Source organism: Pseudoalteromonas sp. BSi20429 (genome assembly GCF_000238895.1).
GTDB classification, from domain to species: domain Bacteria; phylum Pseudomonadota; class Gammaproteobacteria; order Enterobacterales; family Alteromonadaceae; genus Pseudoalteromonas; species Pseudoalteromonas arctica.
In genome coordinates this window covers 1-57,671 of sequence record NZ_BADV01000094.1, presented here as the reverse complement: position 1 = coordinate 57,671, position 57,671 = coordinate 1, and the positions used below count along the sequence as shown (strand labels likewise).

Below are 57,671 nucleotides of genomic sequence, written 5' to 3'. Positions count from 1 at the left end.
AGAGGTAGAATCCACCAAGCAATAGCCGCTTTTTTAGCAATTTCACCATTGTTTTCAACAATATTTACAACAGCAGCTAGTGGACCGATTGCATTAGCAACATCGTTAGAACCATGTGCAAAGGCCATACAACATGCTGTTAATACCATAAGAACAGCAAACACTTTTTCAACATTGTTGAATTGCATTTGTTTATCTGCTTTTGGATCGATATTTAAACGAGAAATAGCAATTTTACCAATTATAGCAACGACAACTGCTACAGCTATTGCTAAGGCGTACCCTTCGGCTGCACCTAAATCAACACCAACATGCTTTAAGCCTTTTTTAATTGTAACCAAGGCCATTATAAAACCTGCTAAACCCATATAAAGTGGTACATAGCGTTTAGCATTTTTTAGTGGTGCATCTGTATTAAAAATAAGTTTTTGTGCACTCATAAATATTAAGTATGCAATAAAGCCTGATATGGCGGGCGTTATAATCCAACTACCAACAATACCACCTACTTTATCCCATTGAATCGCCTCAGTACCAACAGCAACTAACGCAAAACCAATGATTGCACCAATGATTGAGTGAGTCGTTGATACTGGCCAACCCAAGAACGAGGCCATTAATAACCAAGCACCCGCTGCAAATAAAGACGAAATCATACCCAGAACCATAAGTTCAGGAATGTCTGCAAATGGTGCGGCATCGATAATTCCTTTACGAATTGTTGATGTAACCTCACCACCTGCTAAGTAAGCGCCTGCAAATTCAAAAATCATCGCTATAAAAATAGCTTGTTTGATTGTTAGCGCTTTTGAACCTACAGATGTGCCCATGGCGTTCGCTACGTCGTTCGCGCCAATACCATAAGCCATAAAAAAGCCGACTGCTGCGGCAATTAAAATTAATACCGTGCCGTAAGATGCAATGATATCCATTGTAAAACCTTAATCTTTCGTGTTTGAACTGATTTTAAATTAACGAGCTAACATCAGCTCAAGACGTGATCCTACGCGCTCTGCAATATCTGCAAGCTCGCCAACCCATTCAATGATTTTGTATAAAAACATAACATCAATTGGATTTAACTCACCCTCTACATCACGTAGCTGGCGGCGTACTTTTATCTGCATTTCGTCCGTGTCTTGTTCTATGGCATCCAATTCAACTAACATTTTTTCTACTAAGGTGACTTCTCGACCTTTAAAACCCGTTTCTAGCAATTCTTCTAATTCGTTAATTGCTTTAGATGCTTGTTTAGTCGCATCTACACAACGGGTTAAGTAAGCTAAGAAATCAGCTTGCATAACTTTTGGAATGGTCATTTCACGACCAATCACTCGCCCTGCAATATCTTTTGCTTTATTGGCAATTTTATCTTGTTGAGTTACTAGTTCGAGAAGATCTGTACGCTCTACCGGCATGAATAAACCACGCGGTAATTGTAAACGTATATCTCTTTTCATATCATCAGCTTCACGTTCTAAATTGCGAATAGTGATGCGAAGCTCTTCTGCTTGTACCCACTCTTCTTTAAATACGTGATTAAAAAAAGGTATCAAAGCTTTACTTGCTTGATGAACCTTCTTGATGTGTTCTTCCATTGGTTTGATAGGAGATTTTGCAAATACTCCTAAAAACGCGTTTGTAGGCATAACTGACCCTTTAATCAAATTGATATGCTTTGCAGCATGAATTTTACAGTATTAACCAAGATTGTGAACGCTTTTTATTACTTCACTAAAGCTTGCAATACACAAAGCGACACTAAGCCGCTTTAATAGAAAAGCATGATGGGTAAAAAATCATAGTGATTTTTCTATATCTTCTTGAGATGTATGGCGAATATCTTTGCCATTAACAAAATAAATAATGTATTCAGCAATGTTCTGACAGCGATCACCAATACGCTCTAATGAGCGAACAGACCAGACTAAGTCCATGATTTTAGGTATTGAGCGTGGATCTTCCATCATGTAAGTCATTATTTGACGTGTAATGGCTTCATATTCGCGGTCAACCTTTGCATCTTCTTTATGTACTTGAAATGCACGTTGCACATCCATACGCGCAAATGCATCTAGTACGTCGTGTAGCATTTTTAAAACCTGGCGGCCCATATTTTCAATATTTACTAATAAATCTTGCTGATCTTTGGTAAATGAGTCTAGTGCAACTTTAGCAATTCGCTCAGCTTCATCGCCAATACGTTCTAAATCGGCGATTGTTTTAGCAATTGCAATCACTAAACGCAGGTCACTTGCTGCAGGCTGACGACGAGCAATAATACGCGTACATTCTTCATCAATGCTTACTTCCATTGCATTCACTTTATAATCGTTCTGACGTACCTTTTGAGCAAGCTCTGCATCGTTACGACTCACCGCATCAAGCGCACTATTTAACTGCTGCTCAACTAAGCCACCCATACTTAATACATGATTACGTACATTTTCTAGTTCTTGGTTAAAACGCCCAGAAATATGTTTATTAATATTATGTTCCATAGTTACCTTCTCTCTTAATCTTGCACAACACGCTACAACGGGCTAATTAACCGTAACGACCGGTAATATAATCTTCGGTCTTTTTCTTCGTTGGTGTAGTAAATAAGGTATTTGTGTCTGAGTACTCAATCAATTCGCCCATATACATAAAGGCTGTTTGATCAGATACACGTGCTGCTTGTTGCATGTTATGTGTAACAATAACAACGGTAAATTGGTTTTTTAAATCGTTTATTAGCTCTTCTATTACCAAAGTAGAAATAGGGTCAAGTGCTGATGTAGGTTCATCTAATAAAAGAACTTCTGGCTCAATTGCAATTGAGCGAGCAATAACTAAACGCTGTTGCTGACCACCCGATAAGCCAAACGCGCTATCGTGTAATCTATCTTTTACTTCATCCCATAAAGCAGCACCACGAAGTGATTGCTCTACCACTTCATCTAACTTACGCTTCTCTTTAATGCCTTGTAAGCGTAGGCCATAAACCACATTTTCATAAATTGATTTAGGAAATGGGTTAGGACGCTGAAACACCATACCTACATTACGACGAAGTGCTGCTACATCTACGCTCTTATCGTAAATATTTTGACCGTGAAGTAATATTTCACCTTCAATACGACAAATATCAACCAAATCGTTCATGCGGTTAATACAACGTAATAGAGTTGATTTACCACAGCCCGATGGTCCAATAAACGCAGTTACTTGGCCTTTTGGAATATTCATATTTACTTTATTAAGCGCTTGCTTATCACCGTAGTAAAGATCGAGATCTTTAATCTCTAGCGCTTTTTGGTCATCCGTTAAATTTTCTAGGTCTAACTTCTGGCCTATATTAGCTTGGTTTACTTTTGGAGCGACTGTAATCATTTTTGTTACCTATAAAATCTTTACTAATTAGTGTTCAAGCGATCTGTACTTTTCACGTAAATGGTTACGTATACCAATGGCCGTTATGTTTAGGGTAATAATCACCGACACTAATAAAAAGGCCGTTGCGTATACCAGCGGGCGTGCCGCTTCAACATTAGGGCTTTGGAAGCCAACATCGTATATATGAAAGCCTAAGTGCATGAACTTTCTATCTAAGTGAAAATACGGGAAGTTGCCATCAAGTGGTAATGTAGGGGCCATTTTTACAACGCCTACTAGCATTAACGGTGCAACTTCACCTGCAGCACGTGCAACTGCCAGTATTAAACCTGTCATAATTGCAGGGCTTGCCATTGGAATAATTATGCGCCATAACGTTTCAACTTTTGTTGCGCCAAGCGCTAGTGAACCATCACGTACGGTACTTGGAATACGAGATAGACCTTCTTCAGTTGATACAATAACAACTGGCAGCGTTAGTATGGCGAGCGTTAATGCAGACCACATTACACCTGGCGTACCAAATACTGGCGTTGGCGACGATTCTGGATAAAATAATTGGTCTAAGCTACCACCTAACATGTATACAAAAAAGCCGAGGCCAAATACACCGTATACAATTGAAGGAACACCGGCCAAGTTAATCACTGCGATACGAATCATTTTAGTGATTGCATTTTTTGCGGCGTACTCGTGTAAGTAAATTGCAGCAACAACGCCAAACGGCGTCACAATTACAGCCATCAGCATAACCATAAATACAGTACCAAATATAGCAGGGAAAACACCGCCTTCTGTATTTGCTTCACGTGGATCATCGGATACAAACTTACCTAGTTGCACAAAGTAGTGGCCTAGCTTTGCAAAAAAGCCCATATCGTTTGGAAACCAAACATCAAGTACTTGATACATAGGAATTGTAACAACTTCACCGCGCATATCTTTTACAGTGACGTGGTCACGTTTGGCTTGTTTGCGTAGTGCAAATAAATCTTTTTCAAGTACACCATACTCTGCACGTAATTCAGCACGTGCTTGAGCAAGCTCAGCAACACGCTCATCAGTGAGAGCGTTATCAAGTAAGTAGCCTTTTTCTTTTAAACGTAAGCGTTCAAGTGCGTAGTTAATATGCCCAATGTCGCCATTTTGCAAATCAAGTGCTTCGTCATTTAAATCAACTGCACGCTCAACAAGCTCATGTAGCGCTTCTATTTTATCGCCATTAACCGGTTGACCGTCTTTAATAACGTTTTGCACATAACCATAAAAGTTACCGTTTTTACTACGCTCAAATACTGCAAGCGCCGCTGGTGCTGTTTTATTTGTTATGTCGGTTTCTAATATCCAACGAAAATCTAAATCTACATATTCGCGGTTACCTGTTTTAATAAGTAAGCGCTCTATTTCTTCTTTTTCAAACCCGCTAACATCAATACCTGTCGCGGCTAAACGCGTTTTTGGTACTAATTCACGGTCGTAAACTTCGCCAATAACGGTTTGCTTTGCAATCGACCCTTCAAGTTCAAACTGTACAACTTCTGAAGGCCAGAAAAAGCTTAACCCTTTCCAGGCTATCATTGCCAATAAGCCTAAAACTGAAATCAAACTGATGCTCACTGCACCACCGGTCATCCAAATCCAAGGAGAACCAGACTTAAACCACTGCTTTACCATGTCATGTCTCTCCGCTTACATTGAGCTGTATTTTTCACGCAGTTGCTGGCGAACAAACTCAGCGACTGTGTTAAAAATGAATGTGAATATGAATAATACAAAGGCTGCTAAGAATAATATTCTATAGTGCGAACTACCTACTTCTGACTCTGGCATTTCAACTGCAATATTTGCTGCAAGCGTACGCATACCTTGGAAAATGCTCCAATCCATAATCGGTGTATTACCGGTTGCCATAAGTACAATCATGGTTTCGCCAACTGCTCGGCCAAGTCCCATCATTACCGCAGAGAAAATACCTGGGCTTGCTGTTAGTAATACAACACGTATTAGTGTTTGCCACTGCGTTGCACCTAATGCTAATGAGCCATTTGATAAATGCTTTGGAACACTAAATACCGCGTCTTCTGCAATTGAGAATATAGTAGGAATAACCGCAAAGCCCATCGCAATACCTACAACAAGCGAGTTACGTTGATCGAATGTCATACCCAGCTCATTTGTTAAGTACTGACGTACATTGCCGTCAAACATCCAAAGTTCAACAAATTCGCTCATAGCAAACGAAAACCAACCAATAAGTAAAACGACCGGAATAAGGATGATTGAATGCGAACCATCAGGAATTCTATGGCGTATTTTTGTTGGTAATTTAGTCCAGGCTAAACCTGTCGCTAACATACCTAAAGGTAATAATATGAGTAACCCAACAATGGCAGGTAAGTGCTCTTCTATTAATGGGGCTAACCAAAGACCCGCTAAAAAACCTAAAATAACGGTTGGTAATGCTTCCATTATTTCAACGGTAGGCTTAACCACTTTACGTAATTTGCTCGACATAAAGTATGCCGTGTAAATAGCCGCCGAAAGCGCGATTGGTACAGCAAACAACATCGCATAAAGTGCTGCTTTTAATGTACCGAACGAAATTGGCACAAGTGAAAACTTAGATTCAAAGTCGTCACTGGCTGATGTTGACTGCCAAATATAACCTGGCTCTGGGTAACCTTCGTACCACACTTCTTGCCAAAGTGCTGACCAAGTAACTTCTGGGTGCTCGTTATGAATGTCTAATACTGTTAGCTTATTATCCGCTAAAATTAACGCAGCATTTGAACGTGGTGCAATTGCAAAGTTTTCTATTGCGCCTTCACTTACTTTCCCCTGCCAAAGTTTTGCTTCGCTGGTTGTGTAGTACACACCTAGCTCACCATTATTGCCGGTAGTAAAAAAAGTACGACGGTAAAACTCAGTAAATACATTTAATTTACTTTGCTTAGTTGTTTCAAATGAGCGAATCTTTTGATATTCACGGCCTGTGTCAGTGTTTACTTCAAACCACTGCGAAACCTCACCGTTATCATTAGCAAGCATGAGTGAATTTGCGCCCGCTAGCAGTTGTGCAGATACAATATTTGCATTTTCTTCGTTAGCCGAAAGCAACTGAATTTGCTCTACATCACTTGGGTCACGCGTATCGTATACATACACTTGATTAGCAGAACGTACAAAAGTACGTGTTGTATCTGGCGACATTAATAACTCGTCTACACGCCCATTAACATCAAGTTCTGTACGCTCAACAACCCACTCTACTTCACCGGTAAACATATTCTCTTCAGCAATAAAGCTGCTAAATAATACACGCTTGTCTTCTGTAAGAGCTACAACCGCTGTTTTGTCTTCATAGTGACTAAATGCAAAGCGTTTAATAGCTGCACCTTGTTCATCTACTTCTAAAGCCATTTCCCCTAGAGGAAAACCTAAGCGAGGTGTTAATTTACGCTCGTTGTTTGGAAAGGTAACTAAAAATTTAGGTGCAACAACCATTACGGTGCCATCTTCTAAACCAAACGCATAATGCCCTTGAAAAGGCGCGCTTGTTGCAAAGCTTGTTGCATCACTTGGTAAATCTGCATTAAGTGTTTTGAGTTTTTTACCAAAACTACCTGACTCAACACTGTAAAAATCAACCTGACCTTGCTGACTTAGTAAATAAGCAACTTCAGTTTGCTCTTCTACACCTAAGCCTGCTATTTGCTGTGAATTAGCAACATGAAAGCTATCGCGTTTTTCTACTTTTGCTGATTCAAAAATTGGCTGTACTACATAAAGAAGGTAAAAGAATATTAATAGCAGTGCTACCAATACCATTATCCCACCTGCGGTTATGCCAAACTTGGCAAACCGATCTTTAAATAGACGGCTTCGATCCGTATTAAAAGTCGGCTTATTCGGATTTGAAGTCATCAAAACACCCTTAAATCTTAACGTTGCATAAATTATATTTCATCAAGATGACAGTAATGTTACAGCAGTAATAATAAGCACTCTAAAACAGCTTTAAATAAAACTAACGAGGGAAAAGTCTAAATTAGCTTCAAATAGGTGATTTATAAGTGAACTAAATTATAAAATAATTGGACAAAGTATTTATCGAGGTCAATACTAAAAGAGTACTTAGTAAATAATAATGACTATTAATACTGCGTATAGTCAACACAACTATATTCATTTTTTTAATTTATAATCAAAGATTTATAAAAAGTGCAACAACACACAATTTAAATTAGACAACATACTTAATGCCTATGCATTTACTTTCTTTGGGCTTAAAAAGAGAATTATTTATGAAGCAGTTGGTTATAACTATTTTAGGGAAAGATCGCCCTGGTTTAGTAGAGAGCATCTCATCAGTCGTATTACAGAATCATGGTAACTGGCTAAGCAGTAACTTAAGCCATTTATTAGGTCATTTTGCAGGTATTATTCAACTTGAAGTTGCTGAGGAGCATTTTCAATCATTACAAAGTGCTTTAAATAAGTTACCTAAGTTAGACGTTCGTATTGAAACCGGAAACACAGAGATTGAACCATCAACACTAGAGCAAATTAATCTAGTCATAACAGGTAACGACCGTCCTGGTATTGTTCAAGAATTGGCAAGTGTAATACGCCATAAAGGCGCTAATATTACTCACTTAAATTCAAGACAACAAAGTGCACCTAATTGGGGAGTGCCCATTTTCAGTGCCGTAGCTACCGTTACTTTGCCAAATGGTATGGATAAAGACGAAGTTATTGAAGCGTTAGAATCAATTACAAGTGATTTAATTGTAGATACAGAAGAAGTTTAACCTCTATTTATGCGTGCCATACAACTGACACGCATACCATTTTAGTCCATCAAAATGCTCTGCGGGTTATTTAAAGCAGACATAAAATAAGCCGATGCAAGCATCAGCTATTTTAAATAATCACCTTAAAGCTAATAAGAGCGAGATAAACTCAGTAATCCCGCTCTTTTATAAAGCTACATATCCATATGACGATTAGTGCTTTGCATCATTTGCTTTATACCTTGCTTTTCAAGCTCTAGTATTTGTTGAAGCTTTTCTTGCCCACTTTCGGTTTCGGCGCGTTCAAGTAAGTATTCATATAACTCAATCACTTTTTGATGTTGCTGTGCTAAATAGCCTTGAATGACTTCTTCATCGAATTGCTGATCTTTACTAATGTCTTCAAAAGTAATTAGCTCAGGATTTTTAGCAAAGTATTCATAACTGTATGTATCGAGCGTATTTATTTCAGTTATCGCTTTAAACCCGACTAAATCTTCGGCGAGTTTTTTTTCGTAATTTAGGTAGTAGTCCACCAGCATTGCATTATGTTCATCGAGTAAATCCTTTACGCTATAGAAATTAGCCGCCATTTGCGTATGAAACAAAACGGTCCAATCGTATACCTCTTTAATTGTTTTAACTTGCATGTGCATTCCTTACTTAGTTGACTGTATAGGTAATACACTGCGTAAAGCGTGCCAATTAAAAAGCTATTTAAAAACAGTTGGTTAATTTAAATATGAGTAATAACTCGCTATTTAATAGAACAACTTACAAATTATAGGTAATTTTTATAGAGCAATGCGCGGGTAGTAACAGCATTGCTCTATCGTCTTGTTGTTTTATATTATTTAAGTCCTTGTTTGCGCCACAGCAAGTAAACAGCAGGAATAACAAGTAAGGTGAGTACAATTGCACTGCCCATACCGCCAACCATAGGCGCTGCTATTCGGCTCATTACTTCGCTTCCGGTGCCTGTACCATAAAGTACAGGTAATAAACCGATAATAATTGTCGCGACAGTCATCATAACCGGGCGTACTCGAAGCCCTGCACCTTCAATAATGGCTTGCTGTAATTGCACTAAGCTAAGCGGTTTTCCGGCTTGCTCTGCTTCGAGGCATTTTTCTTGATAGGCTTGGTTTAAATACACCAACATAATGACCCCTATTTCTACCGCAACACCGGCTAAGGCAATAAAGCCTACACCTACTGCAACTGAAAAGTTAAAGCCCTCTAAATACATCAGCCATACGCCACCAATCATTGCCAGTGGCAACGTAGCCATAATAATAGTGACCTCAGCAAAGCTTCTAAAATTAAGGTAAAGCAATACAATAATAATCGCTAATGTAAGAGGTAATACATAAGTCAGTTTGTCTTTAGCGCGCTGCATGTATTCATACTGCCCAGCCCACGTAATTGAGTAGCCAGCAGGTAGTATTAGGTCTTTATCGAGCACTTGCTGAGCGTGCTCAACGTAAGTACCAATATCAACGCCATCTATATCAATAAAACTCCAACCGTTTAAACGTGCATTTTCGCTTTTTATACCAGGCGGTCCATCTTCAATAAATACATCGGCTACATCACCAAGTGCTATACGCTGCCCTGTAGGCGTTACAATAGGTAACAACATTAACTCTTCTGGCGAGTCTCTGTATGCTTGCGGATAACGTAAATTAACAGGGTAACGCTCTTGCCCTTCTACCGTTTGTGTTACGTTTGTACCACCTATTGCAGTAGATACAACTTGCTGTACGTCGCTAATGTTTAAGCTATAACGCGCGGCTTTTTCACGATTTATATCTACTTTTATATAACGTCCACCGGCTACTCGCTCTGAATAAACCGATGCAGTGCCTTGCACATCTTTTAAAAGCACTTCTATTTGTTGACCAATTTTTTGAATTTCACTCAACTTTGGTCCCGCAACTTTAATGCCCACGGGAGTCTTAATACCGGTTGCGAGCATATCAATACGTGTTTTAATTGGCATCACCCACGCATTAGTTAGCCCCGGAAACTTAACCAAACCGTCGAGTTCTTTTTTAAGTTTTTCAAGCGTCATACCCTCGCGCCACTCGTCTTTTGGTTTTAACTGAATAAACGTCTCTATCATTGTAAGCGGCGCAGGATCTGTTGCAGTTTCTGCTCGCCCAACTTTACCAAATACTGTTTTAACCTCGGGTACTGTGGCAATTAACTTGTCGGTTTGCTGTAGTATTTCGCGCGCTTTACCTACCGATAAACCAGGATACGTTGTGGGCATATACATTAAATCGCCCTCATCAAGTGGCGGAATAAATTCACTGCCTATTTTATTTACCGGGTAAAAGCCAATAACAGAAACAACCACCGCGAGTACCAATGTCATTTTTGGAAATTTAAGCACCCAGTTAAGTAGTGGACGATACGCTGCGACGAGTAATCGGTTAACTGGATTTTTTTGCTCCGAAATAACTTTACCTCTAATAAAGTAACCCATTAATACCGGCACTAAGGTAATCGCAAGCCCAGCAGACGCTGCCATAGCATAGGTTTTAGTGTAAGCCAGTGGCGCAAACATACGTCCTTCTTGCGCTTCTAAAATAAATACCGGCATAAAGCTGACGGTAATAATTAATAAACTAAAAAATAATGCAGGACCCACTTCACTCGCCGATTTAGCCACAACTTCCCAGCGATTTTCGTTGGTAAGGGGCGTTTTTTCCATATGTTTGTGCATATTTTCAATCATGACGATAGCACCGTCAGTCATTGCGCCTATCGCTATTGCAATTCCTCCTAAAGACATAATATTGGCGTTAATCCCCTGCCAATACATAATTATAAATGCAGTTAAAATTCCAAGCGGTAATGTAATAATCGCCACCAGCGATGAGCGCACATGAAACAAAAACACCACACACACTAAGGCAACTACAATAAGCTCTTCAATTAGCTTACTTGTTAAATTATCTACCGCGTTATTTATTAAGTTGGAGCGATCGTACACAGGGACTATTTCAACGCCCTCTGGTAATCCCTTTTTAAGCGATTCTAATTTTGCTTTTACGAGCTCAATGGTTTTTTGTGCATTTTCGCCATAGCGCATAATAACAATGCCGCCGGTTACCTCGCCTTCACCATTCAGTTCTGCAATACCACGGCGCATTTGCGGTCCGACTCTAATATCGGCTACATCACGTAATTGCAGCGCAGTACCGTTGGCGTTTACACCAAGCGGAATAGCTTCCAAGTCGGCAACACTCTTAATGTAGCCTGTGCTTGTTACCATGTATTCTGCTTCAGCCATTTCAACTACTGAGGCGCCCATCTCTTGGTTGCCTTGTTGAATAGCGGTTTGAATGAGGCTAAGCGGAATACCATATGCGCGTAATTTATCGGGCTCTACATTGACTTGGTATTGCTTAACCATGCCACCAACAGCAGCCACTTCAGATACACCGGGCACAGTTTGTAGCTCAAACTTTAAAAACCAATCTTGTAAGCTTCGTAGCTGACTAATATCGTGTTTATTTGTTTTATCAATTAGTGCGTATAAGTAAATCCAACCTACGCCTGTTGCATCAGGGCCAAGCTCTGGCGTAGCGCTATCGGGTAATCTACTCGCTACTTGGCTTAGGTATTCTTGTACTCGGCTACGCGCCCAATACAAATCGGTTTTTTCGTCAAAAATAACGTAAACGTACGAGTCTCCAAAAAACGAAAAACCCCTTACAGTTTGTGCACCCGGCACAGAAAGCATTGCTGTGGTGAGCGGAAATGTAACTTGGTCTTGCACTACTTGCGGCGCTTGCCCCGGGTAAGTGGTTTTTATAATGACCTGAACATCAGATAAGTCAGGCAAGGCATCCACGGGAGTATTTTTTACCGCAAACAATCCTCCACCCAGTAAAATTAATGTAAGCAACAACACAAAAAAGCGATTGCTAACAGACCAGCGAATAATGGCAGTTATCATAATGGCTCCTAGTGAGAACTATGTTGCATAGTAGAATGATCAATCGGCTCTGCGTTTTGCGCTTTAGTAATTACAAATTCATCGTTAATAATGCTAAAAGTAAAATTAATATACTGGGCATTTTCAAACTGAGTAATATCAATATCTGGCGCTAATACAAAGTCCATTGTGGCGGGTTCTCGATTCCATTTTTCAATGGCTTCTCGGCTAATATTAATAATGCGATTTTGTATATCTATGGCATTAATAGTGCCGTTAACCGTGGCGTTTTGTGGCTGCATATCCATGTTCATATTTGAGTCTGAACCAGAATCCGAACTCATACCTGAGCTAATACTAGAACTAGGCATTTCCATTCGTTTAAAGTCGGAGCTTTTACTCGATTCAGAGTCTATTAAAAATTGCGCTGAAGTAACTACCGTGTCACCTGTCATTACACCTGACAAAATGACCGCTTCATTACTATTAATTTGCCCAACTTCAACTTCTACCGATTTAAAACGCCCCTCACCTAATGCAATAACCACACGGTTTTGATGCTGCGTGCGGATTACCGCTTCTTTAGGGACTGTAAATTGCGCCTTACTCGCTTTAGCGTGAATGCTCACTTGTGCAAACATATTTGGTTTTAACCGATGATCTACATTTTCAAACCTAAGCCTTACACGCAGAGTTCGGTTTTTAGCATCAAGCGCGGGGTAAATGTAATCAACCTTACCTTCCCACTTTTGACCTTTTAAGTAATCAAGCGTCATTGTAACGGGCAAACCAACGCTCACTTGTTCTGATTGGCGCTCGAACACTTCTGCCTCTACCCAAATTTCATCAAGCTGGGCAATACTCATCATTGATGTGCCTGGTTTAACGTAAAAGCCTTCTCGTACTGTTAGCTCATCTACCACACCACTTTGCTTTGCGTAAAAAGTAATATTTTGCATTATCTTTTTATTTTTTTGTAAGCGCTCGATAAATCCATCAGACACATTCAACGACTCTAAACGCGCCTTTGCAGCGCGAATTAACACGGTATTATTACGATTAACCGCCAATAAAAGCTCTTCCTGTGCATTCACCAATTGTGGTGAATACAATGTATATAAAGGCTCACCGGCTTTAACTTCTGCGCCTTGTGCTTTAACATATAAACTTTCAATCCAGCCTTCTACACGCGGATGAATGTGAATAAGTTGGTCTTGGTTATATTGCACATAACCCACAGTATTTATATCGCTGTGAAGTGTTTTAAGCTCTACTTTGGTGGTTCTTACGCCAAAGTTATTAACGACTGCAGGCGAAATAGTTACAGCGCCAGGTCCATCCTGAGCGTTGCTAGCGTTTTCATACACAGGGACTAAATCCATTCCCATTGGAGAAAGCCCTGGCGTGTCACGCCTGTAATTACTATCCATAGGGGCTACCCAATATAAGGGCTGTTTGTCAGTGTTTTGTTGTTCATTCATTGCCGAGTTGCTAGGTAAAAATTGCATTACTAAGCCGCCTATTAACCCAAAGGCGCCTGCGCCAACTAAGGCGGCAACAAGTAACTTTAAATTAGTATTCATTGTGTAATTCTCCAGTTTGCTCGCTCATTACTTGGGGGTCTAAGCTACTTGCATAATAATTAAGGCGGGCGGTAATAATATGTTGATCTACTTGAATATTCAGTGCATCAATTTTGGCGTTAAGTTCACTAATGCGCGCGCGCATCACGTCAGAAAAATCCCCGTCGTCGCGTGTATAAGCATTAAGTGTTGCCTGAGATTGCTCTGACATTTGCGGTAATAACGTATTTTGATAAAGCGCATCGCGTTTTTGCAAACGAGCGAGTTGGCTAAACTCCTTAAAGTACATGCCTTTGAGTTTTTGAAGCGCCACCAGCTTTTGTGTTTTAGTAGCTTCTGCACTCGCAATAGCCGATTTAACCTGTTGATCTTGTCTGTTATCAGTAAACAATGGCAAATCAATACTAAACCCTACAGAGAGTAAATCAGCTCGCGACTCACCCATCGGGGTATCATCTCGGTAACCATAGCCCACATTAACGCCCATCTGAGGTTTGTAGCTTTGCTTAGCGAGTGCAACTTCGGTTTGCTTTGCCGTTACGGTTTTATCTATCGCAATAATTGCGGGATGCGTCATAAGCAACTGTATTAGCTCATCAAATTCAAGGCTCGCAAAATCAACCAGCCCTGCGGTTTTAGTAAACTCAGTATTTAAAGGCTGCATAAGCATATTCATAGGTAACCACTGTGCTAAACGGTTTTTAGCACTTTCAAATTGCTGCTCAAGCATAACCAGCTTATCTTCAAGACGGGTGAGTTCTAATTGCGCACGAATAATATCTTGCTGACGTGTTTTACCTAAGGTGCTTGCGTAGCTTGCTTCGGTAATGTCAATAAGTTGAGTAAATAGCCCTTTATCTAGCTCAATTAAAGCAATACTTCGCTGAGCACGATACGCGTTTAACCACGACTCAATCACAATTGCTTTTACTTGTGCTAAGCGATCGGCGCGCTGCCAAGGGTATTGTTGAGCAGACTGTGCTAATGCTTTTTGTCTAAGCGCTAAACTATTCCCTCGGCTAAACTTTTGGCTCAAATCAACTTTAAGCTGCGTCATCCCTTCTTGATCAAACGCATAACCGTTAGTAGGTAAGTTGAGTAAGCCAACCGTTAAAACAGGATCGGGTAAGGTGCCAGCGGCAATGCTTTGCGCTATTGCTGCATCTTCTTGGTAGCCACTCGCTTTTAGCCATGGCTCATGCGTTAGCGCATAATTAAGCGCTTGCGTTAAGCTAAGCGTTTGCTCATTACTAGTTTGCTTTAGTGTTTCGGTATTTAGGTTATTTTGATTGTTTTGCGCATTAACAGCTGTGCTAAATAACACAACACTACATAATACGACTTTAATACTTACAGCGTGGTTCATTACCTGCTCCATCTAAAAATAAAAGAAAATCTTAAATTAGGAAGCAAAAAAGGTGTTTAGGAGTTACCAATAAACGGGGTTACCGCAATTTTTACATACACCTATCCTGCTATTAAGCAGACATAGGAGGGCGGTAGAGTGAACGAGGTATATTAATTTGTGTAGTAAATACACGTACATTTACTTTTTCAGATTCAAGTAAAGTAACGCTAAATAAAGTATCAACATTAAGCATTGAGTTAGCAGCGCAGCCACTCATAGGGCATTTACAGTCATTTTGTGGCGTACTTTCGTCGTCGCAACAATCCATCTGCATCATATTTTCAGACATGCTAACGACAGCTGTTGCATCACTACTTTGTGTCATTGGCATTTGGGCATGCGTTGCTGTCTTAGTTGGCATATGTGGCATTTCGCATACCATAGCTACAGACGCAACTGCCTGACCCACAAAAGTGAGCAGTAAAGTTATCATGAGTAAACTAGAGTAAAAACGTTGCAACATTATGCCTTTTAATAAACTTTAAAATGATTGTAAGGTAACCTAACGGCAACCACAAATACTTTAATTATGTAGACTGCGGTTTAGCAGGTGTTTTAATTAAGTTACTCGCGATAATTGCAAATATACAATATGCGCTAAAATACCAAAACCCTTCACCAAATTGTGCATTCATAACAAGTAGCTCACCACTTTTACCATGGGCGTTACCTGCTAAGTAAGTCACTATTAATGCAATAACAAATACATCAACCATGCTCCACTTACTTAATGCACAAATAACCAGACCGAGCTTTTGCTTAAACCCATTCAAAGGTAGGCAACAATAAAGCAATTGTAATAGCAGCTTCAAGCTTGGAATAACAATAGAAAACAACCCCACTAAAGCGGCTACAAATAAATTATTATTGCTAGCAAGCTCTTTAACTGTGCCTAAAATACTTTGTGTTTTGTTATAGGCGCTAATCTCACCTTCTAACTTATCAAGCCCTAGCATGTTCGAGAACATCATTAGCATACTGCGAGTTCGACCATCGCCCTCTTCAGCCAGCATTTCAATACCCGCTTGCGCTAGTTTTGATTTATCTATGTTGCCCTCTATTGTTAATACTGGTTTTGTAATACCAGGAAACAATAAACAAAGAGCAACCACTACACTTATAACCGACAACCAATTACGCATATTTATTCTGCTATTGCCTCAATAATATCGTCACTGTATAAAACAGCATCCAGTAAAAAATTAAATATATCGCCAATGTGTAGCTCTGAGTTTATGTTGGCCAAATGGACCATAGCTTCATCTACATTATCTAATTCAAATTCTTTTATAAGCGATAAACACTCACCTAAAGTGCCTTTTTCAAGTAGTAACGCATCAGATATTGCAGCATCTAAAGTAAACTCTTTAACTATGTCTTTTAAATCGCCATCTAAAATGGCATCAAGCACAGAAAACAAACCCACTAGATAGCCTTGCTCAGTCAGTTCTTTATTATTTTGCTCTAAAATAAGCGACATAAATTGTGCCCGAGTTAAAGCAAGCTTAGTTAACTCAGTTGGTTTTTCGACCCCCAACTCACTAATTGCTAATACACGAACAAATTGCCTTATTGTATCTTCACCTAAATAAATAACCGCTTGTGAAATAGAAGTAATAACTAAATTTGCTTTGCCTGAACGCGCGTTAGCCAGCTTTAAAACCCTGGCTGTTATGGCTACATCTCTGGCCACTCGTTGATGAACTTCTTTAAAGCAAAGTGTTTGTTTTGCTGTAAAACGCAATAGATCAAAAACAGTTAACTTTGAAGGCTCTACACCTTTATACGTAATCATTTCTGGGCGAGAAAAAAAGAACCCCTGAAATAAATCACAGCCTGCCAATTTTAATATATTAAATTGTTCATGCGTCTCTATTCGTTCAACAATTATTTTTGCATGTGGATTTGCGCGTTTTATTTTTTTAATGCGCATATTGGTTTTAATAACCGGATCATCTATCTCAATTTTTATGTAATCAACATGTGCTAATAGTGGCTCCCATTTTGGATCGCCATCGTAATCATCAAGTGCAAAAACATACCCTTCTTTTTTAAGTTCTTGCACACGCTCAGCAACCGCAGGAATATTACCCGTGCGCTCTACTATTTCAATAACACTATTTTCTGGCAATAAAAGTTTGGGAAAGTTATCGAGAATAGTTTCTGATGACAAGTTTATAAAAGCTAAATGATGCGCGGTAAGTCTATCTAAACCTACCAACATTAATGCATTAAAAAACAGGCGGCTTGTCGCATGCACATCAGAAGTGCCCACAGGAAACGCATTATTGGCTGAATCTCGATAGAGTAGTTCGTATGAGAAAACATTCTGATCTATATCAAAAATAGGTTGCCGGGCGACAAACTGAGTTATTTTTTGTACCTCATCAGGTATGTTATTTAATTTCACTTGGCTCTAAACCTATAAATAAGAGATGGCAAAACAGCCAATAATATGTGTACTTTAATGCAACTCGCATAAGATAAACATAGTCGTCATTGCAAAAATGTTAAAATTACACAACACTAATATAAAAATATTAATATAAAAGGTGGAGATTTGGCTAACTTTATTCGGTTATTAGTACTGAGCCCTCTACTATTTGTATCTTTTAGCTATGCCAGCATTAACCCTACTCCCCTCAAATACAATGTTAGCGCGTCAGGTAGTCATTATCCATATTATACAAATGATCCAGAAAAGCCTGGTGTATTACCCGAAATTATTGAAAAAGCACTCGATGATGCAAATATTGCAGCTTCTCATATCGACCTACCCACAAAGCGTATTACCAAATATTTACAAGATGAAATAATCGATTTTGATGTTATTTCATTAGAATGGCTTCCAAAGGATGAGAGAAATGACTCTCGTTATGTTTTTTCAGAGCCCCTTATTTATGCCACAGAAATGATTGTTACCTTGCCTCAAAATGCCCGGAACTGGCAAAGCGCTGATAGCTTAAAGGGCAAAAATATAGGAACGGTACTAGGTTACTATTACTTTAATGATAACACCTTTGAGCGTGTTGACTTTCCATCCGAGAAAGAACTTATGACCGCTCTCTCAAGAAACCGTGTAGAAGCTGCACTAGTAGGTAAGTTAACTGCGCTCTATTGGGCAAAGCAATTAGAGATAAACATTGCCTTTGGCGCACAGCATTCCCATGGTTTTTTAAGAATTCGTTTATTAAGCAAACATAAAGAATTATTGCCCCAAATAAACCTAGCAATTAAAAACCTTCATGCTCAAGGATATATAAAAAGTATTGAAGATAAGTATATGAGTAATATACCCACACAAAATTAAGGGACTAATGGCGCAGAGCTCGTGTTTTGGAGTATAATAGCAGCAAATGTTAACTCGACCAGAATCAGAAAGAGCCCCATGAGTATTGAAAAAGCCTTAATCGAACGTAGTAATAATCAATGTGAATTGTGTGCAGCCACCGAGAACTTATCTGTTTATGAAGTACCACCGGTAACTGAAACCCACTCAGATAAATGTATTTACACGTGTCAAACATGTAAAGATCAAATCGAGAATAACAGCGAAATAACGCCTACACATTGGCACTGTTTAAACGATAGCATGTGGAGCCAAACTCCTGCAGTACAAGTTGTAGCTTACAGAATGCTTTCGCGTTTAGCGCCTGATAATGGCTGGGCACAAGATGCGCTAGACATGATTTACCTTGAAGAAGACACGCTAACCTGGGCTAAAAAAGCACTTGCCGAAGATGACGATTTAAAGCATGTAGATAGCAACGGTGTAGTACTTCAAGCAGGCGATACTGTAACCCTAATTAAAGACTTAGACGTTAAAGGCAGTAGCCTTACCGCTAAACGTGGAACAGCTGTTCGTAATATTGGCCTAACCAGCAACCCTGAACATATTGAAGGGCGAGTTGACGGCCAGCGCATTGTTATTTTAACTAAGTTTGTTAAAAAATAATCGTTTGTTTTAAATTATTAAAGGCGCTAATGCGCCTTTTTTTATGTTTAAAATAAGTTAAGGAATGATTAAGTAACTAGGTAATACACTAAGGACATAATATTGAGTAAGGATAACCAACATGGAAAAGCATCAAGCAGTATCTTCGCGTAAAAAGGCAGTTGCAGGGATTGGCTTATTGGCGCTTAGCGCTTTTGCAGTAACTGGCTGCGGTGAGCAAACTAAATCGACTGAAAACACAGAAATTGCAGAAGCAATAACCAGCCTAACTATCCAAGCTAGCTACAAAGATCGCAGTGTGCTTCGCCCTGGCTCGCAATTAATAGTTACGCTTTCCAATGTATCTAAAATGGATGTAAAAGCCGATATAATCACACAAGAAGTGATTGATGTAACCCAAGCCCCGCCATTTACCGTTGAGCTAATTTATGATGCCAGCAAAATTAGCGATAAACATCGCTATAGCCTAAGCGCCAGAATTATAAATAAAGACAAAGTGCTTTACACAAGTACAACAAATCATGACCCGTTTGCAGAATCACAGTTAACTACCCCCTATAAAATTGAGCTTTCAAAAGTGTCGACTCAAAAACCCGATGTAACACTCACAAATACTTACTGGAAAGCAATAACAATAAATGCTCAAACTGTGAATGTTACAACTAAAGAACCATTCATTCAGTTCAATAAAGACCACCGCGTTAATGGCTTTTTAGGCTGTAATAATTTTAGCGGAAGCTATAGTACCGAGCAGCAAACAATTACACTTAGTCAGCTAGCAAGTACAAAAAAGATGTGCTCGGATAATATGAGCCAAGAAGCGGCTATGTCTGACGTACTTAGCAAAACTTCAAAGTGGGAAATAACAGGTGAATCACTAAAACTTAAAAACAGTCGCGGTAATACACTTGCTACTTTTAGTGCGGTTTATTTTAATTAATATTTAGCTCCCTTATATAAATATTACCTAACACATTCGTATTGATTTTAAATAAAATGCCCAGCAAAGCTGGGCATTTTATTATTCGTTATAAGCGCTATTTAAAGTTACTCATCAACGAGTTGTTCACTTCTGTAAAAACCACTTGGCTCACTTAACAAACTAACAAGTTCAGGCATTATTGCATCCATTGTTTGCTTTAGCTTCCATGGAGGATTAATTACAATCATGCCCGATGCTGTCATACCGTGTACGTCAGTATCCGCTTCAGTGCCTAATTCAAATAACTGAATGTTGCGCATTCCTGAATCAATTAAGCCCTGCTCCATATTATCAATGCGCTCTCTATCTACAACCGGATACCAAATCATGTAAGTACCTGTAGCAAAACGCTGATGAGCTTTAACTAAGGTTTTTACAACCGTTTCGTAGTCATCTTTAATTTCGTATGGAGGATCAATTAACACACACGCTCTGCGAGATGCTGGTGGTAACAAACCAACTAAACCTGCAAAACCATCCTCTCCACGTACACGAATAGATCGCTTACCTTGCATGTTTTCTTCAAGTAATAATAAATCGCGCGGGTGCAGTTCAAAAAACCAACCCTTATCTTGGCGGCGTAAGTAGTGCTCTGCAATTTTTGGTGAACCTGGATAAAACGCAAGTTCGTCAGTGTCGTTAAATGACTTAATTAATTCAATGTATTCATTAAGCTCAGCATGCTCACTTTTATGATGCCAAAGTTTTTCAATACCATCTTGATACTCTTGCGTTTTTTGCGCATCGGCAGCTGCAAGTTCAAAAAAGCCAGCACCTGAATGTGTGTCTATATAATCAAGCGGTTTATCTTTAATTGTTTGATAATTTAGCACTTGTGCCAGTACTAAGTGTTTAAGTACATCGGCAGGATTACCCGCATGAAATGAGTGTCTGTAACTAAGCATTATTTATTTTCGCCATACGCAATTTAATATCGTAAGTGAACCATAAGCACTAGGCTTTGGCAACTTACACCAAGATAAGAGAGTGTTTAAGTGAACCATTTCTGAATGAAAAAGCCCATATGCTGAATTATCCCTTAACGCAAAAGAAAAATCAGCTAAAACCACCGTAAATGCTGGCAAATCAACACACTTTGCTTTACATTTGCATGACATTAATTACAGTTATATGAGCGCCTTTATGAATAACACTACTCTTCAACAACTCGAACAACTGATCGATTCTTTAATCGAACGTAATAACCAATTACAAACAGATGTTGTTACTTTAAAAGAACAGAACACTAAACTAAGCGATGACAACGAATTGCTACAACTTGAAGCTTTAGAAAATGAAGAAAAGCAAAAAGATGCCAGCACTACTTTATCTGGTCTTCTTGATAAGTTACAAAGCGCACAACAGGCTAGCTAATGTCTGAGCTGCAAAACCAGCGGGTCACTGTTGAGTTGCTAGGTAAAGAGCAGCAATTTGCTTGCCCTGAAGGGCAGGAAGATGCATTAATAGCAGCAGCTAAAAATCTAAATGACTTAGTTGAGCAAATGAAGCAACGCTCAACCGTTAGAAACGATCAAAAAGCCCTACTAATGGCAGCATTAAACTTAAGCCACGAATTGCTAGAAGCAAAAACACAGGCTACAGTTGAGCAACAGCATCAAGACCAAATGATTGATAAACTCAGTCAGCATTTGGCAAATGACCCCAAACACCAAAAATAAAAAGCGCATACTGCGCTTTTTGTTTATTATTAAAGTAATTAAACATCAGCGTAGAGATAATAAATGAAGTTAAAACTTTCAAACATAGCCTCTTCATGTAAGCACTTACTATTAGCATGCACTTTATTATCAATAGTACCTAGCTCCTATGCTGCCGTCACTTGGAATACAATAAACCCTCATATTCAGTTTTTAAAGCAACAAGACAAGCTTCGCTTTTACGACTCTAACCAAGTGTTAATTGAAGGCGAGAAATGTGCCTTACTTGTTGATACGAGCGCCAATTTTGCCGCAGTTGAACAACTTGCTGAAGATTTAAAGAAACGCCTTAAAACACCTTTATGCTATTTAGTGGCTACCCACTACCATGACGATCACTTGCTAGGTATGGCGGTTATGCAAAATTTTTACCCTAATGCTAAGCTCATTGTTCATCAGCAGGTAAATAAAAATTTTAACCTTTATCAAACAGCATATACCGACAAACTAGACACGTATGAAAAGAGCATTGAGCTGAGCTACCAACGATTAGCGAATGTGCCCAAAGAAGAGCAAGCTAAATGGCGAAATAAGTTAGAGCTTGCAAAAAAACGACTTTTTCGCTGGCAGGAGTATCAGCTCAGCAAACCCGAAATAGTAATTGATAGTCGTAAAGTTATCGACCTTGGTGATTTTGAGGTAACGCTTGAGCCGCAACAAGCCCATACTAACGGCGATTTAACTATTACTACTAATAATGGCAGTGTGCTGATTGGTGGCGATATCGTTGACTGGCTTCCTTACCCTGGGCACGGTGAACTTAAAAGTTGGCAAGCGTTGCTTAAGCAATATATTAACGACGAAAAGCTCACTATTATTTTACCTGGGCACGGAGGCACATTAACAAAAGAGCAGCTGAAACAGCCTCTATCATTTTTAACAGCCATAATAGAGCACGTTAAAAACAATAAAGATCAAAGTATTGAGCAGTTAATGCTATCGTTTCCTGAATCAGTTATTGAGCCTTATAAACAAGAAGCGCTTAATATAAAATCGAGTAACTTCTTTTTACAAGCTGGCCTAAATCGCGCAAAAAGCGCAGAATAACTCAACACAACGGATTGTGTTAAAATAATAAAAGGAATTTACAAAAGTGATCACTATGCGCAGTTTGGTTTTATGTTGTTTGGGTATTTTGTTATTTGGTTGTCAATCAACGGAGCAAGAACCACAAGAAGCTCCACAAATATTTACTCATTTTGAGCCTGACTATACTTATGATATTGAAGAAGAAGTAGCTCAATCGCCCCAAGTTAGTGAGCACGTTACGTCACTTCAATTCAAAAAAACAATCGTAAAAAAGCGCCCACCAAGAACCACCGATCTGTGGGTGCATATAGCCAACAATCTACACTTTACGGTTTATCAAAATCGCGCGTTAAAAAAGCGTATCAGCTGGTACGCAAAGCAACCTAACTACTTACAAACTGTGAGTAAACGCGCAGCGCCTTACCTGTATCATATCGTAAAAAAAATTGAGCAAAAGCAACTACCTATGGAGCTCGCTTTACTACCATTTGTAGAAAGCGATTTTAGACCAACGATAGCCTCATCACAGCAAGCTGTTGGTGTTTGGCAGTTAGTTGGCGCAACAGCGCATCACTTTGGAGTTAAGTCAGACCAATGGTACGACGGGCGCCAAGACGTACTTGCTTCAACCGATGCAGCGCTTGATTACTTAAGCTACTTACATAAACGCTTTGATGGTAATTGGCTACATGCTTTGGCTGCTTATAACAGTGGTGAGGGCCGCGTTAAACGCGCAATCGAAAAAAACAAAAAGCGCGGTAAAAGCACCGATTACTGGTCACTCAGTCTGCCAAAAGAAACCGCCGACTACGTACCCAAGTTACTCGCTTTAAGCTATTTAGTTAAGCACCCACAAAAGGGCATTAAACGCCCAAAGCTTGCATATAAGCCATTTACAACACAGATGAATATAGGCCAGCAGTTCGACTTTTCAGTCATCGCTAAGCTCTCTGGTATAGGTTCAAAGCAGTTACACGCGATTAATCAGGGATATTTAAAAAATCAAAGCTCACCTAACGGGCCGCATACTTTACTGCTGCCTATAGGGCAAGAGGCCTTATTAAAAAGTCAGTTTTTTAAATCAAACTTTGCTGGAGAGTACATCGTTAAACAAGACGACACGCTTTACGGTATTGCTAGACGTTTTAGTATGTCGGTAAAAGCTTTAAAACAACTTAATAACAAAAATAATAATTTAATAGGCGTTGGAGAAAAGTTATTAGTTGGACAACCTAAAACCCTGCCAAGCACATTAACAGTTGATTACAAAATTAGCCCTTATTTAGAACACCAAGAGATTGCGATTCCCACCATTGAAATAGATTACGAAGTTAAGTCGGGCGATAGCCTTTGGAGTATAAGTCAGCTTTACGATGTACCCCATAGCGACTTGGCAAAATGGAACAAACTCTCTGCATCGAGCATTTTAAAGCCTGGTACTCAATTAGTACTGTTTATACCACAGGCTGAAAAGCAAAAAGCAGCCCCAACAAAAAAAGATTTTCTGCTAAATTTACAAAAAACACTAAATCAGCCACGTTAAGTTTATAAACAAGTATATTTCGCGTAAAATTGCGCCCTAACATAGTTATTATTTTAAGAGACAAGCATGCAAATTAGCAAAAATTCAGCAGTTGAATTTCATTACACCCTTAGCGAAGCGGGCGAGCAAATTGAAAGTAGCACAAACGAAGCGCCACTTACTTACATTCATGGCAGCGAAGGCATGCTTCCTGGTTTAGAAAAAGCACTTGAAGGCAAAGAAGCTGGCGAAAAATTTAGTGTAACTCTAGAGCCAAGTGAATCATACGGCGAGCGTGTTGATGACTTAATTCAGCGTATTCCGCTTAAGCATCTACAAGGCGATGTTAAAGTATGGAAACCTGGTATGACAGCAATGGTTAGCTCTAACCAAGGTCGTCATCAGGTTACTATTGTTAAGGTTGGTCGTTTTAACGCAGATTGTGATTTAAACCACCCATTTGCTGGTAAAACGCTAACGTTTGACGTTGAAGTTATATCAGTACGTGAAGCAACAAGTGAAGAAGTTTCTCACGGACACGTGCACGCTGAAGGCGGCTGTGGTCACTCTCACTAGTTAGCAATAAAGGAAGTAAGTATGTCTAAAGTTGCAGTCGTTACAGGTGGTACAAAAGGTATTGGCTTAGCCGTAGTAAAGCGTTTGCTAAACAATGGCTATGAAGTACATAACCTTGATATAGAGCTGAGCGAAATCGGTATATTTCATCAGTGTGATGTAAGTGATGTATCGGCGGTAAAAAGCTGTATCAACGCTATCTGTGAACAAAGCAAACGTATTGATGTACTTGTTTCTAATGCTGGAAAACACTTAAGCGCAAATATAGAAAGCACCGACGAGCAAACTCTCGATGCACTTTTTGCGCTTAACGTTAAAGGCGCTTATGCCGCAATACAAAGCGTATTGCCAAGCATGAAAGCGCAAAATGGCGGCGCTATTATATTAGTCGCTTCCGATCAGGCAATTATAGGTAAGCAAAACTCTTTTGCGTATAACCTAACAAAACATGCCCTTGCCTCAATGGCCAAAACAACAGCGCTTGATTACGCGGGTTTTAATATTAGAGCAAATGCGGTATGCCCTGGCACAATAGAAACCCCGCTTTTTCATAACGCGATAGATGCGTACTGCGCAAAAAGTGGCGCAAACAAAGCTGAAATAGTTGCCGAGGAAGCAAGTCTTCAACCGCTTAACCGATTAGGTCAAGCCGACGAGGTTGCCGCCCTTGTGAGCTTTTTAGCAAGCGACGATGCCAGCTTTATTACTGGCAGCCTACAAAGCATTGACGGTGGCTACACTGCCCAATGAGTAATGTGCAATGAGCCTAAAAATTATTGACCCACACGTACACTTTTTTAATTTAGTAGAAGGTCAATACTCATGGTTACAAGGCGCTAACCCACCAGCGTGGCCAAATTTAGAAAAAATAAAACAGCCAGTAAGTGCACAGCAACTTGTTAAAAGTACTGACTTTGAGCTAGTAGGGCTTGTTCATATAGAAGCAGGGTTTGATAACACCTCCCCTATTAACGAGCTAAACTGGCTAAGCTCGCATTTAAAAAACCTTTCATTTAAGGCTATTAGTTACAACCAAATTGACTCATCGGCTAATCAGTTTATAAACTCGTTGGAAGCTTTAACTCATCTGAGTTTGTGTGGCATTAGAGATATAACCGAAGGTACTGACGCAAAGCGTTTATTAGATGCTAATAGTTTTAAAAACCTGACAATATTATCAGATACCCAACTGCATTTTGAAGCTCAGTTTGATATTGAAAATAGCGAAATAACCAAACGAGTGGCTTACTACGCTAAGCAGCTACCGCAGCTTCAAATTATAATTAATCATGCAGGGTTGCCAAGTAATTTAAATGATTGGCGACAAGGTGTTGAGTTACTTGCTCAGCATGACAACATAGCAATTAAATTCTCTGGTTTTGAATTACTACAACTCACCAGCGAGCAACAAGCAGCGTGTTTTAGTTTTCTTTTTAATCACTTTGGCCAGCAGCGTATTATGTTTGCTAGCAACTTCCCTGTGTGCCAAATAAATACAAGCTACAACAATCTATGGCACTGCCATAAGGCGTTATGCTCAAACGATAAGACATGGCATGACCTTAGCTATACAAACGCTAAGCACTACTACCAAGTGTAAGTAAAACTAGTTATATTAAACTCTCTTTTTATGATAATACGGCCAATTTATGAAAATGTACTTTTTACTAATCGTTGTATTTTCAGCGCTTCTTCTCAATGGCTGCATATCTCAAAACCCAGACCCGACACCTAAGCTGCAACATGCCCTACTGGCAAAGCCAAATAAAACAGCCGTTAGCAAAGCAATTAAAACACTTGTACATATGCAAGAGACTCAATTAGCTGATGATGTATTTACTACCAGCAGCACAGTAACCCTTAGCAATGTAGATGGTAATAATATTATCGACACGCAAAGTCGCAATACACCCGATCAGTTTGAATTGATGATTAAAGGTAATCAGTGCTACATACGCCATCTCGATAGCAAAGCAACTATTGAACTTAAAGACGTGGAATGTAAAGTCAACGAGTTATAACAAGCTTTACCTCCCCCAAAAAAGTAAAAGCCGGTAAGTGACTAATCACTTACCGGCTTTTTAATGCATAACCTAAAGTTAGGTTAAAAGGCTATTATTTTATTTCTACGCGTTGAGAACGCATAACAATCTCATCGTTTAATTCAATACCCAACCCAGGCTCTTCTGATACTTCAAAGAAACCATTTTTAGGTTGTGGGTCTTGTAAACATAACTCGCGGTTCCACTTTTTAATCGCATAAGTATGGTGCTCATGAATCAAAAAGTTAGGGATAGCCGTTTCTAAGTGCAGTGATGCTGCTGTTGCAACAGGCCCGCCACATACGTGAGCTTGAATACGCACATCAAAAATATCAGCGTAATCACACACTTTTTTGGTTTCGGTAAAACCACCACATAAACCAATATCTGGCTGTAGTACATCAATACTTTGATCTTCTAAATACGGGCGCACACCCCAGCGATTATACAAACGCTCACCACCAGCAATTGGCACATTAACTTTATCTGCTACTTTTGCATGTAATGAATGGTTTAAATAGTTAACTGGCTCTTCAAAATACATGCAGTCAAATTCTTCTGCAATTTCACCCAACTGAATAGCTGTTGTCACACCAGGTAAGCTGTGGCATTCAAAAATAATATCTACTTCGTCACCTACCGCTTCGCGAATAGCTTGCATACGTGCACGGTATAACTTCATTTCAGTACGTGAGATTATTTTTGTACGGTCATAATAAGTATTGCCGTCTTTATCGTACTGAATTGGATCTACTTTTACTGCGTCGTAACCTTCAGCTATCGCTTTTAAAGCAGCTTCTGCGTATTCTTGCGGTTGTACTAGCGCTTTAAATTCGCTATCCCAGTCAAACTGTAATTGCGAAGCGTAAGTGCGTAGTTTGTCGTTAACCTTACCGCCTAATAACTGGTATACAGGTAAACCAAGCGCTTTACCTTTAATATCCCAAAGTGCGGTATCAATTGCGCTCATTGCAGCATAAACAACAGGTCCGCCACCTAAGCCCCAAAAGCTCTCACGTAACATACGAGACCATAGTTTTTCTGTTTGAAACGGGTCGTGGCCGATTAAAAAGGCATCGGCCATTTCCTTAATCATAGCCGCTGCAGCACTGTGACCTAAATCGTATGCAAGGCCCGCTTCGCCAACACCACTAATACCTTCGTCAGTATGAATACGTACAAACACAGGTGTCCAAGAAGGTCTATCAGGACAGTGAATATCAAATACTTCAACGCGATTTACTTTCATTAAAATTCCTTATTAACCGCTATGGGTTATTTTGCAAAACTAGAGTCAAGTCGATACGCTTTACGTAACATCGCAGGCCACGCAAGTTGCCCGCCAGTGCTGCCACTGTGTACTACGTTTGCTTGATTATAAATATTGTCGATTATAGGTTGCGGTACTTCAATCACCTCTTGCGAGCTTGATTGTAGTGCTAATTGAATTTCACACGCTCGCTGTAAATCATAAAAGCGCATAAACGCATCGCCTACCGTTGGGCCTACTGTTAAGCCACCATGATTTACCAATAACATATGGTTAGTGCTGCCCAAATCATCTTGCAGCACTTTTCGCTCGTCGTCGTTAACTGCAAGCCCTTCGTAGCCATGATAAGAAAGCGATGGTAATGAAAACATTGAATATTGGCTAAGCGGTAATAAACCATTTTTTTGTGTAGCGACAGCGATTGTTTCTTTAGTATGAAGGTGAATAACACAATGAGCGTCTTCGCGTACCTCATGAATCGCACTGTGAATAGTAAAACCAGCTGGATTAATACTAAATGGCGTATCGTCAATAATGTTACCGTCTAAGTCGACCTTTACTAAATTAGACGCAGTTACTTCATCAAAGGTTAAACCAAAGGCATTCACTAAGTAATGATCGGTGCCAGGCAAACGTGCTGATAAATGCGTATAGATTAAATCCCCCCAACGAAAGTGCTCTACCAGTCTATAACACGCGGCTAAATCAATACGCAGTTGCCACTCTTGTGCCGATACTTTATTTTTTAAATCGAGTTGGGGTAAATCAAACATAATAAGCCTTTTAAAAACGTACATTATTAACCTGTACGAACAGATGTTTAGAAGTCTAAAGCAGTCTCTATTTTATAGCAAACACCAAACAAAACAGCCACACTATTGTGTGGCTGTTTATAAAACTAAAATACCAATTGCATTAAAATGGTATAGCTGCGTAAATTATTTTACGTTAGCTAGGTAATCTGCAATTGCTTCAAACTCTTCATCAGTTACCGTTGCAACCATTGCTTTCATAGCCATGGTCATACCGTTATTACGTGCACCTGATTTGATGTCTTTCATTTGCGCTACTAAGTAGTCTTTGTTTTGACCGTTTAGTTTAGGGTACATACCCATAATTGGTGCTTTACCTTCAGCGCCATGACAAGTTTGACAATTTTTAGCGGTATAAAGTGCAGCGCCATCGGCAGCAGCTGCATTAAACGAGAAGCTTGCGGCTAAAGTAATACCCGCGCCTAATAGTAGTGTTTTCATCTTGCTCATTGTATTTACTCTTCTTTTTTGACGGTTAGAAAAACTGTTCTATTGATTGTAGTAAACAATCAAATAAAAAGCATACGTACGAAACGACGCTAGACGATCAACTTAACCAAAAACCGCTAACTCGTTTCTGTCTCACTTTTATATACTTTAGCAAATAAAAATGAGCTTACCCTTAATGGACTATTACCACACTATATCATCTGGTACTTCAAAGTCTGCGTACGGGTCATCTTCATCTTTTGGTTTGTTTTCTGGCTCTACATGAAAAACAATATACTTTTCGTCAACTTCAGCCACTTTGCGTGCTGGTTCGTCGTCTAATACGTAAAATTGCCCTTCTAGTACACAAATAGCTAAACGACCGCCCGATAACGCTTTTTGCGTTTTCTCGTTTACGTCGATATTTTTTACTTTATTTTGATAAGTAAAATTAAATGTGCGCTCACCACGAATAGCGTCTTGGTTGTGGTGCTCTAAAATTTGTTTAACACGCGCTTCTTGCTCGCGCTGCTTTAAGCTTACTTGGCGTGTTTGGTTAAGCTCTTCAGCTTTTTTTTGCTGCTCTAGCTTGGTTTGTTGAATATGCTTTTGCAGATCACTTGGGTTGCTAGTAGCCCCTTTCTTTTGCTTTTTTTGTTGCTTACGCTTTTCTGATTTAGCAACTTTAGCATTATGCGATGTTGTTAATCCTGCTTGAAGCAATTGGTCTTGTAATGAACCCATGGCTTTGTTCCACTAAAAACTAATATTATCGCTATTTTAATCACCAACGAGTTCAAATAACAGCGCTATCGACATTAATCTAGCAAACTAGTTAAAACAAACCATGATATGGCGCAAAGAGCATGGTTTTAATTATCAATTAAAAACAATTTTTAATACAATGCCACGCAACCAATCAGCAAATGCACAAGCCATATAATGCGTTTACCTCATCTACTCGTTTGCTCGGTATTTATATTTTTTGTGCTTTATGCACCGCAACCCCTACTTAGCCTTTTTGCGAGCGAATTTAATGTAGCACCTGCGGGAGCTGGCAGCTTAATGACTGCAACTATGCTGCCCTTAGCCATTGCCCCGCTCGTTTATGGTTTATTTTTAGCAAAAATAAATCCATTACTTATATTACGTATTGCAATGGTGCTTTTAGGCCTTAGCTGCTTACTTTTTATTTATGTACCTAGCTTTGAGCTTTTATTATTAGTCAGATTTTTACAAGGTCTAACGCTCCCCGCAGCTTTAACAGCAATGACTAGCTATATAGGTATGAGTTATAGCGCTGATACACTTCAAAAAAAGATGACCCTATATATTGGTAGCAGTATAGTTGGTGGTTACTTTGGTCGTGTGCTCGCAGCTTTGTTTAGCGACTTATGGAATTGGCAGAGCTTTTATTACGTAATTGCTTTTATGCTTATTTGCTTAGCTTTAACAATCAAACATTCTCGCTTTACAAACCCAGCTACACCGTCGCAGCTCTCCCCTCTGGATTACATTAAACAACTTAAAGAAGGCGCTATCCTTAAAGTGTACGGTGCCGTCTTTTGCATGTTTTTTTGTTTTGCTGCATTACTTAATTACTTACCGTTTATATTACAAAACACGTTTTTAATTACCAATACTCGTGACATAGGTTTAGTTTACAGTGGTTATTTAGTTGGTGCCCTCGCCTCTATTGCTGCACCTTGGTTGCTTAAAAAAGTCCCTTCACCTTGGCATTTATTAACTGCGGTATTTGGTTTTTATAGTGTGAGTATTATTTTATTAATGAGCCACCAGCTTAGCTTATTTTTAATCGCATTTACTTTGTTTTGTGGTGCTATGTTTGTGATTCACTCAACCGCAGCGCCACTCGTTAATAAAATAAGTAAAGCCCCACCAAGTGTAACCAATGGCGGATATGTATCGTTTTATTACAGTGGTGGTGCATTGGGGTCGTTATTACCCGGTGTGGTATACCAACATCATGGGCAAACAGCGTTTATGTTTACGCTGCTTGCGGTTTGCTTATGCGGTTTATCGTTAATTATGTGGGCTTATTTTGAGGGTAAAAATACAACGCGCGGTTGATGCTTTGTGTGATTAAAAAATGTTTCTAAATCAGCTTTACTAAGCAACCATGTTTGGGTGTTTTCAAACGGATGACAATGAAACAAACCACCACCCCAAATATCTTGATCGACCCATAAGCTCACTTCGTTTTGCTTATCATTTAAAAGAGCCAACATAGATACACACCCAGGAGCCACTTTTAAATACGTTGCTAAGCGTTCACTCGATGCAAACCCTAAACGCGAAAGCCCTTGTTGCTTTGATAGTGCCTTTAAATCGAGTTGCTTATTGTGCGCTGTAATAACTAAAAAGTGTCGCTTGCCTTCGTTATCGCGTAAAAATAGGTTTTTAAGACGAGTACCTGGGCGCTCAATCATAAACTCATCAGCCGCTAAGCTAGTATGTAGCGGCGGATGTTCTATTGCATCGTAAGTAATATCTAGGTCCGCTAAAAGCTCTGCTAACTTCGTTTTATCAGCAAACATATTACAAACAACGCCCTCTTAGTTGTACGCTCAAATCTCGCCATAAAACATCATTAACTTCATGTTTGTTATCGCAATATTTACGCTCTTTTAGCTCTTGGTTCAATAATTCAACTGCTTGGTCTTCTAGCTGTAACTTTAGAATGCTCGATTCTTCAAAATGCTCTTGTTCAATATACTGCTTAACCTCACCACGGCTTGGTCTCTTGTTAGGACCACGGTCAAGGTTAAAGTTTTCACGATGCTTAGCTTTTACCGAAACAACATAAGCAAAAAGCTTATTGCCTTGCTCATCTTGCTTTTCGTGAAACTGTTTATTATTTATTTCAAAAGGCGGCTCATCATTTGAGGCACAGCCAGCGAGTAAAACCATAAGCGCTAGAACACATTTTTTCATTGTTTTTTTATCGTTTTAGTTTTGAATTAAGCCGAGTCTAACAAAAATTGACGTAAACAGTGAAAATTTACGAAAAAATACTTGACCAAATTTATAAAAAAACTTAAAGTTCGTCCCGCTTGGAACTCAGCAGTCAAGCAGTTACATTATATGTAATTTAGGAATGTGGGGCTATAGCTCAGCTGGGAGAGCGCCTGCCTTGCACGCAGGAGGTCAGCAGTTCGATCCTGCTTAGCTCCACCACTTTCCTACTCCTTTTCAAATTCGCTCTACTCTTCTATTTTTCCATTGTTTTATTATTTTTTGATACCCTACTATTTTAATTTCTCATTCTATATAATTTTAAATTTATCCATTCAACTTGTGTCTTTACAAGTTCTTAGCTATACATAATGTCACACATTAGTACTTTAGGCTTAACATGGACAACCCTAAGCGTTCGACGCTAAAAAAGCTAGCTGCTATAGGTTTAACAGCTGGTGCAATAACACATGCGCCTTATGTTTTTGCCCGAAAAAAAGTCACATTAAGAGTGCTAGGTACGCATGTAACACTCCAAGAGGCTATCCGCAAACAAGCGATGAGTGACTTGGGTATTAATATAGAATTTACTCCCGCAGGCAGCGCTGCCGTTTTGCAAAAGGCATCAATGGACCCTAGCTCCTTTGATTTATACGAACAATGGTCAAACAGCATTAATGTGCTTTGGGATGCAGGTTCTATACAGCCAATAGAAAAAAAACGACTCACCTACTTTAACGAGATAAATCCACTTACTAAAACGGGAAAATTAACCGAAACTGCAAGTATTGGTGCAGGTGATGCTCCCTATAAATTATTAAATGTTCAACCCGATGGCACATTAAGCGCACAAGAAAGCGATCATATTAGCTTTTTACCTTATGTGCATAATGTTGACTCTTTTGGTTACAACACCGATTTTATTAAGCCCGGTATAGCATACGAAACCGAAAGCTGGAGTTGGCTGCTTGATGACGAGAACAGAGGTAAAGTAGCTATCGTAAATGCGCCTACCATTGGATTATTTGACCTAGCCCTAGCAGCGCAAAGTAAAGGGCTTATAAAATTTAAAAATATAGGTGTGATGACTCGCCCAGAACTTGATAGATTGTTTAGTATATTACTCGACTTTAAACGCCAAGGTCACTTTAGTGGCTATTGGAACTCGGTTCCTGAGTCGATTGAATTTATGAAAAGTAAACGAGCCCATATAGAAAGTATGTTTTCGCCTGCCGTGTCTGCATTAAACAGCCAAAATATTAATGTACGATTTGCCGCGCCAAAAGAAGGCTACCGAGGCTGGCATGGTGTTATGTGTTTATCGTCACAAACACAAAGTAGCGTAAAAGATGCAGCTTACGATTATATGAATTGGTGGCTTTCAGGCTGGCCTGGTGCATTTATTGCTCGCCAAGGTTATTACATTAGTAACCCGCAGCGCTCTAAACTACTCTTATCGCCGGCCGAATGGGATTACTGGTACGGTGGAAAAGCAACAAACATAGATTTATTAAATACAAATGGCGACGTAGCTATTAAAGCTGGTGCGCAACGTAATGGTGGTAGTTACCATAAACGCTTTAGCAATGTAGCAGTATGGAATACAGTTATGCCAACCTATGACTACAGCCTGCAAAAATGGTATGAGTTGATTAGCCGATAATGATAATAAATTCAATTAAATCAAAAATAATATTAGCTTTGTGTTCGCTGATTGGATTACTTCTTTTACAAAGCTATTTGTTTAACTATTCGCAAACGTCCTTACTTAACTTGCAAAAGTCGCAGCATAACGCGCTTATTCAAAGTGAAGCTGTGAATCACTTAGAAAACGATATTATTTCCCTGCAAGGGCATGCAGTTTCATTTATTGACAATGCAAATGAAAATACGATTACCAAATTTAATTTTTACTTAAATAAGGCAAATCTAGATCTCGAGCAGCTAAAAACAAACACTCAAAACCAGACCCCTGAGTATCAAAACTCACTAATACGCCTTGGCGAGTATTTAAATAATTACCAAGATACATTTGGCCAAGTTGTCGTAAACAGACAAAAACGCGAACGCCTTTACACTACTCAGTTCAAACAGCCTATTGATGATCTGCAGGTAACAATTAGTGATTTAGAAGGGTCTTCAAACAATGATAATAAAGTTATTTTTAACGATGTTTTACTCACAATAAGTAATTTAAAACATGCAATTATAAGCTACCTCTATAAACCTAATTTTGATGAAGCACAAAATGTAAAACAAAACTTAAATCACTTACATAAAAAACTAACGAGCACCTCTGTAATAAATGAATCCCTCTCCAATAAAACAACAAGCTTAAAACAAGCTTATAACCAACTTGTATTACTCACCCGTAGCTACACTTTTTCTGTGAATGTAGTGCTTACAGGCATAGAAAACGAATTGCTGTATTTAACTAATGAAATTAAAAACATAGAAAAAAATAAACTAATCAAAACAGAAGAGCTACTAAGTAGCCACTTAACAAAAAATACAGAACAGGCAAATATATTTGCCGTTTTAATTATGTTAATCATTTTATTTTTAAGCTATTTTATTTTTAGATCGGTTATAAAACCAATTACTCAGCTCACTTTATTACTTAAAGATATGAATAGCGAAAAGCCAGTAACTATTTCAAATAACAGCCAAAATCAAACTGAAATAGCATCGGTAATAAAAGCAGCTAACGCTTTATATTTAAAAAATAAGCAAACCAAAGAGCTACTCAATGAAACCCGCGTATTAAATTCCCAAATGGAAGCAATGAATGCCGACCTGACGAGTGCCATGGAGCAAACCGATAAAGCCAATAAAACAAAAATAGATTTTGTAGCCAATATGAGTCATGAACTTCGCACCCCAATGAATGGCATATTAGGTATGTTGCAACTTTTACAAAGCAGCGAGCTTCCCTCAAGGCAAAAACACTACGCAGATAAAGCTTTTTCAAGTGCTCAAAATTTATTGCAGATTTTAAACAATATTCTGGATTTTTCTAAGCTAGAATCGGAAAAAGTTCAGTTAGAGCAAATCCCTTTTACCTTACATACTATTGTTTCTAACGTTCAAAATTTATTCTCAACAAATGCCAAGCAAAAAGGTTTGTTATTAAACTTTACTTTACACGTTGATGCAGGACTTGAACTTATTGGCGACCCAATGCACTTAAGCCAAATAATAAATAATTGTGTAGGTAACGCAATTAAGTTTACAGAGCATGGTGAAATATCATTAATTATAGAAGCGACATCTCAACACGAAAAAACAATAAACCTACGCTTTAGTATAAAAGACACGGGTATTGGGATGACCGAAGAGCAATCAAAAATTATATTTCAGTCTTTCTCACAAGGTGATTCAAGCACAACAAGAAAGTATGGTGGGACCGGTTTAGGACTCACTATAAGCAAACAATTAACTAAATTGCTGGGCGGAGATATACAAGTAAGGAGCACGATTAATCAAGGTAGCGAGTTTTTCTTTACTTTACCCTTTACTTTATCTGAGCAACAAAAGCTTAAAAAACACGCCTTATTAATTAGCCCCGATAATGAGCAAATTAAAAAATTAATGGACTTACTAAGTGATATAAATATAACGACAGAAACAACACAAGAACCATTAAGGGCCATTGCAAAAATGTCTCAGCCTAGTAGCCCATTTAGTATTGTAATAATGTCGATAGAAAAAAAAGAGCTCAACGATAACTTTATTTTACAACAACTGTACGCTCAAAATAAAAACGTTAATGAAAAATTGACACTGATTTTATTAATTACCGATGAAGAGTCTCCTGAGCCAATTGCAAAAAATGAAAATATAGACATTATAATTATTGGTAATAAAAATAGTGAAGTTGAAATTTTAAGAAAGCTTTCACCAAATAATTTTAAAGAAAAGCAATTAAAGCCTCACCCTAAATTCTCGGGTTTTAATGCATTAGTTGTTGATGATAATAGAATTAACCAAGAAATAGCCTCCGCCCTTTTAGCAAGATTAGATATGACCGTGATCATTGCTGACAATGGACATGATGCATTAGATAAAGTAGAGATAAATGACATCGATATTATTTTTATGGATGTTCAAATGCCAGTTATGGATGGGCTTGAAGCAACAAGCATATTAAGAGAGCGAGGCTACAAAACTCCCATAATTGCCATTACGGCAGCCGCAGATCCTAATGATAAAAAAGCAGCGTTTAGAGCGGGTATGGATGACTTTTTAGTAAAACCGATTATTTTTGATGCGCTTTACGAAAGTATTGAAAAGCATCTGCAAAGTAGCGAATCTCTGAGCACTATAAACCTGCCTTTAGCAAAAGAAAACCTAGAAAACAATGACGAATTGTTAGCTAAATTATTTACTCAGTTTGTCAACGATTACAATGACTTTTCGATTAAAGCTGATATATTAATCAAAAATGAAGAGTTAGAAAGCTTAATTCGACTAGTACATACACTCAAAGGCTTGGCCGGCACATTAGGCTTTGAGCTACTGCAACAAAGCGCGCAAAGTGTTGAGAAAAGCTTAATAGATAAGAAAAGTATTAATTTATCTCATTTTAATGAGCAATTAATACTTACACTTTTTGCTGTAAAACAATTTTTGATAGCTGATAGCTTTAAAAAAGAACATATACAGCAACATGAACTAGAAAACGAAGACTCGGTTATTGATAATATATACTCATTAGCATTAACGGCTCGCCCCGTACCTAGCAGTTTGGTTAGACAGCTAGAAATGAATCAATATGATAGAGGCCACTCTCTATTTAAGCTCAAAGAAGCAATTGATCATTTTAACTACGCGTTAGTAATTGAGCTTATTGATAAGTATAGAAACGATAATAAAAATTAGGCATAACCACTAACCTGAACTAGATTTAATATTGTAAAGAACGCAGAGAAGGACAGATAGTGCATTCAAATTACCTCGCAAACAGTAATGGATTAACCACAGAGAAAAAACATAAACCTTTAATTCTTATTGTTGATGACGAACCTAGTAATTTACACGTATTAGTAGAAGGACTTTTAACTGACTACGATGTACGTATTTCTACTAGTGGTGAGCAGGCTTTGATATTTATTGAGTCAACTCGGCCTGACTTGATTTTATTAGACATAATGATGCCTGGCATGGACGGCTACGAAGTATGCAATATACTCAAAGCGAAACAAAATACCAAAGGCATCCCCGTCATATTTGTAACTGCGCTTACAGAAGAAGAGTCTGAAGAAAAAGGCTTTGCTATGGGCGCAATCGACTACATACACAAGCCTTACAAACTAGCGCTCGTTAGAGCACGTATTCGCACTCATATTACCGCTCAAGGCATGCTAGATAGGCTTATAGAAAAAAACTTTGACCTGCACGACAAGCTACTTGAAATAGAATCACTAATACAAGAGCTAAGCCAGCGAGAAGAAGAATTAAAAGAGCTCTCATCAAAACAAAAATTATTTTATCAAGCCCTAACGGGAACCGCTGATGGCGTTGTTATTACCGACAGTAACGGAAAAATTATTGCCGTAAACCCTTCATTTTGCCGGATTACAGGTTACTCTGAATCTGACTCCCTGCAAATGCAGTTGCACGATATTAAACAAAATAACCACCCTAGTATTAGCTTTGATCAAGTATGGCATCATGCAAACCAAGCAGGATATTGGAGTGGAGAGCTAGTAACCAGACGAAAAAATGGCGAGCTTTATCCTGAGTTATTAACTCTTAGTATGGTAAGAGGCGAGCAAGATACCAACGTGCACTATATTGGTGTATTTAGTGATATTTCTAGCGTTAAGATAACGCAAGAAAGAATTCACTACCTCACATGGCATGATGAACTTACAGGTTTGCCCAACCGAAATGGTTTTTTAAAGCAGTTGGAGCAGCAACTTCAGGTTTGTAGTACCGAAAATAGTTATGCCTATATTTATATTATTGACATAGACAGCTTCCACTCAATAAATGATGGATTAGGCCTACTCGCTGGCGATAACATTTTAAAAGAATTAACTAAACGAATTCATTCTAAGGTGAATAAAAAAGATGTTATTGCTCGCTTAGGCAGTGATGAATTTGCAGTACTGTGTACAGTTGAAAAAGGCGTTGGCAGGATCAGAGCCCAAGCTATGGCTGAAAATAAAGCCCAAGAACTGATCATAAGTGTAAACCACCCCTTTGTCGTTGATGAACAAGACGTTAGCTTAACAGTAAGTATTGGCACGTATATTTTTCCTCGGGAAGATCAGTGGGAAAGTGCTATAGAAACAATCCGTAACTGTGAGGCGGCTTGTTACAAAGCAAAAGAAAAAGGCGGTAATAGAGTTACCTTTTTTGACACTTCGTTTGGCGAGCAAGCAAAACGCCGTTTTGAAATAGAGCAAGATTTACGTAAAGCAATCTCAAATAATGAGTTATCCCTATATTTACAATCCCAATTTGACCGAAGCCAAACCCTTAAAGGGGCTGAGGTTTTATTAAGATGGGAGCATCCTCAAAAAGGCTTCATTAGCCCTGGTGAGTTTATATCTATAGCCGAAGAGTCAGATATAATTTATGACTTAGATTGCTGGGTAACTTCAAATGCACTTGAAATATTAACGCAACTTAGTAAAACTCACCCTGAGTTAAACCTATCAATTAATGTAAGTGGCAGGCACTTTCATGAAGCGCGTTTTTTAAGCTTTATTAGCCAACAAATAAAGCAACATAGCATTAATCCTCAGCAACTCACTATTGAGATAATTGAAGGTACATTGCTTAATCACATGGAAGCGGCTATTGAGGCTGTTCACTTTCTCAAGAAGCTAGGTATTAGGGTATCAATTGATGACTTTGGTACTGGATATTCGAGTTTAACTTATCTTAAACAATTACCCATACAAGAACTAAAAATTGACCGTTCTTTTGTATTGGAAGCACCAACTGATAATAACGATAAGTTAATTATTGATATGATTGTAAGCTTAGGCCGTTTATTTGAACTCGAGATAGTTGCTGAAGGTGTAGAGAACCAGTCCCACTTTGATTTATTGCAAGAATATCCAGAAGTTATTCTTCAAGGCTATTATTTACACAGGCCTGAACCTGCAAGCGACTGGCTTGAAAAATTAAATTAATTACAGAGTAGTCTGAAAAAACAAAAAAGCCGAGTATTTCCATACTCGGCTTTTTAATGAAATTAAGCTTTAGCGGTTACTCGCGAACTTGGCCTTCACCATTCACTAAGTACTTCTCAGTAGTCAGTGACTCAAGTCCCATAGGGCCGTATGCATGAAGCTTAGAAGTTGCTATACCAATCTCTGCGCCTAGACCCAGCTGTGAGCCATCAGAAAAGCGAGATGATGTATTAACCATAACTACAGAAGCATCAACACTACGCTGGAATAACTCTGCAGCGGCTGCGTTTTTAGTGCAAATTACTTCAGTGTGGTTTGATCCAAACTGTGCAATGTGTTCAACCGCTGCCGTAAAGTTTGGTACAACGCGAATAGCGATTTCTAGGTCTAGATATTCTTCACCAAATTCGTTATCGGCTAACACAGTTGCATTATCAAAGTATTTAGCTGCAAAGCTGTCAGCATTTATTTTTACACCTTCTTGGCGTAATACAACTGCGCACAGATTTAAAAACTCATCTGCAACATCTTGATGAACTACTAAGCCCTCAAGTGCATTACAAACACCCGTACGTTGCGTTTTACCGTTAAGTAGTAAGTTAAGCGCAATTTCTAGGTCTGCATCTTTATCTACATATAGATGACAAACGCCTTTGTAATGCTGAATTACTGGGATCGTACTGTTTTCAGTAACAAAGTTAATTAAGCCTTCACCGCCACGTGGAATTATTAAATCAATGCTTTCACGTTGCTGCATCAATTCCATTAATAGTGCACGATCTGGATCTGGAATCACTGAAATAAGTGATACTGGTAAGTTATGCTTTTCAAGTACGCTGTGCATTACACTTGCGATAGCTTGCGAACTTTTAAGTGCTTCTTTACCGCCACGTAAAATTACGCCATTACCTGATTTAAAACATAATGCGCCAGCATCTGCTGTTACATTTGGGCGTGCTTCGTAAATCATACATACAACGCCAAGAGGTACGCGCATTTTACGAATTTTAATGCCATTTGGACGCTCTGTTATATCACGTAGCTGACCAACAGGATCGTCCAGGCTTACGATTACTTCAATGCCTTCTGCCATTGCTTCAATACGCTCATCGTTTAGCGTTAAGCGGTCGATCATTGAGGCTGCTAAGTTATTGTCGCGTGCTGCGCTTAGGTCACTTTCGTTTTCTTTGATTATAAATGCTTTTTGCTCTCTTAGTGCCGCTGCCATTTCAACTAGTACTTGATTTTTAGTCTCGGTATCGAGTAAAGCAAGTGTATGGGCAGCTTTAGCTGTCTGGCGTGAAATGTCCGTAATTAAACTCATGACTTCTCCAATAATGCGATATGTTTTTCAGATATAACTGGTCCAATTGAATCCTGCATTTTTTCGCTGAATTCACTCTGTTCGTTGTCTGCAATAAAGTTTAACAAACAGCTACTATAATTTGCGGTCGCTTTAGCTAAACGCGTACCGTCTTCACTACGTACTAAAATGGTATCACCAACAGCAAATTCACCATGGACTTCCATGATTTCATCACCGCGAATACATCCACTTTCACCTTCAAGGGACTCATCAAATGATCCATCAACAACAACTTCACCTTGCTCATTTGCTGTGTGTGTCATCCAATGTACAGAATCTTGCATCGGTTTTTCGTACGGTAAAAATACGCTACCAGGATTTTCCCCAGCTAGCAGTTTCGTAAATGTTTCTTCTTTAAAGCCGTTTATAATATAAGTCGCGATACCATGTGACGTTGCTTTTTCTGCCGCTTCTATTTTGGTTTTCATGCCACCAGTACCAACAGCACTTGTAGCACATCCTGCCATAGCATAAATAGATTCATCAATTGATTTTATTTCAGGCAGTAACACCGCATCATCATGTAAGTTAGGGTTTTTATCATATAACCCATCAACGTCTGAGAATATTAATAAAGCATCGGCATCGGCTGCTGCTGCGACCATTGCTGATAAGTTGTCGTTATCACCCACTCTTAAGTCGTCGGTAGTTACAGCATCATTTTCATTAATAATAGGAAAAACACCATGCTCAAGTAAAGTAAACACTGTTTCGCGAATACTTTGGTAACGCTCGCGGTCACGTAAATCGCCGTGCGTTAATAATAGTTGCGCAGATGGAAAGTCAAAAAAGCGGTCCCACATGGCGATCATTTCTGTTTGGCCTGCTGCTGCCATTGCTTTTTTCATCACCACAGAGCGAGGTTTGTCTGATGGGAATAAATGCGCTCCAGCCGCTACAGAACCCGATGATACTAAAATCACCTCGATTCCACGGGCACGACAACGAACAATGAACTGTGCGATGGTTAATATGTGACGCGAACGGCAGCCATCTTGATCTGGTGCAATTAATGCACTACCTACTTTAAGTACGATACGTCGCCAATTTAACTTTTGCATAAATGCTCAACTTTCCATTTTATCTGCGCTCATCTTAATTAGATGAGCTAAAACTAAGTAGCTAGGTTTAAAACATAGCTTCGAATTTTTCTTTTCATTTAGGCAACACTTTTTTACACACACGCAAAAACCATATCTAAAACAAGAAGCTTAGATTTGAGGTTAAGTAAAAGTAGCAACAACCCAATAATATTGAGCAGCACTAATCAAAAAATTTAAAAGTGTTGTTTATGCATCGCTGTAAAAAGCTGTGTGTGGCTTTTTTATTAACAACATACATAGAGCCTCTAAAGTCTGATACACCAACAGATAGGGTGAAGACCAAAGGACCGAGATTTAACCGCCACGATGGGGGGCTAAATATTGAAAGTAATAGTTCAACTCAAACCTTTATTTACTTAAATAATTAAATAAACTTGTTTGGCAAAACCATACCAAGAATTCGGCAAATGATATTTTGTAATGCTCTAATACTATAAGCATCACTAACACATGATTATAAAGATTAAAAATGACGTTAAGATTAACAAGCCTGTTTTATCTTCAATAAACTTCGTTAGATGACTAATTATTAGAACACGAAGTATAATACACCAAATACCCCTTTAAAATCAAGGTTAAAATTCGAACTAAGTTAATACGAAACACTCATACCGTTTATATTGTTATTAAAATTCAATAAATTAAACAATTAATACACTTTAAAATAAGGTGGCTAAGTCCTCGCTAAATAATTTAAGCCTACTAATCTTTTATAAGCAGCTAAAATTGATTAGTAATATTTGAGTTTCCGGTGTATACCCCTGTATTAATAATTAACAAAAGTTATACTTTCTAAACATATCGTCATAAATAAGGAATTCTTAATCTATGTCAGCAATTTACATAGCCGGTATCGCACTTTGCTCTGTGCTTGCCCAATGGGTCGCGTGGGCTTTTAGAGTACCCGCTATTCTTTTCTTATTGCTTACTGGTCTTTTACTTGGACCATTTAGTGGTGTTTTAGACCCTGATGCACTTTTAGGTGATTTACTGTTTCCAGTAGTATCACTAAGCGTTGCCATCATTTTATTTGAAGGTTCCTTAACTCTGCATTTCAGAGAATTAAAAGGGATAGGAAAAGTTGTAAGGAATCTCTGCTCAATCGGTATGCTTACTACCTGCATTATTATTAGCCTAAGCGCCTACTGGTTGCTTGAGCTTAACTGGCGTGTTGCTGCGGTACTAGGCGCAGTACTCGTTGTTACTGGCCCTACAGTTATAGCACCGCTATTAAACTCAATGCGTCCAACACAAGATATAGACCGCATACTTCGCTGGGAAGGTATTGTAATAGACCCAATTGGCGCATTATTTGCTGTATTGGTATTTGAAGCTGTAATGCTTGTAGGCCAAGGCGAAGTATTTAGTCATACTATTATTGCTTTAGTTAAAACCCTAGGTGTTGGTTTAAGTATTGGTGTTGCTGCTGGTTGGCTAACAACACTATTAATGCGCCGCGAGTGGCTGCCATTTGAATTGCATAAGTTTGGAATTTTAGCACTAGTCCTTATTAGTTTTTCTGTATCAAACTATTTAAGCCATGAATCAGGCTTATTAGCAGTAACTGTATTTGGTATTTGGCTTGCGAACCAAGACGATTTAGAAATAGATTCTGTACTTGAGTTTAAAGAAGACTTGTCGATGATATTAATATCAACGCTGTTTATTTTACTTGCAGCACGTTTACAGCTTTCTGATTTGATGATGCTCGACAGCGATGTATTTATATTTTTAGCTATTGTGCTTTTTGTTGCACGCCCACTGTGTATTGCTATTTCGACCTTTGGTACTGACTTACCAATGAAGTCTCGCTTGGTGCTTGCCTGGATTGCTCCACGGGGTATAGTTGCCGCAGCCGTTGGGTCGGTATTTGCACTAAGTATGATGGAAGCTGGCGTTGCTGATGCTGAAAAAATGGTGCCACTTATATTTACGGTGATCATCATTACGGTTGTGCTGCAAAGCTTAACAGCCATCCCTGTTGCCAAGCTATTAGGTGTACGCCAACCATCACCAAACACAATATTAATTATTGGTGCAAACCATGTATCGCGTGCAATTGGACGTGGCTTACAAGAGCAGAATATTCCGGTTCACCTTTCAGACCCTGCATGGGAAAACTGCAGAATGGCACGTATGGATGGCTTAGCTTGTTATTATGGTAACCCGCAATCAGAGCATGCTGAACGCTACTTACCTCTAACAACTATTCGCAGTGTCTTAGCGCTATCGCCAAACCGTCATCATAATGCGCTAGGCGTTCAATACTTTTCGCATTTACTTAATGAAAAAAATGTATTTTCGCTTCGCTCATCAACGTCGCATGCTAAAGCAAATAAAGACAGTGCAACGTTTTTATCTAGACAAATATTGTTTGGCGACGAAGGCTCATACGCACGTTTGAGCAGTATCATAGCTAAAGGCGGTAAGGTTAGTTCAACACGTATCTCGGATGAGTTTAGCTGGGAGCAATACCTAGAAATGAACCCTGAGGCTATCCCTTTGTTTATTCTTAAAGGTGATAAAGACAGCGACGACGATACGCCAATTAAGCTAAGACCGTTTACAATCAACATGGAAAAACCGCCGCAAGAAGGCGAGCGTGTTGTTGCATTACAGCCGCCTAAAATGTCGGTCTTAAAAGACCCGCAAACAAAGGCTAAAGAAGAAAGTTAAACACTTTTACTACCTGTAAAAACTCAAAAACCCTAACTTAAAAAGTTAGGGTTTTGTTTTTTAAGAGCCATTAAATAGGAAGGCGAGCTCGCGCAACCACACTATCTGGCATTTTTTGCGCTAACTTAGTCAGCGCTCGCTCAATTTTTTTATGAGTCGCTTTATCTGCGACCATAGAATTAAATAGCCAACGGTATGCATCTTCAAAATCACGCGGGCTGCCATAGCCATCATTAAATAATTTAACCAAACGTAGTTGTGCTTTTAAATTGCCTTGCGACGACGCTTCACGCAAATACGTAATTGCCATTGCTTTATCTTGTTGAACTAAACGCCCGGTGTCGTAGTAACGCCCTAACTGCTCTAGCGCTGCCGCTAAGCCTTGTTCAGCCGCTTTTCGCATGTAATACACACCTAACTCTACATTACGATCCACGCACACGTTATAAGCCAGCATATCGCCGTATAAAAATTGATAAGACGGCAATGCCATTTTATTGGCTCGTGCTTCTATATCTTGCACTAACTGGCAATCATCTGCCTTTACCCGCGCTAAATGCGTATTTTTATTTATTAACGCAATTAGCTCAGATTCTGTATACAGCGGTACAGCAGCAGGGCTTTCTGTAGCTAAGCTGTTGGTTGCTATAAATAAAGACAGCGGGATTAATGAAAGCCTTAATACGCAATTACGGTAAAATAAACGCATGCTCACCACTTATAAAAATAAACTTATTAAAATATATACAAAGATCGTTCCAAGGTGAATTTTAGATACAAAAAAAGCTGCACTAGGCAGCTTTTTTTAATCTAATGGTAATTACGCAAACGGGTTGCGAAGTACCATAGTTTCTACGCGGTCTGGACCTGTAGAAATAATATCAATTGGAACACCCGTAATTTCTTCAATACGCTTGATGTAGTCAATCGCAGCTTTTGGTAAACCGTCAAGACTCGTTACACCAACAGTGTTTTCTGACCAACCTGGCATTTCTTCGTATACTGGCGTTACTTTATCGTAACCTTCAGCTGCTAATGGTGTTACGTTAGTAACTGTGCCATCTTCAAGCTTGTAACCAATACAGATTTTAAGCGTTTCTAAGCCATCTAAAACATCAAGCTTAGTTAAACAAAAACCTGAAATACTGTTGATTTGAACCGCACGGCGCATAGCCACTGCATCTAACCAACCAGTACGACGAAGTCGACCTGTTGTAGCGCCAAACTCATGGCCTTTATCACCTAAGTGCTTACCAACTGGATCTTGTTTCTCAAGACCGTCGTAAAGCTCTGTAGGGAAAGGACCTGAACCAACACGCGTCGTGTACGCTTTAATAATACCTAAAACGTAATCAAGGTTTAATGGACCAAAACCTGCACCAGTCGCAACGCCACCAGCGGTAGTGTTTGAAGATGTTACATAAGGGTAAGTACCATGATCTATATCAAGTAACGTACCTTGTGCACCTTCAAATAAAATGTTTTCGCCTGCTAAACGCGTTTGATCTAAAAGCTCAGTTACATCTACAACCATTGCTTTTAAGATATCAGCAACAGCCATTGCATCATCAAACGTTTTTTGGAAATCTACAGCATCTACTTTGTAGTAGTTAACTAAAGTGAAGTTGTGGTACTCAAGCACTTCTTTTAATTTAGCTGCAAATACTTCAGGATTAAATAAATCGCCTACGCGTAAACCACGACGTGCTACTTTATCTTCGTACGCAGGACCGATTCCACGGCCAGTTGTACCAATAGGCTTATCGCCACGAGCTGTTTCGCGGGCTACATCTAATGCAACATGGAAAGGCAAGATTAGCGGACATGCTTCACTTATTAAAAGACGCTCGCGTACTGGTACGCCGCGCTCTTCAAGCATGCCAATTTCTCTCATTAGCGCTTCTGGTGATAAAACTACACCATTACCAATCACACATTTAACATTGTCACGTAATACACCCGATGGAATAAGGTGTAGAACCGTCTTTTCACCTTCGATAACTAAAGTATGACCCGCATTGTGGCCACCTTGATAACGAACTACTAAAGATGCTTTGTCTGTAAGGAGATCAACTACCTTACCCTTTCCTTCGTCACCCCATTGGGTGCCTAATACAACAACGTTTTTACCCATCGTAAATTCACTTAGAGAAAATTAGGACGAGATTTTACCAGAAAACTAAAGTAAAGATCACCCCTGTTCAGCTTATTTTTTCTGCGGGCAATTGTTATATCCAAATATTGACCAATAACCACATAAATAACAGTGATTTAACGCACTAGTTTGTATTTAACAAAAAGCCCCGCAAATGCGAGGCTTTTTAACTTTTAAATAATTAACGTAAAGTCTATTGAGCTTTAGCGCCTTTCATATATTGGAAGAAGTCGCTATCTGGTGAAAGCACCATAATATCTTGCTTATCTTTAAAAGTCTTTTTGTAAGCCTCAAGCGAACGTACAAAACTAAAGAACTCAGGGTCTTTGTTATACGCATTAGCATAAATGCCTGCAGCATCAGCATCGCCTTGACCACGTACAGAACGTGCATTACGCTCTGCATCGGCAAGCATTACAGTTACTCGACGGTCAACTCCCGCACGAATAGTCTCTGCTTTTTCCTGACCTTCAGAACGGTGCTCTTTTGCAACCGCAGTACGCTCAGCGCGCATACGTTGGTAAATAGAGCTGCTCACTTCTTGTGGTAGGTTGATTTGCTTAACACGTACGTCTAGTACTTCAATACCTAGCTCACGTGCACTTTCAGAAGCTTGTACTAACGCTTCTTCCATCAACTCGCTACGCTCACCCGATACAATTTCGCGAATTGTACGTGTACCAAAGTTTGTACGAAGACCATTGTTTACTTTTTGCTTAAGTAGCGTTTCAGCATATTGCTTATCGCCACGAGCACGTAAGTAAAAAGCACTAAAGTCATTAACGCGCCATTTTACAAACGAATCAACAATTAAGTCTTTTTTCTCGCTAGTAACAAAGCGATCAGGCGCACCATCTAGCGTTTGAATACGTGCATCAATACGACGTACTTGGCTAAAAAATGGTACTTTAAATTGTAGGCCTGGGCCATATACAATCGCTTTATCGTCGCTATCTTTTTGTACTTTACTGAATAACATTACAATTGCTTTTTGCCCTTCAGGTACAACAAATACCGATGAGAAAGACATAACAATGGCAGCTAATAGTATTACTAAACTAAAGTTTTTCATTATGATTATCTCCCATCATTGAAGCGGTCGTTGTTAAAGCGGTCATTGCCACTATTAACAGAGCTATTGCGCGACGTATTAACTTTATTACGTAAGTCTTGAATATCACTTGAACTTGGAAGTGCAACTCGTGTTGCGGTTCCTTGCTTGTCCATGATTTTATCAAGAGGTAAATAAAGCATGTTATTACCGCCTTTAACATCAACCAATATTTTAGAACTACTCCCTAACACTTCTTCCATTGCATCAATGTATAAGCGCTCACGAGTAACTTCTTTAGCTGCTTGATATTCAGGTAAAAGCTTTTCAAAGCGAGCTACCTCACCTTGTGCTTCCAATGTAATGCGCTCTTGATAACCTTCCGCTTCTTGAGTCATACGCGTTACTTGACCACGAGCACGCGGTTCAATTTCACGAGCATATGCTTCTGCTTCACGAATGAAACGTTCTTCATCTTCTTGTGCAGCAATTGCATCATCAAATGCATCTTTAACTTCAGTTGGTGGACGAGAGTCTTTAAAGTTCACGTCAGTAACAATTAAACCTAAGTTATATGGTTCGATAATCTTATTAAGCTCATCCCATGTATTTTGACGAACAACCTCACGGCCATTAGTTAATACTTGGTCCATTTTTGCATGGCCCACAACATAACGCAGTGCACTGTCTAGCGCTTCTTCTAAGCTACTATCAGCGTTAGTTACGCTAAATTCATAAAGGTATGGGTCAATAACACGGTATTGCACCTGAAACTCAACGCTCACTACGTTTTCGTCTTCAGTAAGCATAAAACCAGAAGCCGATAATGAACGAACTGCTTCAATATCTACTGGGATTACCGTTTCGATGAAAGTCATTTTCCAACGCAAACCAGGATCAGCAATTCGGTCGTATTTACCAAATTGTAGAACCACACCACGCTCGGCTTCTTTAACCGTATAAATACCACTTAACGCCCATACAATAACGGCGATAATAAGTATGAATGAAATACCGGCTCCGCCAAGTCCACCGCCGCTACCATTGCCGGATTTTTTCCCGCCAAATAAGCCGCTGAACTTGTTACTAAACTTGCGGAACACCTCGTCTAAATCAGGTGGGCCTTGATCACGTCCGCCTTTATTATTCCACGGATCTTTGTCATTGCCATTATTACCCGGTTCATTCCAGGCCATAGCTATACTCCATTGTTATCTAAATAAATTAGGAAATTGTGTTAAATCTAACAAATCTACCGCGTTTCTCATACAAAAACCGACATTAAAACGTCAATTTTTAATTACGGTTGATAAAACCAGCAATTTCAGGACCAAATTCTTTAATTAAACGATTCCACTCAACCATTGGCATTCTAACATCTAACAGCCAATTACCTTGCTCATCAAAGCGTTCTTCATGTACTGCATTTAAACTAAACAATGCAGCCCTTAGGCGACCATACAATGGCGTAAGAAATAATGTTTCGTTAAACATCTTCTTAGCAAGCAGTTCACTAATAGCCTCACTAAGTAATTCACACCCTTCACCAGTCTGAGCGCTAAGCCATACTCTTATAGGTTGGCCTTCGTCATCTCGATCAATACGTGGGCTTACGTTATCCAGCGCATCAATTTTATTATAAATTAATAGCTGTGGTACTTCATCGGCTTCAATTTCTTTAAGCACCGATTGTACTTGTTCAATATTTTCTTGAAGACGAGAGTCTGCTGCGTCAATTACATGTAACTGTAAATCAGCTTCACGAGTTTCAGTTAGCGTTGCTTTAAAAGCAGCAACTAAGTCGTGCGGTAAATGACGAATAAAGCCCACTGTATCAGCTAAGATAACAGGACCAACATCACCTAATTCAAGCTTACGTAGAGTCGGGTCAAGCGTTGCAAACAACTGATCGGCCGCGTATACATCTGAATTCGTAATTCGATTAAATAATGTAGATTTACCCGCATTGGTATAGCCAACTAACGATACCGTAGGTATTTCGTTACGAGTGCGAGCTCGCCTACCTTGTTCGCGTTGCACTGCTACTTTAGCTAAACGCGCACGGATATTTTGAATTCGGGCACGAAGTAATCGTCTATCTGTTTCAAGTTGGGTTTCACCAGGTCCACGTAAACCAATCCCGCCTTTTTGGCGTTCAAGATGGGTCCAGCCCCGAATTAATCGAGTCGACATATGGCGAAGTTGTGCCAATTCAACCTGCAGCTTACCCTCATGGGTACGTGCACGTTGGGCAAAAATATCAAGAATTAGCGTCGTTCTATCAAGCACACGACACTGACAAACACGCTCTAAATTACGCTCTTGTGACGGCCTGAGTTGATGATTGAAAATTACGACATCTGCATTGTGGATTTTGACAATCTCAGCTATTTCTTCTGCTTTACCGGTACCGACGAATAGTTTCGGATGTGGTGCTTGACGGCTGCCTTGCACAACCGCCAAACTACTAACACCAGCAGAAGATACCAACATTTCTAATTCATGAAGATCTTCACGATCTCCTTCTTTAGGTAAGTCGATATGAACTAAAATTGCCTGTTCGCCGGATTCATAGCGGTCAAACAAACATTATGCTCCTAATTAAAAGTTACCAGCTTCTGGTTCTTCAGTGTCTTCACTCCCTTGAACTGCTTGGAAGTTAACTGCGCGAGCAGGCACAACTGTTGAAATTGCATGCTTATAAACCATTTGATTTACGGTGTTCTCTAGTAAAATAACAAATTGGTCAAATGACTGAATTTTGCCTTGTAATTTTATGCCATTTACCAAAAAGATTGATACTGGAATGCGCTCACGTCGTAGTGCATTCAAAAATGGGTCTTGTAACGATTGGCCTTTTGCCATGTTATTGTTCCTTCGTTCTAGGTGTTATTATAATTAAGTGGCTGAACTTATTTGATAAAAAACAATATTCAACTACTACTAGCTTAGCGAACTTACTACACGATGCAAGTTTTCTTCGTCACCCGTTGTTAACCAAGTAACATCAGGCCAGCTACGAAGCCACGTTAACTGACGTTTTGCCAATTGACGTGTTGCTGCGATGCCACGAAAAACCATTTCATCATGGCTTGTTTCACCCGCAAGGTAATCCCACATTTGTCTATAACCAACACAACGAATAGAAGGCATATTGGGGTGTAAATCCTTACGTAGATATAGGGTCGAAACTTCATTTTCAAACCCCTGATCAATCATTATTTTAAACCTTTCTTCAATTCGGCGATGTAATTCGCTACGTTCTTGCGGTGCAATCGCAAATTGATGAAAAGTATAGGGTAAAGCCGGCTGTTTTTGCTTTTGCAACTCAGTCATGGTCTTACCAGTTAACCTGTAAACCTCTAAAGCTCGATTAATTCTTTGTGAGTCATTCTCACTTATTTTTTCGGCTGCTTTTGGGTCAACTTTAACTAATTCTTTATATAAATGAGGCCAGCCAAATTCTTTAGCTTGTGCTTCTAGCTCTGATCTTATTACTGTATCTGCTTCAGGCAAAGGCGATAAACCATCAATTAAAGATTTGAAGTACAACATTGTACCTCCAACCAATACAGGTACTTTACCTTGTCTATGAAATTCGTCAATTTTTTGTACTGCATCGCGCCTAAAATCAGCAACTGAATATGTTTCACTCGGGTCAAGTAAGTCGATCAGATGATGCGGAGCTTTAGCAAGTTCTTCTGCATCGGGTTTTGCAGTACCAATGTTCATATCTTTATACACTAACGCTGAATCAACGCTGATTATTTCTGTATTTAAATGCTCGCACAGTGAGATTGCCAATGCTGTTTTACCAGCAGCAGTTGGACCCATTAAAAATATGACTGGTAAATTACTCAACACTGATACCTTAATCTAATTGCATTAAATAGTGATTTAGCTCTATTTTAACTGCTTTTTCGCGTAAGCGTTCAATAGTTTGCGGATTATTTTGTAAGCGCATTTGTTGCGCTAAAAACACATTGCTTAAATAAAACCGGGGAGGTACACATTTTATCTGCCACTCTAACCAATTCTCTATATTTTCAAGCCCTGCTTTACACCCATCAAGTAGCTCACCTATCGCTGTACTTACATCAAGTAAATATAAGCACGCTGGCAATTTTTTAACCATTACAAACTGTTTTTCTATTACGAGTTCAAAACCAAGTAAAGTAAACCACGATTGCTGAGCTTCTATAAGTAAGCAATCTTCTTTTGATAAGTTTACTCTTACGGGCAGCAAAAGAGCTTTCCCTTCTAAACTTCCGGACTCTTTAATTTGATTATGCCAATCATATACCAATGCATATTTGAAATGTGAGCAATACAATTGCTGCTCAACACTAAATACACACGCACCTTCATTAACACTGATGATTGAAACTGTCTTTAAAACATTATGCGCAGACTCTAACTGGTGTTGTGCTACGGGTATGTTTGCTACATTATCAAAATGCGCAGCGTGTTGCTCACTCACACCTTGATAAAACGCGTTTACATCATGATGGCTCGTACTTGGTGTAGAACGGTATGCCCCGCCACCGCCAACACCAACACTTCTAGTACCTGATGCTGAACTACCAGCACTTCCAGAGTAAGAGGGCTGTAATTGCGATTTAGGGTAATCAAATACTCCATCCGCTTTTATATCATTAGAACTACTATGCGCTGACCCCATAAACACAGGCGCAGATTCCACCTCAGAGCTAAGCGGTTCATTCGTAAACTCACCTTGCAGCGGCACTACCACTTGCTTAATAGCCTGTAATATAAAGTCATGAATTAAGCGCCCTTGATGAAAACGGACTTCATGCTTAGCTGGATGAACATTTACATCAACCTGCCGAGGGTCTATATCAATATAAATGACAAAACCGGGTAATTCTTGTGTTCCGCTTACTTCTTCAAATGCCTGGCGTATAGCATGCAGAATAAGTTTATCGCGCATCATACGATTATTAACATAAGTATACTGAGTCGTATTAGCTGAACCTACAGGTAGCACCCAACCATGCAGCTGTAAGCCACCCTCTCCTGATTGAATATGCAAACCTTGCTCAGCAAAAGCCTTACCTGCAACTTGCGCTACACGTGTAATAGCCTGAGAGGGATCTGTCTTCGCACGATACTGCCTTACTACTTTTTCGTTGTGAGTTAGTGTAATAGAGACATCAAAGCGACTAAGCGCAATACGCTTTATCAACTCATCAATATGGCTAAATTCCGTTTTTTCGGTACGCAAGAATTTACGACGAGCTGGGGTGTTAAAAAATAAATCTTTTACTTCAATGGTTGTGCCATCAGGGTGCGCTACTGGCTTTACTTGCACGGCCATATCGCGACCTTCTGCAAATGCTTGCCAAGCAGCTTCTTGATCTTTTGGTTTTGAGCTCAGCGTTAAACGCGATACAGAGCTAATTGACGCAAGCGCTTCTCCCCTAAAACCAAGTGAACAAATATTTTCAAGGTCATCTAGAGATTTTAATTTACTCGTAGCGTGACGAGAAAGCGCGAGCGTTAGCTCATCTTTACTTATCCCTGAACCGTTATCACGTATACGAATAAGCTTATGACCGCCACGCTCTATATCTATCTGAATACGTGTAGCGCCAGCATCTAAACTGTTTTCGACTAGCTCTTTTACTACCGACGCTGGGCGCTCAACCACTTCGCCTGCGGCAATTTGGTTAGCTAAACGCGCGGGTAATATTTCAATATTCATGAGATTTCCTAGCAAGCATTGCGCTAATAATAATGACTAACTTTGTGGTATATCGAGCTCTTGCCCAATAAACAAAGTATTAGAGCTAAGCTTATTAACTTGTTTTAATTCAGTGACTGTAATGCCATAGCGACTCGCCAACATACTTAAAGATTCACCCGGGCGTACCTTGTGCTTTGTTGGATATTGCGACTTTAATTTAGCAAATAAAGAGTCATCAGGTGGATTTTTTAAATAGTAATTTTTAATTGAAGTAAATATAGCTTTAGCCAAACGCTCTTGATGGTTAGCACTTTTAAGCAGCTTTTCTTCTCGTGGGTTAGATATAAACCCTGTTTCTACTAAAATTGATGGGATATCTGGTGATTTAAGTACAGCAAGACTCGCATGTTGGGGATCTTTCTTATGCAACTTAGCAACTTTACGTAGCTCTTTAACCACTTCGTCAGCTACGTTTAAGCCGGTTTTCATAGAGTGATCCATCGACATATCAAGTAATGCTTGCGCTAAGTATTTTTCGTTAGCGGCATCTTTCATTACATCCGCAGCGCCACCTAAAAGCTCAGAGTGCTTTTCTTTATCTTCTATCCATTTACCTATCTCTGAATTAGCACGCCTTAACGACAACACCCAAACAGAGGCACCATTTGGTCCCGGGCTCGTAAATGCATCAGCATGAATAGAGACAAAAAAGTCGGCCTTTTTTTCACGAGCACGATTGGTTCGCGTATTAAGTTTTACAAAGTAGTCACCGCTTCGTACCATGCGCGAAATCATCCCACGTTCGCCATCAATCATGCGCTCTAAACGTTTTGCAATTTGCAGTGTTACTGTTTTTTCGTACGTGCCAGAGGGACCAATTGAACCTGGGTCTTCGCCGCCATGACCCGCATCAATTGCAATCACAATATCGCGTTCTTGGCTTAACTGGCGATTTTTAGCTGCTGTTTGAGCAGGAGAAACAACTGTGGCAGCTTGGCTTTTATTGTATAAATCAACAACGAGCCTGTTTTTATAAGGGCCTGTAGGCGCTAAAGCAAATACAACTGGCTTTACTGGTGCGTTTAATTCAAATACTAACCGAACACTGTGCTTATTTTTAGGTTTTGAGTAGCGTAGCTTGCTCACTATTTGATGTTTTGGTGGTACACCTGGTAGTATTTTTAACTCGTTAGTGTTTTCTAAATCAATTACTAAGCGGCTTGGGTTTTTAAGCATGAAATAGCTAAAGTCAGGCTTATCATTTAAATCAAATACCACACGCGTACTATCAGGGGACGGCCATACGCGTACACTATTAATTGTATTTTTGGCCCACAGCGGCAAGCTTATGGTAATAACCATAAGGTAAATAAAGAGTTTAACTACACCTCGGCTCATTTGATAATTACTGCCTTAACTATATTATTATTTGTTATTTAGTTTTTCGACAATTGCTACACCACGCTCACTGGCGCTATTAATAACAATTTTACGTTCGTTACCCATATAGCTTAGAGTAATATCTAAATCAGGCACAGGAATAAATTCACCACCTTTTTCTGGCCACTCAACAACGCAAATTGCATCTGGTGAAAAATAATCGCGTATTCCCATGTATTCTAGTTCTTCAGGGTCACCTAAGCGGTATAAATCAAAATGATAAACATTTGCGCGCTCGAGTTCATAAGGTTCAACAAGTGTATACGTTGGGCTTTTAACTTTGCCTGTATGTCCAAAGCCTTGCACTACACCTCGAGTAAACGTTGTTTTACCAGCGCCTAAATCACCATGTAAATAAATAACCGCACCTTGCTCTATAATATCAGCAACGCAATTACCCATTGCGACCGTGGCTACTTCATCAGTCAAATGAAATTCAAAACTACGCGTCATTACTACCTCAAAAATTCATTCAAAAGCGCATATTTGCTAATCATACCAGAATATTAATTTAAGGCGATAAATTGAGGTTTTAGACATAAAAAAACCAGATAAGCTGATAATGAAAATTGTGTATGGATGTCTATTTTCGATACTTTGAAGCTGTATCATTGTAATAAAATAAGGTAAGTGAGTTCTCAGACTAAAAGATAGTAAAAGAAAAGTAACACCACGAATTAGATGACCCCATGTTGGCATTAAATTAACTGAGATATGTAAGTTTATTATCTAACTTCTTCTGATTCAGCAGATGGTTCTGCTAGCAAAAAAGTAACTGGTAAATGAAACTCTCAACTACTCCCCAAGATAACTTTATATTTTTAGATAAAAGACTAATCCAGGTGACCCGCTCACCCTAGTTTACTGTTTACAGGTGCTTTAAATACAAAAAGCCCCAGCTAATGCCGGGGCTTTTTTACAAAACTAACTTAATTAAAAAATTAAGCTTGTTTTGGACTAGAAATAACGTCTACTAAAGTCCAAGATTTATTCTTAGAAATTGGTGCGCATTCACGGATAGTAACTACGTCACCCGCTTTTGCTGTGTTATTTTCGTCATGTACGTGTAACTTAGTCGTACGTTTAATGAATTTCCCATAGATTGGGTGCTTCACATAACGTGCGATAGCGATAGTGAAAGATTTTTCCATCTTGTCGCTGATTACACGGCCTTGAAGAGTACGAATTTTATCGCTCATTATTGACCTGCCTTCTGGTTAATAACTGTTTTTACACGCGCGATATCGCGGCGTACTGTTCTTAGCGTGTGTGTCTGAGCTAACTGACCAGTGCTAGCTTGCATGCGCATATTAAATTGCTCACGAAGTAGTCCTAGAAGTTCAGCATTAAGCTCTTCTACGCTTTTGTCTTTTAGTTCGCTAGCTTTCATCACATTACCGTCCGAGTTACGAAAGTTGTTTTGAATGGCAATTTACGAGCAGCAAGGTCGAATGCTTCACGAGCAAGCTCTTCTGAAACACCTTCCATTTCGTAAAGTACTTTACCAGGCTGAATTTCAGCAACCCAATATTCAACAGAACCTTTACCTTTACCCATACGAACTTCAAGAGGTTTTTCTGTAATCGGTTTGTCAGGGAAGACACGAATCCAGATTTTACCTTGACGTTTCACGTGACGCGTCATAGCACGACGAGCTGCTTCGATTTGACGAGCAGTCATACGGCCACGGCCAGTTGCTTTCAATCCGAAAGTACCGAAGCTTACTTTGTTACCGTTTTGCGCTAAACCGCGGTTGCGGCCTTTGTGCATTTTACGGAATTTTGTACGTTTTGGCTGTAACATTAGTCGCTACCTCTACTTAGCACTTTTCTTGGCTTTCTTTGGTGCGCGTTTAGCTGGCTTCTCTTGCTCTTGTACTAGTGGTAAACCACCAATAACTTCGCCTTTGAAGATCCAAACTTTAACACCAATGATACCATAAGTGGTTAAGGCTTCAGAAGTTGCGTAATCGATATCAGCACGAAGAGTATGTAGAGGTACACGACCTTCACGATACCATTCTGAACGTGCGATTTCAGCGCCGCCAAGACGACCGCTAACTTCAACTTTAATCCCTTTAGAACCGATGCGCATTGCATTTTGTACCGAACGCTTCATAGCGCGACGGAACATAACACGACGTTCTAGTTGAGAGGCAATGCCGTCTGCTACTAGTTGTGCATCTAGTTCTGGTTTACGTACTTCAGAGATATTAATCTGAGCAGGTACACCAGCGATTTTAGTTACCGCTTGACGTAATTTTTCTACGTCTTCGCCTTTTTTACCGATAACAACACCCGGACGAGCCGTATGAATTGTTACACGGATTGATTTTGCTGGACGCTCAATAACGATTTTAGACACAGAAGCCGTTTTCAATTCCTTAGTAAGGAATGTACGAACTTTGTGATCGCCAAAAAGCTGTGCAGAGAAATCTTTTGAACTCGCGTACCAGGTAGAAACCCAAGGTTTAGATATACCTAGGCGAATACCAGTAGGATGAACTTTTTGTCCCATTACTTATACTCCTAGCTATCTGAAACCATAACAGTGATATGGCTTGTACGCTTAAGGATGCGGTCTGCGCGTCCTTTAGCACGAGG

54 protein-coding genes and 1 tRNA gene (1 of these 55 running past the window's edge) are annotated in these 57,671 nt (G+C 39.3%); 18 read left to right on the top strand and 37 right to left on the bottom strand.

Annotation, left to right across the window (positions count from 1 at the left end):
• The 6 genes from P20429_RS02280 to P20429_RS02305 form a co-directional block, all read right to left on the bottom strand.
• Nucleotides 1–932: the 5' portion of an inorganic phosphate transporter gene (locus P20429_RS02280; RefSeq protein WP_007586466.1), read on the bottom strand. It extends 337 nt beyond the left edge of the window; 932 of the gene's 1,269 nt are visible here — the first part of the coding sequence; its start codon is at nt 930–932; the stop codon falls past the left edge of the window.
• Between the two features lie 39 nt (nt 933–971).
• Nucleotides 972–1,649: a TIGR00153 family protein gene (locus tag P20429_RS02285; RefSeq protein ID WP_002957838.1), complete on the bottom strand. Its 678-nt coding sequence runs from the start codon at nt 1,647–1,649 to the stop codon at nt 972–974.
• 150 nt (nt 1,650–1,799) lie between these two features.
• Entirely contained in the window at nt 1,800–2,501 is a 702-nt protein-coding gene (gene phoU / locus P20429_RS02290) for a phosphate signaling complex protein PhoU (protein WP_007586465.1), read from the bottom strand.
• Nucleotides 2,502–2,547: 46 nt separating this feature from the next.
• A complete protein-coding gene (pstB, locus tag P20429_RS02295) occupies nt 2,548–3,375 on the bottom strand; it encodes a phosphate ABC transporter ATP-binding protein PstB (RefSeq protein ID WP_007586464.1) in 828 nt (275 codons plus the stop codon).
• A gap of 27 nt (nt 3,376–3,402) precedes the next feature.
• Entirely contained in the window at nt 3,403–5,052 is a 1,650-nt protein-coding gene (gene pstA / locus P20429_RS02300; protein WP_007586463.1) for a phosphate ABC transporter permease PstA, read from the bottom strand.
• A 15-nt stretch (nt 5,053–5,067) separates the two neighbouring features.
• On the bottom strand, nt 5,068–7,302 hold the full coding sequence (locus P20429_RS02305; RefSeq protein ID WP_024592495.1) for an ABC transporter permease subunit: 2,235 nt from the start codon (nt 7,300–7,302) through the stop codon (nt 5,068–5,070).
• A gap of 380 nt (nt 7,303–7,682) precedes the next feature.
• Between P20429_RS02305 and P20429_RS02310 the strand changes: the two genes are divergently transcribed.
• Nucleotides 7,683–8,189 (top strand): glycine cleavage system protein R, encoded by a 507-nt coding sequence (locus P20429_RS02310; RefSeq protein ID WP_007586460.1) that lies wholly within the window; start codon nt 7,683–7,685, stop codon nt 8,187–8,189.
• A 176-nt stretch (nt 8,190–8,365) separates the two neighbouring features.
• On the opposite strand, the gene P20429_RS02315 is transcribed toward P20429_RS02310, so the two are convergent.
• The 7 genes from P20429_RS02315 to P20429_RS02345 all read right to left on the bottom strand — a co-directional run bounded on the left by P20429_RS02315 (nt 8,366) and on the right by P20429_RS02345 (nt 17,521).
• Entirely contained in the window at nt 8,366–8,821 is a 456-nt protein-coding gene (locus P20429_RS02315; RefSeq protein ID WP_007586459.1) for a hypothetical protein, read from the bottom strand.
• Between the two features lie 200 nt (nt 8,822–9,021).
• On the bottom strand, nt 9,022–12,141 hold the full coding sequence (locus P20429_RS02320) for an efflux RND transporter permease subunit (protein WP_007586458.1): 3,120 nt from the start codon (nt 12,139–12,141) through the stop codon (nt 9,022–9,024).
• An 8-nt stretch (nt 12,142–12,149) separates the two neighbouring features.
• The gene (locus P20429_RS02325; RefSeq protein WP_007586457.1) at nt 12,150–13,703 is read right to left on the bottom strand and encodes an efflux RND transporter periplasmic adaptor subunit; all 1,554 of its coding nucleotides are present in this window, start codon (nt 13,701–13,703) and stop codon (nt 12,150–12,152) included.
• Nucleotides 13,693–15,069: a TolC family protein gene (locus P20429_RS02330; protein WP_007586456.1), complete on the bottom strand. Its 1,377-nt coding sequence runs from the start codon at nt 15,067–15,069 to the stop codon at nt 13,693–13,695. The genes P20429_RS02325 and P20429_RS02330 overlap by 11 nt, the downstream gene beginning before the upstream one ends.
• Before the next feature lie 112 nt (nt 15,070–15,181).
• A complete protein-coding gene (locus tag P20429_RS02335; protein WP_225913250.1) occupies nt 15,182–15,544 on the bottom strand; it encodes a hypothetical protein in 363 nt (120 codons plus the stop codon).
• A 94-nt stretch (nt 15,545–15,638) separates the two neighbouring features.
• A complete protein-coding gene (locus tag P20429_RS02340; RefSeq protein WP_007586454.1) occupies nt 15,639–16,253 on the bottom strand; it encodes a paraquat-inducible protein A in 615 nt (204 codons plus the stop codon).
• A 2-nt stretch (nt 16,254–16,255) separates the two neighbouring features.
• The gene (locus P20429_RS02345; RefSeq protein WP_007586453.1) at nt 16,256–17,521 is read right to left on the bottom strand and encodes an EAL and HDOD domain-containing protein; all 1,266 of its coding nucleotides are present in this window, start codon (nt 17,519–17,521) and stop codon (nt 16,256–16,258) included.
• Nucleotides 17,522–17,671: 150 nt separating this feature from the next.
• On the opposite strand from P20429_RS02345, the gene P20429_RS02350 reads away from it, so the two are divergent.
• The 3 genes from P20429_RS02350 to P20429_RS02360 all read left to right on the top strand — a co-directional run bounded on the left by P20429_RS02350 (nt 17,672) and on the right by P20429_RS02360 (nt 20,006).
• On the top strand, nt 17,672–18,421 hold the full coding sequence (locus tag P20429_RS02350; protein ID WP_007586452.1) for an ABC transporter substrate-binding protein: 750 nt from the start codon (nt 17,672–17,674) through the stop codon (nt 18,419–18,421).
• Nucleotides 18,422–18,499: 78 nt separating this feature from the next.
• Nucleotides 18,500–19,066: a PhnA domain-containing protein gene (locus P20429_RS02355; protein ID WP_007586451.1), complete on the top strand. Its 567-nt coding sequence runs from the start codon at nt 18,500–18,502 to the stop codon at nt 19,064–19,066.
• 121 nt (nt 19,067–19,187) lie between these two features.
• A complete protein-coding gene (locus tag P20429_RS02360; RefSeq protein ID WP_007586450.1) occupies nt 19,188–20,006 on the top strand; it encodes an META domain-containing protein in 819 nt (272 codons plus the stop codon).
• Nucleotides 20,007–20,113: 107 nt separating this feature from the next.
• Here P20429_RS02360 and P20429_RS02365 read toward each other — a convergent pair whose 3' ends face one another.
• Nucleotides 20,114–20,953 (bottom strand): 23S rRNA (adenine(2030)-N(6))-methyltransferase RlmJ, encoded by an 840-nt coding sequence (locus P20429_RS02365; RefSeq protein ID WP_007586449.1) that lies wholly within the window; start codon nt 20,951–20,953, stop codon nt 20,114–20,116.
• A gap of 238 nt (nt 20,954–21,191) precedes the next feature.
• Between P20429_RS02365 and P20429_RS02370 the strand changes: the two genes are divergently transcribed.
• From P20429_RS02370 to P20429_RS02405, 8 genes are all read left to right on the top strand, one after another.
• Complete coding sequence (locus tag P20429_RS02370) at nt 21,192–21,422, top strand: hypothetical protein (protein ID WP_007586448.1); 231 nt, start codon at nt 21,192–21,194, stop codon at nt 21,420–21,422.
• Nucleotides 21,422–21,727: a cell division protein ZapA gene (locus tag P20429_RS02375; protein ID WP_007586447.1), complete on the top strand. Its 306-nt coding sequence runs from the start codon at nt 21,422–21,424 to the stop codon at nt 21,725–21,727. The genes P20429_RS02370 and P20429_RS02375 overlap by 1 nt, the downstream gene beginning before the upstream one ends.
• A 63-nt stretch (nt 21,728–21,790) precedes the next feature.
• Complete coding sequence (locus tag P20429_RS02380; RefSeq protein ID WP_007586444.1) at nt 21,791–22,813, top strand: MBL fold metallo-hydrolase; 1,023 nt, start codon at nt 21,791–21,793, stop codon at nt 22,811–22,813.
• A 55-nt stretch (nt 22,814–22,868) separates the two neighbouring features.
• Nucleotides 22,869–24,338, top strand: a complete 1,470-nt coding sequence (locus P20429_RS02385; RefSeq protein WP_033027133.1) for a LysM peptidoglycan-binding domain-containing protein — start codon at nt 22,869–22,871, stop codon at nt 24,336–24,338.
• Between the two features lie 66 nt (nt 24,339–24,404).
• A complete protein-coding gene (locus tag P20429_RS02390) occupies nt 24,405–24,893 on the top strand; it encodes a peptidylprolyl isomerase (protein WP_007586440.1) in 489 nt (162 codons plus the stop codon).
• A 21-nt stretch (nt 24,894–24,914) separates the two neighbouring features.
• Nucleotides 24,915–25,643 (top strand): SDR family NAD(P)-dependent oxidoreductase, encoded by a 729-nt coding sequence (locus tag P20429_RS02395; protein ID WP_007586438.1) that lies wholly within the window; start codon nt 24,915–24,917, stop codon nt 25,641–25,643.
• A 10-nt stretch (nt 25,644–25,653) separates the two neighbouring features.
• Nucleotides 25,654–26,493, top strand: coding sequence for an amidohydrolase (locus P20429_RS02400; RefSeq protein ID WP_007586436.1), 840 nt, complete (start codon nt 25,654–25,656; stop codon nt 26,491–26,493).
• 49 nt (nt 26,494–26,542) lie between these two features.
• Complete coding sequence (locus tag P20429_RS02405) at nt 26,543–26,914, top strand: hypothetical protein (protein ID WP_007586434.1); 372 nt, start codon at nt 26,543–26,545, stop codon at nt 26,912–26,914.
• Nucleotides 26,915–27,008: 94 nt separating this feature from the next.
• On the opposite strand, the gene P20429_RS02410 is transcribed toward P20429_RS02405, so the two are convergent.
• The 4 genes from P20429_RS02410 to P20429_RS02425 form a co-directional block, all read right to left on the bottom strand.
• Nucleotides 27,009–28,184: a mandelate racemase/muconate lactonizing enzyme family protein gene (locus tag P20429_RS02410; protein WP_007586432.1), complete on the bottom strand. Its 1,176-nt coding sequence runs from the start codon at nt 28,182–28,184 to the stop codon at nt 27,009–27,011.
• A 26-nt stretch (nt 28,185–28,210) separates the two neighbouring features.
• Entirely contained in the window at nt 28,211–28,978 is a 768-nt protein-coding gene (locus P20429_RS02415; protein WP_007586431.1) for a class II aldolase/adducin family protein, read from the bottom strand.
• A 165-nt stretch (nt 28,979–29,143) separates the two neighbouring features.
• Nucleotides 29,144–29,467, bottom strand: coding sequence for a c-type cytochrome (locus P20429_RS02420; protein ID WP_002957866.1), 324 nt, complete (start codon nt 29,465–29,467; stop codon nt 29,144–29,146).
• Nucleotides 29,468–29,650: 183 nt separating this feature from the next.
• Nucleotides 29,651–30,190, bottom strand: a complete 540-nt coding sequence (locus P20429_RS02425; protein ID WP_002957867.1) for a DUF2058 domain-containing protein — start codon at nt 30,188–30,190, stop codon at nt 29,651–29,653.
• 198 nt (nt 30,191–30,388) lie between these two features.
• Here P20429_RS02425 and P20429_RS02430 point away from each other — a divergent pair, with 198 nt between their 5' ends.
• Nucleotides 30,389–31,537, top strand: a complete 1,149-nt coding sequence (locus tag P20429_RS02430) for an MFS transporter (RefSeq protein WP_007586429.1) — start codon at nt 30,389–30,391, stop codon at nt 31,535–31,537.
• Here P20429_RS02430 and P20429_RS02435 read toward each other — a convergent pair.
• On the bottom strand, nt 31,504–32,004 hold the full coding sequence (locus tag P20429_RS02435; RefSeq protein ID WP_007586427.1) for a prolyl-tRNA synthetase associated domain-containing protein: 501 nt from the start codon (nt 32,002–32,004) through the stop codon (nt 31,504–31,506). The two genes, P20429_RS02430 and P20429_RS02435, sit on opposite strands and share 34 nt — an antisense overlap.
• Nucleotide 32,005: 1 nt before the next feature.
• On the bottom strand, nt 32,006–32,401 hold the full coding sequence (locus P20429_RS02440) for a hypothetical protein (RefSeq protein ID WP_033027130.1): 396 nt from the start codon (nt 32,399–32,401) through the stop codon (nt 32,006–32,008).
• Between the two features lie 167 nt (nt 32,402–32,568).
• Between P20429_RS02440 and P20429_RS02445 the strand changes: the two genes are divergently transcribed.
• The 4 genes from P20429_RS02445 to P20429_RS02460 all read left to right on the top strand — a co-directional run bounded on the left by P20429_RS02445 (nt 32,569) and on the right by P20429_RS02460 (nt 39,570).
• Nucleotides 32,569–32,644, top strand: a tRNA-Ala gene (locus tag P20429_RS02445).
• Between the two features lie 178 nt (nt 32,645–32,822).
• Nucleotides 32,823–34,085: a PotD/PotF family extracellular solute-binding protein gene (locus P20429_RS02450; RefSeq protein WP_007586422.1), complete on the top strand. Its 1,263-nt coding sequence runs from the start codon at nt 32,823–32,825 to the stop codon at nt 34,083–34,085.
• On the top strand, nt 34,085–37,303 hold the full coding sequence (locus tag P20429_RS02455; RefSeq protein ID WP_007586420.1) for an ATP-binding protein: 3,219 nt from the start codon (nt 34,085–34,087) through the stop codon (nt 37,301–37,303). Before P20429_RS02450 ends, P20429_RS02455 begins: the two co-directional genes overlap by 1 nt.
• A gap of 59 nt (nt 37,304–37,362) precedes the next feature.
• Complete coding sequence (locus P20429_RS02460; RefSeq protein ID WP_007586418.1) at nt 37,363–39,570, top strand: EAL domain-containing protein; 2,208 nt, start codon at nt 37,363–37,365, stop codon at nt 39,568–39,570.
• A gap of 76 nt (nt 39,571–39,646) precedes the next feature.
• Here the strand turns inward: P20429_RS02460 and P20429_RS02465 are convergent, their stop codons facing one another.
• Together P20429_RS02465 and proB are read right to left on the bottom strand one after the other, a co-directional pair.
• On the bottom strand, nt 39,647–40,894 hold the full coding sequence (locus P20429_RS02465) for a glutamate-5-semialdehyde dehydrogenase (protein ID WP_007586417.1): 1,248 nt from the start codon (nt 40,892–40,894) through the stop codon (nt 39,647–39,649).
• Nucleotides 40,891–41,997: a glutamate 5-kinase gene (proB, locus tag P20429_RS02470; protein WP_007586416.1), complete on the bottom strand. Its 1,107-nt coding sequence runs from the start codon at nt 41,995–41,997 to the stop codon at nt 40,891–40,893. Before proB ends, P20429_RS02465 begins: the two co-directional genes overlap by 4 nt.
• Nucleotides 41,998–42,867: 870 nt before the next feature.
• Between proB and P20429_RS02475 the strand changes: the two genes are divergently transcribed.
• Entirely contained in the window at nt 42,868–44,715 is a 1,848-nt protein-coding gene (locus tag P20429_RS02475; RefSeq protein WP_007586413.1) for a sodium:proton antiporter, read from the top strand.
• A 70-nt stretch (nt 44,716–44,785) separates the two neighbouring features.
• Here P20429_RS02475 and P20429_RS02480 read toward each other — a convergent pair whose 3' ends face one another.
• From P20429_RS02480 to P20429_RS20620, 15 genes are all read right to left on the bottom strand, one after another.
• Complete coding sequence (locus tag P20429_RS02480) at nt 44,786–45,424, bottom strand: tetratricopeptide repeat protein (RefSeq protein ID WP_007586412.1); 639 nt, start codon at nt 45,422–45,424, stop codon at nt 44,786–44,788.
• Nucleotides 45,425–45,535: 111 nt separating this feature from the next.
• Complete coding sequence (locus tag P20429_RS02485) at nt 45,536–46,849, bottom strand: adenylosuccinate synthase (protein WP_007586409.1); 1,314 nt, start codon at nt 46,847–46,849, stop codon at nt 45,536–45,538.
• A 214-nt stretch (nt 46,850–47,063) separates the two neighbouring features.
• Nucleotides 47,064–47,942 (bottom strand): protease modulator HflC, encoded by an 879-nt coding sequence (gene hflC / locus P20429_RS02490; protein WP_007586408.1) that lies wholly within the window; start codon nt 47,940–47,942, stop codon nt 47,064–47,066.
• Between the two features lie 5 nt (nt 47,943–47,947).
• Entirely contained in the window at nt 47,948–49,117 is a 1,170-nt protein-coding gene (gene hflK, locus P20429_RS02495; RefSeq protein ID WP_007586406.1) for an FtsH protease activity modulator HflK, read from the bottom strand.
• Nucleotides 49,118–49,217: 100 nt separating this feature from the next.
• Nucleotides 49,218–50,507 carry a ribosome rescue GTPase HflX gene (gene hflX, locus P20429_RS02500; RefSeq protein WP_007586404.1) on the bottom strand — a complete coding sequence of 430 codons (1,290 nt, stop codon included), beginning with the start codon at nt 50,505–50,507 and terminating at the stop codon, nt 49,218–49,220.
• A 15-nt stretch (nt 50,508–50,522) separates the two neighbouring features.
• On the bottom strand, nt 50,523–50,786 hold the full coding sequence (gene hfq / locus P20429_RS02505) for an RNA chaperone Hfq (RefSeq protein ID WP_007586402.1): 264 nt from the start codon (nt 50,784–50,786) through the stop codon (nt 50,523–50,525).
• A 78-nt stretch (nt 50,787–50,864) separates the two neighbouring features.
• Complete coding sequence (gene miaA, locus P20429_RS02510) at nt 50,865–51,782, bottom strand: tRNA (adenosine(37)-N6)-dimethylallyltransferase MiaA (protein ID WP_007586400.1); 918 nt, start codon at nt 51,780–51,782, stop codon at nt 50,865–50,867.
• 10 nt (nt 51,783–51,792) lie between these two features.
• Complete coding sequence (mutL, locus tag P20429_RS02515; RefSeq protein ID WP_007586396.1) at nt 51,793–53,646, bottom strand: DNA mismatch repair endonuclease MutL; 1,854 nt, start codon at nt 53,644–53,646, stop codon at nt 51,793–51,795.
• A 36-nt stretch (nt 53,647–53,682) separates the two neighbouring features.
• Nucleotides 53,683–55,026 (bottom strand): N-acetylmuramoyl-L-alanine amidase, encoded by a 1,344-nt coding sequence (locus P20429_RS02520; protein WP_007586394.1) that lies wholly within the window; start codon nt 55,024–55,026, stop codon nt 53,683–53,685.
• Between the two features lie 27 nt (nt 55,027–55,053).
• On the bottom strand, nt 55,054–55,521 hold the full coding sequence (tsaE, locus tag P20429_RS02525) for a tRNA (adenosine(37)-N6)-threonylcarbamoyltransferase complex ATPase subunit type 1 TsaE (protein ID WP_007586392.1): 468 nt from the start codon (nt 55,519–55,521) through the stop codon (nt 55,054–55,056).
• A 488-nt stretch (nt 55,522–56,009) separates the two neighbouring features.
• Complete coding sequence (gene rpsQ / locus P20429_RS02530; protein ID WP_002957888.1) at nt 56,010–56,267, bottom strand: 30S ribosomal protein S17; 258 nt, start codon at nt 56,265–56,267, stop codon at nt 56,010–56,012.
• Nucleotides 56,267–56,458, bottom strand: coding sequence for a 50S ribosomal protein L29 (gene rpmC, locus P20429_RS02535; RefSeq protein ID WP_002957889.1), 192 nt, complete (start codon nt 56,456–56,458; stop codon nt 56,267–56,269). The genes rpsQ and rpmC overlap by 1 nt, the downstream gene beginning before the upstream one ends.
• Nucleotides 56,458–56,871: a 50S ribosomal protein L16 gene (rplP, locus tag P20429_RS02540; protein WP_002957890.1), complete on the bottom strand. Its 414-nt coding sequence runs from the start codon at nt 56,869–56,871 to the stop codon at nt 56,458–56,460. Before rplP ends, rpmC begins: the two co-directional genes overlap by 1 nt.
• A 12-nt stretch (nt 56,872–56,883) precedes the next feature.
• Nucleotides 56,884–57,585: a 30S ribosomal protein S3 gene (gene rpsC / locus P20429_RS02545; protein WP_002957891.1), complete on the bottom strand. Its 702-nt coding sequence runs from the start codon at nt 57,583–57,585 to the stop codon at nt 56,884–56,886.
• 11 nt (nt 57,586–57,596) lie between these two features.
• Nucleotides 57,597–57,671 (bottom strand): uL22 family ribosomal protein (locus tag P20429_RS20620; RefSeq protein ID WP_370494330.1); only part of this gene is annotated, 75 nt, incomplete at its 5' end.

What these genes read in the sequence shown, in the direction of transcription:
- P20429_RS02415 (WP_007586431.1), bottom strand. Translation starts at nt 28,978, where the DNA reads ATGTTTGATTTACCCCAACTCGATTTAAAAAATAAAGTATCGGCACAA.
- hflC (WP_007586408.1), bottom strand. Translation starts at nt 47,942, where the DNA reads ATGAAAAACTTTAGTTTAGTAATACTATTAGCTGCCATTGTTATGTCT.
- tsaE (WP_007586392.1), bottom strand. Translation starts at nt 55,521, where the DNA reads ATGACGCGTAGTTTTGAATTTCATTTGACTGATGAAGTAGCCACGGTC.
- P20429_RS02520 (WP_007586394.1), bottom strand. Translation starts at nt 55,026, where the DNA reads ATGAGCCGAGGTGTAGTTAAACTCTTTATTTACCTTATGGTTATTACC.
- P20429_RS02380 (WP_007586444.1), top strand. Translation starts at nt 21,791, where the DNA reads ATGAAGTTAAAACTTTCAAACATAGCCTCTTCATGTAAGCACTTACTA.
- P20429_RS02420 (WP_002957866.1), bottom strand. Translation starts at nt 29,467, where the DNA reads ATGAGCAAGATGAAAACACTACTATTAGGCGCGGGTATTACTTTAGCC.
- P20429_RS02450 (WP_007586422.1), top strand. Translation starts at nt 32,823, where the DNA reads ATGGACAACCCTAAGCGTTCGACGCTAAAAAAGCTAGCTGCTATAGGT.
- proB (WP_007586416.1), bottom strand. Translation starts at nt 41,997, where the DNA reads ATGCAAAAGTTAAATTGGCGACGTATCGTACTTAAAGTAGGTAGTGCA.
- P20429_RS02480 (WP_007586412.1), bottom strand. Translation starts at nt 45,424, where the DNA reads ATGCGTTTATTTTACCGTAATTGCGTATTAAGGCTTTCATTAATCCCG.
- P20429_RS02325 (WP_007586457.1), bottom strand. Translation starts at nt 13,703, where the DNA reads ATGAATACTAATTTAAAGTTACTTGTTGCCGCCTTAGTTGGCGCAGGC.
- hfq (WP_007586402.1), bottom strand. Translation starts at nt 50,786, where the DNA reads ATGGCAAAAGGCCAATCGTTACAAGACCCATTTTTGAATGCACTACGA.
- pstA (WP_007586463.1), bottom strand. Translation starts at nt 5,052, where the DNA reads ATGGTAAAGCAGTGGTTTAAGTCTGGTTCTCCTTGGATTTGGATGACC.
- P20429_RS02485 (WP_007586409.1), bottom strand. Translation starts at nt 46,849, where the DNA reads ATGGGTAAAAACGTTGTTGTATTAGGCACCCAATGGGGTGACGAAGGA.
- P20429_RS02375 (WP_007586447.1), top strand. Translation starts at nt 21,422, where the DNA reads ATGTCTGAGCTGCAAAACCAGCGGGTCACTGTTGAGTTGCTAGGTAAA.
- mutL (WP_007586396.1), bottom strand. Translation starts at nt 53,646, where the DNA reads ATGAATATTGAAATATTACCCGCGCGTTTAGCTAACCAAATTGCCGCA.
- P20429_RS02405 (WP_007586434.1), top strand. Translation starts at nt 26,543, where the DNA reads ATGAAAATGTACTTTTTACTAATCGTTGTATTTTCAGCGCTTCTTCTC.
- hflK (WP_007586406.1), bottom strand. Translation starts at nt 49,117, where the DNA reads ATGGCCTGGAATGAACCGGGTAATAATGGCAATGACAAAGATCCGTGG.
- P20429_RS02440 (WP_033027130.1), bottom strand. Translation starts at nt 32,401, where the DNA reads ATGAAAAAATGTGTTCTAGCGCTTATGGTTTTACTCGCTGGCTGTGCC.
- P20429_RS02455 (WP_007586420.1), top strand. Translation starts at nt 34,085, where the DNA reads ATGATAATAAATTCAATTAAATCAAAAATAATATTAGCTTTGTGTTCG.
- P20429_RS02360 (WP_007586450.1), top strand. Translation starts at nt 19,188, where the DNA reads ATGGAAAAGCATCAAGCAGTATCTTCGCGTAAAAAGGCAGTTGCAGGG.
- P20429_RS02370 (WP_007586448.1), top strand. Translation starts at nt 21,192, where the DNA reads ATGAATAACACTACTCTTCAACAACTCGAACAACTGATCGATTCTTTA.
- P20429_RS02365 (WP_007586449.1), bottom strand. Translation starts at nt 20,953, where the DNA reads ATGCTTAGTTACAGACACTCATTTCATGCGGGTAATCCTGCCGATGTA.
- P20429_RS02285 (WP_002957838.1), bottom strand. Translation starts at nt 1,649, where the DNA reads ATGCCTACAAACGCGTTTTTAGGAGTATTTGCAAAATCTCCTATCAAA.
- P20429_RS02465 (WP_007586417.1), bottom strand. Translation starts at nt 40,894, where the DNA reads ATGAGTTTAATTACGGACATTTCACGCCAGACAGCTAAAGCTGCCCAT.
- P20429_RS02385 (WP_033027133.1), top strand. Translation starts at nt 22,869, where the DNA reads ATGCGCAGTTTGGTTTTATGTTGTTTGGGTATTTTGTTATTTGGTTGT.
- P20429_RS02425 (WP_002957867.1), bottom strand. Translation starts at nt 30,190, where the DNA reads ATGGGTTCATTACAAGACCAATTGCTTCAAGCAGGATTAACAACATCG.
- rpsQ (WP_002957888.1), bottom strand. Translation starts at nt 56,267, where the DNA reads ATGAGCGATAAAATTCGTACTCTTCAAGGCCGTGTAATCAGCGACAAG.
- rpsC (WP_002957891.1), bottom strand. Translation starts at nt 57,585, where the DNA reads ATGGGACAAAAAGTTCATCCTACTGGTATTCGCCTAGGTATATCTAAA.
- P20429_RS02335 (WP_225913250.1), bottom strand. Translation starts at nt 15,544, where the DNA reads ATGATAACTTTACTGCTCACTTTTGTGGGTCAGGCAGTTGCGTCTGTA.
- rpmC (WP_002957889.1), bottom strand. Translation starts at nt 56,458, where the DNA reads ATGAAAGCTAGCGAACTAAAAGACAAAAGCGTAGAAGAGCTTAATGCT.
- P20429_RS02430 (WP_007586429.1), top strand. Translation starts at nt 30,389, where the DNA reads ATGCGTTTACCTCATCTACTCGTTTGCTCGGTATTTATATTTTTTGTG.
- P20429_RS02435 (WP_007586427.1), bottom strand. Translation starts at nt 32,004, where the DNA reads ATGTTTGCTGATAAAACGAAGTTAGCAGAGCTTTTAGCGGACCTAGAT.
- P20429_RS02475 (WP_007586413.1), top strand. Translation starts at nt 42,868, where the DNA reads ATGTCAGCAATTTACATAGCCGGTATCGCACTTTGCTCTGTGCTTGCC.
- pstB (WP_007586464.1), bottom strand. Translation starts at nt 3,375, where the DNA reads ATGATTACAGTCGCTCCAAAAGTAAACCAAGCTAATATAGGCCAGAAG.
- P20429_RS02340 (WP_007586454.1), bottom strand. Translation starts at nt 16,253, where the DNA reads ATGCGTAATTGGTTGTCGGTTATAAGTGTAGTGGTTGCTCTTTGTTTA.
- P20429_RS02390 (WP_007586440.1), top strand. Translation starts at nt 24,405, where the DNA reads ATGCAAATTAGCAAAAATTCAGCAGTTGAATTTCATTACACCCTTAGC.
- P20429_RS02310 (WP_007586460.1), top strand. Translation starts at nt 7,683, where the DNA reads ATGAAGCAGTTGGTTATAACTATTTTAGGGAAAGATCGCCCTGGTTTA.
- P20429_RS02355 (WP_007586451.1), top strand. Translation starts at nt 18,500, where the DNA reads ATGAGTATTGAAAAAGCCTTAATCGAACGTAGTAATAATCAATGTGAA.
- rplP (WP_002957890.1), bottom strand. Translation starts at nt 56,871, where the DNA reads ATGTTACAGCCAAAACGTACAAAATTCCGTAAAATGCACAAAGGCCGC.
- P20429_RS02410 (WP_007586432.1), bottom strand. Translation starts at nt 28,184, where the DNA reads ATGAAAGTAAATCGCGTTGAAGTATTTGATATTCACTGTCCTGATAGA.
- P20429_RS02320 (WP_007586458.1), bottom strand. Translation starts at nt 12,141, where the DNA reads ATGATAACTGCCATTATTCGCTGGTCTGTTAGCAATCGCTTTTTTGTG.
- phoU (WP_007586465.1), bottom strand. Translation starts at nt 2,501, where the DNA reads ATGGAACATAATATTAATAAACATATTTCTGGGCGTTTTAACCAAGAA.
- P20429_RS02305 (WP_024592495.1), bottom strand. Translation starts at nt 7,302, where the DNA reads ATGACTTCAAATCCGAATAAGCCGACTTTTAATACGGATCGAAGCCGT.
- P20429_RS02395 (WP_007586438.1), top strand. Translation starts at nt 24,915, where the DNA reads ATGTCTAAAGTTGCAGTCGTTACAGGTGGTACAAAAGGTATTGGCTTA.
- P20429_RS02315 (WP_007586459.1), bottom strand. Translation starts at nt 8,821, where the DNA reads ATGCAAGTTAAAACAATTAAAGAGGTATACGATTGGACCGTTTTGTTT.
- P20429_RS02330 (WP_007586456.1), bottom strand. Translation starts at nt 15,069, where the DNA reads ATGAACCACGCTGTAAGTATTAAAGTCGTATTATGTAGTGTTGTGTTA.
- P20429_RS02400 (WP_007586436.1), top strand. Translation starts at nt 25,654, where the DNA reads ATGAGCCTAAAAATTATTGACCCACACGTACACTTTTTTAATTTAGTA.